Raw genomic sequence first — 56756 nt, forward strand, 5'->3', positions numbered from 1 at the left:
AGTTCTCAAGGAACGGACGCTTCCTTTGTACTCACCCTCTCGGGCTTTCCTCCGGGCGCTTCCCTTCGGTCTTGCGTTTCCGACTCTATCAGATCTTTTCTCGACCCGATTTCCTCGGCGCTTTCCAGGTTCCCGCTCTCGCGTTTCCCTTTCCGGCGGTTCCGACTTTATCAGAAGTTTCGGGCCGGTCTAACCGGCTGCTCATTTCTGAGTAATCGGAGGGTGCTTCTCGGAATTGTGACTCCACGAGAAGCAGATAGATTCAAAGCCGCCGCCGGGACTGTCTGTGCAGCCCTCTAGGCAACTGTTTGAATCTACCTCCCCGCATGCTCCGTGTCAACGGCTCCTGTGGGGCGAAGAGGAGACTAGCAGCTCAGGACCCGTGCATGCACATCAGGCGGCCGTTGGAACGGTCGAGCTGCGCTCGGCCTCCTCAAGGTCGCCCGTTTCGCCCGCGCGTGCGGCACGGCCGCCCAGGACAAAGACGTATGCGAGGAACGCCAGCTCAGCGACGACTCCGATGCCGATGCGGGCCCAGGTGGGCAGGCCCGAGGGGGTGACGAAGCCTTCGATGGCACCGGAGACGAAGAGGACCAGGGCGAGGCCGATCGCCATGGCCACGGCGGCCCGGCCCTCTTCGGCGAGAGCGGTGCGACGAGTGCGGGGACCCGGGTCGATCACGGTCCAGCCGAGGCGCAGTCCTGTACCGGCGGCCACGAAGACCGCCGTGAGTTCGAGCAGGCCGTGTGGGAGGACCAGGCCCAGGAACGTGTCGAGTCGGCCGGCCGACGACATGAGGCCGAAGCCGACGCCCAGGTTGAGCATGTTCTCGAAGAGGATCCAGAGGACCGGCAGACCGAGGAAGACGCCCAGGACCAGGCACATCGCTGCGGCCTGGGCGTTGTTCGTCCACACCTGGGCCGCGAAGGAGGCGGCCGGGTGGCTCGAGTAGTACGTCTCGTACTCACCGCCCGGCCGGGTGAGCTCACGCAGCTGGTTCGGGGCCGCTATGGACGACTGCACCTCGGGGTGCGTGCCTATCCACCAGCCCAGGAGAATGGCGATGGCGGTGGACACCAGCGCGGTTGGTACCCACCAGTGGCGCGACCGATAGACCGCGGCGGGAAAGCCGTACCCCAGGAAACGCGTCACGTCGCGCCAAGAAGCGCGTCGGGTTCCCGTCACGGCGCTACGCGCGCGTGCCACGAGTTGGCTGAGCCGACCCGTGAGCTGCGGGTCGGGGGCGGCGGACTGGATCAGGGAAAGATGGGTTGCTGTGCGCTGGTACAGAGCGACGAGTTCGTCGGCCTCCACGCCGGAGAGGCGGCGCTGGCGCCTGAGCAGGGCGTCGAGGCGGTCCCACTCGGCTCGGTGGGCGGAGACGAAGACGTCCAGGTCCATCGGGTCTGCCTGCTCCTCGGCTGTTCGTCGACTGCTGATCAGGGCTGTCAGCTTGTCGTACTGGGGCGCGATGCGCCCTCAGCTTGGCAGACTTGCGGTTCTCGGGGCAGACCAGGGGAAGGACGGCGGGCGTGAGTGAGCTGGTGACGGGCGAGGCGGTGGCGCTGGAGTTGCGCCCCGCGAGGCTGCCCAGCAGGGCGCTGGCGATATTGCTCGACCTGGTCGTGGCCATGGCCGTCTATATAGCCGTGGCCTTGGTCCTGGTGGCGTCGACGGCGTCCTTGGACGAGGCGGCCCAGATCGCGCTCTCGATCGCGACGTTCCTGCTGGTGCTGGTGGGCGGGCCCATCGCGGTGGAGACGCTGAGCCATGGTCGGTCGCTGGGGAAGATGGCGTGCGGACTGCGCGTGGTGCGGGACGACGGCGGGCCCATCCGCTTCCGGCACGCACTGGTGCGGGGCGCCATCGGCGTCGTCGAGATCCTGCTGACCTTCGGGGTCGTCGCCTGTATCGCGTCGCTCGTTTCGGCGCGCGGGCGGCGGCTCGGGGATGTGTTCGCGGGCACCTTGGTCGTACGGGAACGGGTGCCCGTCGGGCAGACCGGCTTCGTTCCTCCGCCGCCGCCCTGGCTGGTGGGGCGCTTTTCGGAGGTCGACCTGTCGGCGGTGCCCGACGGTCTGTGGCTTGCCGTCCGTCAGTACCTGACGCGTATGCAGCAGCTCGATCCGCAGGTCTCCTGGACCATGGCGGAGCGGCTCGCGTCCGAGCTTGCGGCTCGCACGGGGACTCCGGCGCCTCAGGGTGTGCCGTCGGCGGCCTATCTGGCGGCGGTGATGAACGAGCGGCAGGCACGCGAGGCCCGTCGGGCGTTCGGAGGCGGTCCGGCCGCGGGAGCCCCGTTTGCGGGAGGCATGCCAGTCGCGGGGGGCGTGCCCCTCCCGAGCGGGGCGCCCGTCCCTGGTGGAACGCCTGTCGCGGGTGCGGCGGCTGCCGTGGGAGGCGCTCCTCACGGTTTCCCGCCCAACGGTTTCCCGCCTGCCGCCGGTGTTCCCAGCGGTTACGCCTCTCCTGCCTCTCCGGCTCCTGCCGACCGGCCCGCGGCCCCGCAGGACCGGGCGCCTGGCGACCGCCCGGCCACCGGATTCGTACCACCGGCATAGCTCGCGCCCGAGCCGCCGCGGCACCTCGTCCCCGTCAGCCGAACAGTGACGGCGGCGACTGCAGGTCCTCCAGCTCGATGCCGGGCGCCGCGAGGACCACGTCGCCCGCGATGTGCACGGTGTGCCGCTCACCCGTGTCCAGGGCTGTGACCTGGTATTCGTCCACGGTCAGAGGGCCGTTGTCAGTGGCGTGTGTTTCGCTGTTCACCAGGGCCCAGGACTGGTCGACGGTGCGTGGGGCGAGGACCGGGTCCGTGAAGGCCACGAGGCGTACTCGGGTCGCGGTGGAGGAAGGGGTGAGGCGCAGGAGACGGGTGGTGGCGACCAGGAACGCGGGGGACGTGCCGGTGAAGGCGTGGGCGCGCACATTGCCTTCGGTGGCTTGGGTGCCGGTGGGGTCGGTTCGGACCCAGGTGACGCCGTCCAGGGCGGCGCCGCGCACCTGCCAGCCTGCCGCGTGGAGTTCGAGGCGGATGGGGCGGCCGAGGTCGTCGAGGGCGAGGTCGACGGAGCCGCTGTGGTCGCCCGACGGGGTGGTCAGCTGGGACACGTAGCGCCAGCCGGAGGGGCCGGGCGCGCACTGGAAGTGCTCTTCCGCGAGGGGGGTGTGATCGTGCGGATCGTGAAGCGAATAACGGCCGCGGGGCATGGGGGTCCTGGGTCTTGACGGGCTGGTGGTCCGGTCACCTCGACGGGCCGCTCCGGCCGGTGTGACGGCCGGCCGGCCAAAGGGGCAGGCCCCCGGCACGGGGGTGCGGGGGCCTGCCTCGAAGGACCTGCCGCCAGGAGGAGCGCGTCAGTGCACGGACGGGCTCCTCCGGCGAGCGGAACCGCGGACTCAGTAGCGGTAGTGGTCCGACTTGTACGGACCGTCGACCTCCACGCCGATGTACGCGGCCTGCTCCGGGCGCAGCACGGTCAGCTTGACGCCGAGGGCATCCAGGTGGAGGCGGGCGACCTTCTCGTCGAGGTGCTTGGGCAGCGTGTACACGCCGGTCGGGTACTCGGCCTGCTTGGTGAACAGCTCGATCTGGGCCAGGGTCTGGTCCGCGAACGAGTTGGACATCACGAACGAGGGGTGACCGGTGGCGTTGCCGAGGTTCAGCAGACGGCCCTCGGACAGCACGATGATCACCTTGCCGTCGGGGAAGGTCCAGGTGTGGACCTGCGGCTTGACCTCGTCCTTGACGATGCCCGGGATCTTGGCCAGGCCGGCCATGTCGATCTCGTTGTCGAAGTGGCCGATGTTGCCCACGATGGCCTGGTGCTTCATCTTGGCCATGTCCGCGGCCATGATGATGTCCTTGTTGCCGGTCGTGGTGATGAAGATGTCGGCCTTGTCGACGATCTCGTCCAGGGTGGTGACCTGGTAGCCGTCCATCGCCGCCTGCAGCGCGCAGATCGGGTCGATCTCGGTGACGATCACCCGGGCACCCTGGCCGCGCAGCGACTCCGCGCAGCCCTTGCCCACATCGCCGTACCCGCACACGACCGCGGTCTTGCCGCCGATCAGCACGTCCGTGGCGCGGTTGATGCCGTCGACCAGGGAGTGGCGGCAGCCGTACTTGTTGTCGAACTTCGACTTCGTCACCGCGTCGTTGACGTTGATCGCCGGGAACAGCAGGACGCCGTCGCGCTGCATCTCGTACAGGCGGTGCACGCCCGTCGTGGTCTCCTCCGTCACACCACGGATCTCGGAGGACAGCTGGGTCCACTTCTGGGGGTTCTCGCCCAGGGTGCGGTGGAGCAGCTGGAGGATGACGCGGTGCTCGTCGGACTCGGCGGTCTCCAGGGCGGGGACCTTGCCGTCCTTCTCGTACTCGACGCCCTTGTGGACGAGGAGGGTGGCGTCACCGCCGTCGTCCAGGATCATGTTCGGGCCGCCGGTGGGGCTGTCCGGCCAGGTCAGCGCCTGCTCCGTGCACCACCAGTACTCCTGGAGGGTCTCGCCCTTCCAGGCGAAGACCGGGACGCCCTGCGGGTTGTCGGGCGTACCGTTCGGGCCGACGGCGATGGCGGCCGCGGCGTGGTCCTGGGTGGAGAAGATGTTGCAGGAGGCCCAGCGGACCTGGGCGCCCAGGGCGACCAGGGTCTCGATGAGCACGGCGGTCTGCACGGTCATGTGCAGGGAGCCGGTGACACGGGCGCCGGCGAGGGGCTGCGCCTCGGCGTACTCCTTGCGGATCGCCATCAGGCCCGGCATCTCGTGCTCGGCGAGGGTGATCTCCTTGCGGCCGAACTCGGCCAGGGAGAGGTCGGCGACCTTGAAGTCCTGTCGGTTGTCGACAGTCGTCATTGCGAGCTGCTCCTCGGGGTTGGGTCGAGGTGGTTACGGCTGGTCTGCGCGGCGGCGGACACAGGGGTGCCCGAAAGGAGGACACAGGCATGCCCACGTGCGCGCAGCGCAGTCCGTCGGAGGCCCTCTCTCCCTCGGTCGGTCCGCTACGGGACCGCCCGACCGCCATCAGCAGCGACGTCTGGCTCCGTCCCAAGCTACACCGGAGGGCCCCGCGGTCCCCAGTCCGCCTTCGAACACATCGCGCCGATCTCGGGATGTGATCGGCGGCCGGAGCGGCCCGCGCGGCACGACGGGAAGGTGTCCGATGGGCGACGGTCGAGTGCGCGACGAGCTCAGTGACCGGCCGCGTGCGGCGTCGGGCCGCCCGGGGTCGCCTTGGGGTCCGGGCCCTTGGCTGCCGCGGCCTCGCTGTAGATGTCGGGCTCGAGGTAGATCACGCGGGCGATCGGGACGGCGGCACGGACACGGGCCTCGGCGGCGTCGATCGCGCCCGCGACCTCGGCGGCCGTGTCGTCGTGCCGGACGCCGATCTTGGCGGCGATCAGCAGTTCCTCGGGGCCGAGGTGGAGCGTGCGCATGTGGATGATGCCGGTGACCGAGTCGCCGTCGACCATCGCGGACTCGATCTGCTTGACCACGTCGAGGCCCGCGGCTTCGCCGAGCAGCAGGGACTTGGTCTCGGCGGCCAGGACGAGGGCGATCAGGACGAGCAGGACGCCGATGCAGACGGTGCCGATGCCGTCCCAGACGCCGTCGCCGGTGAGCAGCGCGAGGCCGACACCACCGAGGGCGAGGACCAGACCGATCAGCGCGCCGAAGTCCTCCAGGAGGACGACCGGCAGCTCGGGGGCCTTGGCGCGGCGGATGAACTGCGACCAGGAGAGCCTGCCGCGCAGTTCGTTGGACTCCTTGATGGCCGTACGGAAGGAGAAGCCCTCAGCGATGAGCGCGAAGACGAGGACGCCCACCGGCCAGTACCAGTGCTCGACCTCGTGCGGGTGGCTGATCTTCTCGTAGCCCTCGTAGATGGCGAACATGCCGCCGACGGAGAAGAGGACGATCGAGACCAGGAAGGCGTAGATGTAGCGTTCGCGGCCGTAGCCGAAGGGGTGCTGGGGGGTCGCCTCGCGCTGGGCCTTCTTGCCGCCGATGAGCAGCAGGAACTGGTTGCCGGAGTCGGCCATCGAGTGCACGCCCTCGGCGAGCATCGACGACGAACCGCTGAACGCGAACGCCACGAACTTCGATGCCGCGATCGCGAGGTTGGCGCCGAGTGCCGCCACGATCGCCCTGGTGCCGCCTGACGCGCTCATGTGTCCGCGTTGTCCCTTCGCCTTCGTCCGTCTGCGCCGGCCAGGGCCCTGCCCTTCGCCTTTGCCCGTCCTTTGCCGGTGGGCCATTCTTGCAGCCCTGTCCACCGGCGGCGCGTCAGGTATCCACAGGCGCGGTCAGACAATCACAGTGGCCCGGAATACGGTGCCCGCCCCGGACGCCTCGGCCTCTTCGCCCGCCGCCACGAAGACCGACTGGCCCGGGCCCAGTTCGTGCTCGCCCACCCGTACGGAACCGGCCGTGCAGAGCAAGATCTGCGGGGTCGGGAGGGTGAGGTCATGGGCGGTGCCGGCTTCGGGAAGGACGTAGCGAGACAGCCGGAACTCGTCGATGGGGGTCTCGTAGACCTCCTCGCCGTCGGGGGCCGCCTCCGGGCGCAGGACACCGGCGTCGCGCGGCTCGAAGCGGACGACGCGCAGGAGTTCGGAGACGTCGACGTGCTTGGGGGTCAGGCCGCAGCGCAGGACGTTGTCGGAGTTGGCCATGATCTCGACGCCGAGGCCGCTCAGGTAGGCGTGCGGGATGCCGGCGCCGAGGAAGAGGGCCTCGCCGGGCTGGAGCCGGACATGGTTGAGCAGCATCGCGGCGATGACGCCCGGGTCGCCCGGGTAGTGGTGGGCGAGGTCGGCGTAGGGCGCGTAGTCGCCGCCGAGGCGGGAGCAGGCAGCCGTGGTCTCGTCGACCGTGTGGGCCATCTCCTCGGGGTCGGCGGTGAGGATCGCGGTGAGCACCTCCCTCAGCGCCGCCTCCTCGGGGTGGGCGTGCAGCAGGTCGACGTACGGCTTGAGGGAGTCGACGCCGAGGCCGTCGAGCAGGTCGGCCGCCCGCAGCGGGTCGCGGAAACCGCACAGGCCGTCGAACTCGGTGAGCGCGCAGATCAGTTCGGGCTTGTGGTTGGCGTCCTTGTAGTTGCGGTGCGGGGCGTCCACCGGGACTCCCCGGCGCTCCTCGTCGGCGTACCCCTCCTTGGCCTGATCCAGGTTCGGGTGCACCTGGAGGGAGAGCGGGGCACCGGCCGCGAGGATCTTCAGCAGAAAGGGCAGGCGCGGGCCGAACTTCGCGACCGCGCGCGGGCCGAGCTCCTTCTCCGGGTTCGCGTCGATGACCTCGACGAGCGTGCCGCGCGCGGTGCGCGAGGGTGCGCCCGGGTGCGCGCCCATCCACATCTCCGCCTGTGGTTCGCCGGTCGGCTCCACGCCGAGCAGCTTCGGGATGGCGGTGGTGGAACCCCAGGCGTAGGGGCGGACGGTGTTGTCGAGGCGGTCCATCAACGTCTCTGTTTCTTCTCTGCTCAGGGGTCTTCGCGCGTACGGCGGTCAGGGCTTCGGGGTCAAGATCAGGCCCTTGAAGCGAGCGCCAGGTAAACGGCGGCGAAATCCGTGACGGCGATCAGTTCCGCGAGGGTCTCGATTTGGTCGCCCGGCTCCGGTTCCAGCTCGCTGATCGGCGTGTCATGGCTGAGCGCCAGGTCACGGGCGGCCGGGGCGGCGGTGAGGCCGCTGATCGGGCGGTCGCGGAGCAGCACCACGCGCGCGTGCAGCGCGGGGGCCTCTGCCACGCGGTCCCGGAAGAAGTCGTCGGGGTCTGCTTCGGCGGCCAGGGGGCCGGCGAGCAGGGCGCTGTGCGCGGCGAGTGCCTCGGGGAGTTCCTCGACGAGGGCCGGCTGTCCGGCGAGTTCGGCGAGTTCGGCGGAGAAACGGCGGCCCGCGGCGCCGGCCGAGGCGCCCTCCGTCCAGATGACCGGGAGCGTGTCGGCGAGTTCGGCGGCGAGGGTCTTGGCGGGGTTGCTGTAGGTGGCGATGGCCGGGCCGCAGCGCTCGGCGATGTGGTCGAGCCGGTCGGCGACCTGCTCCAGGGCCTCGGGCGGGGCGCTGAGCAGGCCGATGCGGTCGAGGAGGGCGAGCAGCGGGGTGAGCAGGGCCCACAGGACGCCCGGGGAGGACGCGGCGAGGGGTTCGTCGTGGTCGTACGGCGCTGTGGCCATCGGGACGAACATGCCGTGCGCGCCGGTGACCGCCTCGTGGAGCGGGGTCTGGGCGGGGGCGACGGCGGCGACCGAGCAGCCGCGGCGGTAGGCCTGCTCGGCGAGCAGCGAGAGGCTGGGTTCGGTGCCGTCCGGGGTGGCGATCAGGAGCAGGTCGACGGAGCCGGCCCAGCCGGGGAGCTCCCAGCGCAGGGCGCCAGCCGCGGGGGCGACGCCGGTGGGGGCCAGACGGGTGACGGGGCTGCCCGCGCCGGCGAGTGTGCCGAGGAGGTCGGCCGCATGGGTGGCGGCGGCGCCGGGGCCGGCGATCAGGACGGCGCGGGGACGGCCGTCCGGCTTGAGTTCGTTGATACCCGCCTCGACGGCGTGCCGGGCCGCGGTGCGGACGCGGGCGCCTGCCTCCGCGGCGCCGCGCAGAAGGCCTCGTTGGTCGGCCTCGGCGAGGCCCTCCGGGGTGTCGAGCAGCGATTCGTCGAGCATGGGCGGCAGCCTCCGGTCGCCGGGGTCCTGAGAGGGGCGGCTCGTCTGTATGAGGGGCGCTTGCGCGGGTGTCTGCGCGCGGGGCCTGGCTGTGGGCGGTGGTGGGGCCCGTGGGTACGGCGGGCCCTCGGCGTTACGCCGGGCGGCGGGCCTCGTCCACCAGGAGGACGGGGATGCCGTCACGGACGGGGTACGCCAAGCCGCAGTCCTGACCGGTGCAGATCAGCTCGGTGTCCTGCTCCCGCAGCGGGGCGTGGCAGGCCGGGCAGGCGAGGATCTCCAGGAGGCCGGCTTCGAGCGGCATGGGGTGTCCCTTCGGGCAGGTGCGGATGTGCACTGATGTGCCTGGTCAGGGTACCGCCGTGAGGCGCCGGGCGGAGTGGGTTGGATTCGCCAACCCACTCCCTGGGCCCGACCGGCGGGAAGGTCGCCGAGGTCAGCCCCTGATGATCGCCAGCGCCTCGTCCCTCACCTTTGCCATCGTCGCCTCGTCGCGGGCCTCGGCGTTCAGGCGCAGCAGCGGCTCGGTGTTGGAGGGGCGGACGTTGAACCACCAGTCGGCGGCGGAGACGGTGAGGCCGTCGAGGTCGTCGAGGGTGATGTCGTCGCGGCCCTCGTACGCGGAGCGGATCGCGGCGATGCGGGAGGCCTGGTCGTCGACCGTGGAGTTGATCTCCCCGGAGCCGGCGTAGCGGTCGTACTGGGAGACCAGGGCGGACAGAGGGCCGTCCTGGCCGCCGAGGGCAGCGAGGACGTGGAGGGCCGCGAGCATGCCCGTGTCGGCGTTCCAGAAGTCCTTGAAGTAGTAGTGGGCGGAGTGCTCACCGCCGAAGATCGCGCCCGTCCGCGCCATCTCGGCCTTGATGAAGGAGTGGCCGACGCGGGTGCGGGCCGGTGTGCCGCCGTTCTCCCGGACCACCTCGGGGACGGACCACGACGTGATCAGGTTGTGGATGATCGTGCCCGCGCCGCCGTTCTTGGCCAGCTCGCGCGCGGCCACCAGGGCGGTGATCACCGACGGGGACACCGGGTCGCCGTTCTCGTCGACGACGAAGCAGCGGTCGGCGTCGCCGTCGAAGGCGATGCCGAGGTCGGCGCCCTCCTCGCGGACGCGCTTCTGGAGATCGACGATGTTGGCGGGGTCGAGGGGGTTGGCCTCGTGGTTCGGGAACGTGCCGTCCAGCTCGAAGTACATCGGGACGAGGGTCAGGGGCAGGCCGGCGAAGACCGTGGGCACCGTGTGGCCGCCCATGCCGTTGCCCGCGTCGACGACGACCTTCAGCGGGCGGACCGCGGTCAGGTCGACGAGGGAGCGGAGATAGGCCGCGTAATCCTCCAACGTGTCGCGCCGGGTGATCGTTCCCGGCGTCGGGGCTGGTTCCGGGGCGCCCGACTCCAGCCATCGCTCGGCCAGTTCGCGGATCTCGGCGAGGCCGGTGTCCTGGCCGACCGGGGCCGCGCCCGCACGGCACATCTTGATGCCGTTGTACTGCGCCGGGTTGTGCGAGGCCGTGAACATCGCGCCCGGGAGGTTCAGGGCGCCCGAGGCGTAGTACAGCTGGTCCGTCGAACAGAGGCCGATCTCCGTGACGTCCGCGCCGCATGCGGCCGCGCCGCGCGCGAAGGCACGGGACAGGCCGGGCGACGACGGACGCATGTCGTGGCCGATCACGATCGCGTCCGCGGCGGTCACCCGGACGAAGGCGGCGCCGAAGAGTTCGGCCAGCGTCTCGTCCCACTGGTCCGGGACCACCCCGCGTACGTCGTACGCCTTCACGATCTGCGACAGATCAGCAGCCACGGCCAACCCTCCTGAAAGTTCCATCGGTCGCCCCAAACTACCCGTCCCGGGTAAGGCGCCGATGTGGGAACGCCCAGTGGACCCCCAGACTTAATCTCAGGTCAGGCCGTCGCACCGCACGTCGAGGCGACGCCGGTAGGCGCAACACGCGCGCGGGCGGCTCAGTTGTCCGGGGAGCGCAGCACCCGCAGATGGCCGCGGCGGGCGACCTCCATCGGGTCCGCCGTGCGCGCGCCTGCGCCGCCCGCCTCGGCCGCGCGCTCCTGGGGGCGGGCCGCCTCGCGCACGGCGTTGGCGAGGGCTTCCAGGTCGTCCCCGGTGGGGCGGGCGGGTACGGAGCCGTCGAGGAGTCGTACGACCTCCCAGCCGCGCGGGGCGGTGAGGCGCTCGGAGTGATCGGCGCACAGGTCGTAGCAGTGGGGTTCGGCGTAGGTGGCGAGCGGGCCGAGGACCGCGGTCGAGTCGGCGTAGACGTACGTCAGCGTCGCGACGGCGGGTCGGCCGCAAGCGGTGCGCGAACAGCGACGTACAGGGCTCACGACGTTGGACGGTACCGCACTCTTGAGCGGGCCGCGACGACTCTCCACCAGGTCACTCCACCGTGTCGTGCTGTGAGACGCCCCACACACCCCTTTGAAGACGCCCTGCTGACCTGCGGGGACGGACCACTCCGGCGTCATGGACGGGTCCCCATCCGGTCATGGGTAGGCACAAACAGCGTCAAATGCCTTGAGCTCGACGGTCTTGGAGAGATACGGAAACGAGCCCAACCTTGGCTGGAATGGTCATGTGGAGACAAGCCGTACGGGTGGCCGGTTGCCGTCCGGTCGGCGGCCCCCTTGCCGCGTGGAGGCGGGGCGGCCGGACCGCGCGGGGACTACGCTTCACCAGTGATGGACAACCGTGTACCGCCCCGTGCCGCCGGCCCCGGGCCCCGTCGTCGTGATCGCCACGGTCGGGGCATGCGCGGGCCGATCGCGCCACCCCAGGTGCCGCTGGCGGCGAGCCGTGCCGAGGCGTTCGCGGATCTGGTGCAGGACTCCGTGGAGCGACTCGAGCGACGGTGGCCGCAGCTCGCCGACATCGATTTCCTGGTGCTGGAGGTGCCCCGGCTGGACGGGCGGGCCGGCGAGGGCTGGAGCGACGACGCGGTGCCGCTCGGCGGGACGATCCCCGCCCGCGAGGGTCGCCGCGCCCGGGTCGTGGTCTACCGGCGGCCGGTCGAGATCCGGACCAAGGGGCGGGACGAGCGGGCCGCACTGGTGCACGAGGTGGTCGTGGAGCAGGTGGCAGAGCTGCTGGGGCTCACCCCGGAGACGGTGGACCCCCGCTACGGCGAGGACTGAGCGAGCCGGGGCTCGCCGGACGGCCGGCTGACCGGACACCCGGCTGACCGGACGCCGGCGAACCCCGGTCGGGCCAAGGACCGCTGCTTCCGCGGCACCGACTACTTCTGCAGCACCGACAGATCCTGGTCCGCCTCCGGTACGGCCACCGTCCCCCGGTCGTCCGGGAGGATCTGCACGGTGAAGCCGGGGACGCCCTCCGCCGTGGCCGCCAGGGTGCGGGCGGCGTAGACCGGACCGCCGGACAGCGGCTCGACCGTCAGCGCGTACGTGCCCTTGAGACCGGCCGGGACCGGGGCGTCGACGTCCTGGGTGGTGCCCGCCTTGATCGTGTACGTCTTCGTCACCGGCGTGCCCCCACCACTGCCCGCCGAGGCCGTGACCTTGACCCTCGCGGCGGCGGTGGGCGCGGTGACGGACAGCGTCGTGCCCTTGCCGCTGTTGTCGGCGGACGTCGCGCGCGTGCCGACCGGGCTGGTGGCGGGGATGAACGCCGTCTCCTGCTTGGCGCCCTTGCCCCGGGTGACCCGGAGTGCGGCGACGACCGGGACCGACCTGTCCGTCGGGGTCAGGACCAGGGAGCCCGCCTCACCGCGCGTGACGTCGCCCAGGTCGAGCGCCGACGTCATGCCCGACTTCACATGCAGGGTCTCGTTCCCGGCGGGGGTGATCAGGCCGCCGGGAGAAGCGAGGCGGACCTTCAGGTCGGCGTCGGCGTCGCCGGGAGTGAAGGCGATCAGGCGCACGGCGGTGGCGTCCTTCGGGATGCCGGGCAGGACCAGGGTGCCCGCCGGGTCGGCGGACGCGGCCAGCCAGTCGCCACCGATCTTGTCGTCCAGGGCCTGCACGGCCGCGGCGACCCGTCCGCTGCGCACGCTGACGTGCACGGTCAGGTTGGTCTGCCGCTCGTCGCTGAGCGTGGACAGCAGGACCGGCTCGCTGGAGTGCGGCTGGACCGTGATGCCCTCCCCGACCGTGGACTTGATCGCGCCGTCCTTGCCGTAGAGCTCGATGTCGACGACGGCCGGAGCGTCGTCGGGGTTGGTGAGGTGCACGTAGTCGGTGCGCTCGGCGTCGGTACTGGCACCGGGGAACCAGAACTCCGTGTCCGGGGCCGTGCAGTTGACGCCCTGGAGCCCGCGTCCGCTGCCCGCGGCGACCTCGGTGGTCTCCTGGACGGTCCAGCCCGGCGCGAACCTCCCGTCGGCGGCACCGATGAGCGCGGGCGAATCGGCGCCGGAAGTGTCACCGGTGGCCGGGGTGCCGGGCTGCTTGGGGGTCAGGACGGGCTTGGCGGTCTTCGACTTGTCCTTGCCCTTGGTGGAGCCGCTCGTCCCGTCAGCCGACTCCTCCGTGGCCGACCGGAGTTCGGCCTTGCCGCCGCTCGCCGTGCCCTTCGTGACGGGGGTGAAGGACGTGTACGAGGTCTCGGCGATGTCGGAGCTGCTCGGGGCCGGGCACAGCAGGCTCGTGCGCTCCACGGGCAGCTGGGCCGCCGCCCGGGCGGTCGGCGCGCCGGACGCGTCCGGCGTCTCGAGCGCGGCGAACCCGGTGACGGCGGCCAGCGCGGCGGTGCCGGCGATCAGGGACAGGGTGGTGCGCTTCACTGCTGGCTCCCGTCGGGGCGCTCGCTGCCGGTGGTGCCGTGGGGGTGGGGCTGCTCCGGGTCATAGGCCTGGTCGTAGCCCTGCTGGTACGTCGGGTCGTACGGCATCTGCCCGCCCTGTCCGCCGTAGGCGTACGGGTCGTACTGGCCGCTCTGGTACGGGTCGGCCTGGTACGCCTGCTGGTCGTAGCCGCCCGTCTGGTACTGCCCGGCGCCCTGGTACTGGTCGCCGTAGGCGGGGTAGCCGTCGCCCGTGTAGCCCGACGCGTCCCAGTCGCCGTAGGACTGCTGGTGCGGGACGGCGGCGGGTGCCTCCTCGGGAGGAGGCACGCTGCCGGGGTCGGACTCGTCCGCGTCGGCGGCCTCCTCGGCCTCGGCCTGGGCCCGCAGACGGCGGGCGCGGCGGCCCTCGCCGGCGGCGGGCTGGGCGGGGACGGTCTCCTCCTCGGGGAGGTCGTCGTCGATGTCGCGGCGACGGCCCGGCAGGGCGAGCACGACGAGGACGACGGCGAGTGAGCCCTGGGCCCACAGCCAGCCGGTGTGGCCGACAGGTGCGTCGTAGGTGACGTCCAGCCGTCCCCCGGTGGAGGGGAGTTCGAAGCCCTGGGCCCAGCCGTCGACCGTGGTGCGGGTGAGCGGCCTGCCGTCCAGGGTGGCGGTCCAGCCCTCGGCGGCGGAGTCGGCCAGGCGCAGCACCCGGCCGTCGGAGCCGGTCGGAATGGTGGTGTGGATCTCGACGGGTCCGGCGGCGACCGGCTGTGCGGTGCCCGAGCCCGAGGCGGGCACGATCGCGGCCCGCGAGACCTGCTGGTCGACGCGCCACAGCGCGCTGCCGCTCTGCTGGCTGAGCCGGCTCAGGCCGGGCGTGGCGTCCAGGACGCGGGTGACCTCGCGGGGCGCGCCCTTGTGGACCAGGACATAGCGCACGGCGAAGCCGCCGAGCTGGTTCGCCTGGTCGGCGCCGGAGCCGGCGACGAGGTTGGCGACGACCTTGTCGAGCTTGCCGTTCTCACCGTCGGCGGCGGCCAGTTCGGCGTCGCCCATGCGGGCGCCGGAGCCGCGGACCAGGGTGTAGCGGACGCGGGCGGTGGATTCGCTGTCGAGGACCAGGGTGCGGGCCTGGTCGCGGGTGCCGCTCTCCTCGGCGACGAACGCGGGCACCTGCACCGGGTCGCGCCGCTCCACGGGACCGTCGGCGCCGCCGATCATCCAGCCGGCGGCGACGAGCAGCGGGCCCGCGGCCGAGGCGAGCGCGATCAGCGCGGCCACCGGCTGGCGCCAGCCGAAGTTCTGCTCGGCCACGCGCGCGCGTGCCCCGTCGGCGCCGAGCGCGGCGGCGGCCAGCAGGGCGAGGCCGTAGACGAGGGTCGCGGGGCCGGCCCAGGTGGAGCTGTTGGACAGGGCGGCGAAGACGAGGCCCACCAGCGCGACCGCCCAGGCCGTCCGGATTCCCAGCTGTCGCTCGGAGCGCATCAGGGCGGCCAGCGCGGCCAGGACGATGCCGAGGAGCATCAGCCCGTCCACGGTGCCGGGGCCGCCGGGGCTGGCGCCGAGCAGGTCGAGGGCGGAGGCGGCCGAGGAGCCGTACTCCAGTCCGGCCTCCTTGAAGAAGCCGAACGGGAGCAGGGTCAGCGACCAGGGCGCGAGGACCAGCAGCGGGGTGCCCAGCTGGACCAGGAAGCGCAGGCCGTGGGCGATGGGGTCGCGGCGGCGCACGGCGAGTACGCCGATGCCCAGGATCAGTGCGATCGGCCACACGATCGGTGTGAAGGCGGTGGCCATGGTCAGCAGCAGCGCGTAGGCCCAGGTTGCGCGCCAACTGCCGCGTGCGCCGGAGGAGTTGGCCAGGCCGGCGGCGGCGGTGCCCGCGCGGGCGAGGAGCGGCAGCAGGACGGCGAGGACGGCGGTGCCGATGCGGCCGCCGGCCAGGGCGCCGGTGGCGGCGGGCAGGAAGGCGTAGGCGACGGCCGCCCACGCGCGCAGCAGGCGGGACTCGACGAGCGGGCGGGAGGCGAAGTACGCGGTGAACCCGGCCAGTGGCACCGAGCCGACGAGCAGGACCGTGACCGCGAGGCCGGTCGAACCGAACAGCGTGGAGGCCAGCATCGCGACGAGGGCGAGGTAGGGCGGCGCGGCAGGGGTGCCGCCCGCGCCCACCGGGTGCCAGGCGTCCAGGTAGCGGGACCACAGCTCCTCGGAGTCGCCCGGGGCCGGCAGCAGGGCGCCGCCCGCGAGCGCGCCGCCGCCCAGGAGCGCGCGGCAGGCGACGAGCGAGACGAGCAGCAGCACCAGGAAGAGCATCGGACCGGGCTTGCGGACGATGCGCTTGACACGGGCGAACTGCTCGATCTCCAGGAAGTCGGCGTCGTCGCCGCCGGGCCCGGACTCGACCGCCCCGCCGTGCCGTCCTGCCGAGGAGGCCTCGGTGTCGGAGCCGCCGAAGAAGTCGCCGGCGACCTGCTCCACGGTGGCCCGCACGGTCGCGCCCGGTGGCGGGAACAGCTGCCGCAGCTCGCCCTTGTCGATCTGCGGACGGCCGCGCCTGCGCCGTCCGGCGATGATCCGCTCGGGCCGCAGCAGGGTGCCCAGGAGGCCGCGGATCTCGTCGACGGCCTGTCCGGGGACCTTGCCGACGAGATAGGCGGCGGTCCTCACGAACGTGCCGAGCACCACACGCAGCAGCACCCAGGGCAGCACCGCCGTGCGCGTGTTGACGAGGAGGGTGTAGACGGCGCCCGCCTTGTCGACCTTGTGCGGGGAGGCCGCGGTGCGGCCCAGGCAGTCGACGGTGCGGCGCTCGCGGGAGGCGGCCTCGGCGTGCCGTACGACGGCGTCGGGGGCGATGAGGACGCGGTGTCCGGCCGAGTGTGCGCGCCAGCACAGGTCGACGTCGTCGCGCATCAGGGGCAGCCGGCGGTCGAAGCCGCCGAGTTCCTCGAAGACGTCGCGCCGGATCAGCATGCCGGCGGTGGACACCGACAGCACGGGCCGTACGTGGTCGTGCTGGCCCTGGTCCTGTTCGCGGCGGTCGAGGCCGGTCCAGCGGCGGCCGGAGTTGGCGATGGTGACGCCGACCTCCAGGAGCTGCCGGCGGTCGTACCAGCCGCGCAGTTTGGGGCCCACGACGGCCACGTCGTCGCGGCCCAGCTCCATCTCGTTGTCGACGACACGCAGCAGCTGTGCGAGGGCGTCGGGGTCGGGGGCGCAGTCGTCGTGCAGCAGCCACAGCCACTGGATCGGCTCCCCGTGCGGGAGCTCGGGCAGGTCGTAGGCGTCGTCGCGCCAGGTGCGCGTGACGGGGTCCCAGCCGCTGGGCCGCTTGAGATACGGCAGCTCGTCCGGGGTGAGCACGGGCGCGCTGCGGTTGGCCTCCTCGACGGCCTGGCCGAAGCCGGTGCGCCGGGCGAGGTGGAGCACGCGGTCGGCGCCGAGGGCGTCGGTGACCAGCCGGGCGGAGTCGTCCGCACTGCCGGTGTCGGCCGCGATCGCGTACTGAACGGGGCGCTCCTGGCCGAGCAGCCCGGTGAGCGCGTCGGGCAGCCAGCGGGCGCCGTCGTGGGAGACGAGGACCGCGGTCACCACATGACGCGGAGACTCGGGCTGGTGGGCCGGGTCAAACACTGCGGTGGCAGCGTCGTGTTGGGCTGCCGTATGGCTGTGCACGGACATCGAGGTACGGGCCCCGGTTCGATGGACTGCGGTGGACGCCTGTGCCCCGAGGGGGCAGCGGGGCGTCTCGGACGAGCGACCACACTATCGGCTGGGCAGCAAGACGGCCCGCCGCCTGTGGATAACCCACCGGCGACGGGCCGTTCGTGAGGCGTACGAGACGTGTATGGATGCGTGTACGAGACGTGTACAGGTGAAGGACCTGTGCGGTCTTTTCAGACGGCGGCCTTCTTCAGCCGGCGGCGCTCCCGCTCGGACAGACCGCCCCAGATCCCGAAGCGCTCGTCGTTGGCCAGGGCGTACTCGAGGCATTCGGAGCGCACCTCGCAGGCGAGGCAGACCTTCTTGGCCTCTCTGGTCGAGCCGCCCTTCTCGGGGAAGAAGGACTCGGGGTCGGTCTGGGCGCACAGTGCGCGCTCCTGCCAGCCGAGTTCCTCGTCCGCGTCGTCGACCAGCAGTTGCTGCACCAGCTCGGTCATGTGCGCCCCTCGTCTGTCTTTCGCGTCCCCGTGATGTAGCCGTTACCGATTCCGGCTGAACGACACGAGTGAAATTACAAGTGTGCTGCTCCGGGCGAGTCAAGCCGGGATCTGCTATTGGGCCCGTTATTCACTCTGCGGAACCAAGGCCATGCGGAAAGTGTTCAAATCGCCATAAACCTTGACATGCAGACGAGGCCCGGGAGGGACGCCGACCCCACACAGACACTTGTACGGAGAAGGACGCCCAGGAGTTCGATCGCGTTCCGACGAGACTCGTGCGCCCGGTTGTGCGCCATGTGTCCGGGTGTCCCACAGAACAAACCCTTCACCCTGGAGATGCACCGGATGAGGTGAAACGTGTCCCACATACCGGTCGCCGAGTTGACAGTGCGGGTGTGAACCGATGTCCTTGGGGGCATGCTCGCGAACTTGGCTCTCACCTCGACCCGCACCGCCGGGTCCCACGGTGCTGCCCACGTTCGCTGTAGCTGTTGTTGCTGTTCCAGCTGTTGAGCCCAACGCGCTCCGGCTGTCCTTGAGTCCATCCCGACTCGGCTGCTGTCCCCTTTCCCGACCCTGATCCAGGGCCACCCCTTCCGTCCGTGACCCGGGCGGACGGCACGCGAGACCCCAGCCCCCACTCTTCCGCCGAGGACCCACCCCACCCCCATGAACAGCGACAACGACCTCCAGATCGCCGGCGACATCCTCGAAGTCCCGCACCTGCTGCAGCCCCCGCGCGAGCACCCGGCCACCGTCGCCGAGTTCGTCGGCCTGGCCCGCACCATCGCCGCCGACCGCTCCCAGTGGGAGCACCTCGTCCGGTACGACGCCACGACGCGCTGGTACCACCGGCTCCGCACAGGCCCCGGCTACGAGGTGTGGCTGCTGTCCTGGGTGCCGGGACAGGGCAGCGGGCTGCACGACCACGGCCGGTCCTCCGGCGTGCTGACCGTCCTGGAGGGCACGCTGACCGAGCGGACCGAGCGGGGCACGCGCGCGTTGGGGTCGGGCGCGCAGCGGGTGTTCGCGCCGGGGTATGTGCACGAGGTCGTCAACGACACGCTGGAGCCGGCGGTCAGCCTGCACGTCTACTACCCCGGCCTGACCGAGATGCCCATGCACACGGCCCCGCACTGCGAGGCGGGCGCGCAGCCCCGCCGGGTGACTGCCTGACGCTCAGCTGCCCGACACTCGGCTGCCTGACGCGTTGTCGTACCCGCCTGCCAGAATTGCTCCCATGCGCATTGTGGTTCTGGCAGGCGGCATCGGTGGTGCCCGGTTCCTGCGCGGTCTGAAGCGAGCCGTGCCGGACGCGGACGTCACGGTCATCGGCAACACCGGCGACGACATCCACCTCTTCGGGCTCAAGGGCTGCCCGGACCTCGACACGGTGATGTACACGCTCGGCGGCGGCATCAACGAGGAGCAGGGCTGGGGGCGGGCCGAGGAGACCTTCCACCTCAAGGAGGAGCTCGCGGCGTACGGGGCCGGGCCGGGCTGGTTCGGGCTCGGCGACCGGGACTTCGCCACGCACATCGTGCGGACGCAGATGCTGAGCGCCGGTTATCCGCTGAGCGCGGTGACCGAGGCGCTGTGCGACCGCTGGAAGCCGGGCGTGCGGCTGATCCCGATGACCGACGACCGCGTCGAGACGCATGTCGCGGTCGAGGCCGACGGCGAGCGCAAGGCGGTCCACTTCCAGGAGTACTGGGTGCGGCTGCGGGCGTCGGTCCCGGCGGAGGCGGTCGTGCCGGTCGGGGCCGAGCAGGCCAAGCCCGCGCCCGGGGTGCTGGAGGCGATCGCGGAGGCGGACGTGATCCTCTTCCCGCCGTCCAACCCCGTCGTGTCCATCGGCACGATCCTGGCCGTGCCCGGCATCAGGGAGGCGATCGCGGACGCCGGGGTGCCGGTGGTGGGCCTCTCCCCCATCGTCGGGGACGCGCCCGTGCGCGGGATGGCCGACAAGGTGCTCGCGGCGGTCGGCGTGGAGTCCACCGCGGCGGCGGTGGCCGAGCACTACGGCTCGGGGCTCCTCGACGGCTGGCTCGTCGACACCGTGGACGCCGGTTCGGTGGAGCGGATCGAGACGGCCGGCATCCGCTGCCGGGCCGTACCGCTGATGATGACCGATACGGACGCGACCGCGCAGATGGCCCGGGAGGCGCTGGCGCTGGCCGAGGAGGTGCGGGGAGCTTGAGCGAAAAAGCACCCGAGTACCGGGTCTGGGCCGTCGGCGGGATTCCCGAGATCCAGCGGGGCGACGACCTCGGGAAGCTCATCGCCGCCGCCGAACCCGGGCTGCTCGACGGGGATGTGCTCCTCGTCACCTCCAAGATCGTGTCGAAGGCGGAGGGCCGGATCGTCGAGGCGGCCGACCGGGAGGCGGTGATCGACGCCGAGACCGTGCGGGTCGTGGCCCGGCGCGGGCCGCTGCGGATCGTCGAGAACCGGCAGGGCCTGGTCATGGCGGCCGCCGGGGTCGACGCCTCCAACACCCCTTCGGGGACGGTGCTGTTGCTGCCGGAGGATTCGGACGCGTCCGCGCGGGCGATCCGGGACGGGCTGCGCGACGCCCTCGGTGTGGACGTCGGAGTCGTGGTCACCGACACGTTCGGGCGACCGTGGCGCGCGGGGCTGACGGACGTCGCGATCGGCGCCGCGGGGGTACGCGTGCTGGACGATCTGCGTGGGGGCACGGACGGGTACGGCAATCCGCTCAGCGCCACGGTCGTGGCCACGGCGGACGAACTCGCCGCCGCGGGCGACCTCGTCAAGGGCAAGGCGGCGGGCCTGCCGGTCGCCGTGGTGCGCGGGCTGCCGCACGTGGTGGGCGGGGACCACGAGGAAGGGGCACGGGCGATGGTGCGCGACGCGCGCGACGACATGTTCCGGCTCGGCACCTCCGAGGCGGTACGGGAGGCGGTGACCCAGCGGCGTACCGTACGGGCCTTCACCGACGAACCCGTCGACCCGGGGGCGGTACGGCGGGCCGTGGCCGCGGCGGTGACCGCGCCGGCCCCGCACCACACCACGCCGTGGCGCTTCGTCCTGCTGGAGTCCGAGGAGTCCCGGACCCGGCTGCTCGACGCCATGCGCGACGCGTGGATCGCCGACCTCGCGCGGGATGGCAAGACGGAGGAGTCGATCGCCAAGCGGGTGCGGCGCGGGGACGTGCTGCGCAACGCGCCCTATCTGGTCGTGCCCTGTCTCGTCACGGACGGCTCGCACACCTACGGCGACACGCGGCGGGACACGGCCGAGCGGGAGATGTTCGTGGTCGCCACGGGCGCGGGCGTGCAGAACCTTCTGGTCGCGCTGGCCGGGGAGCGGCTCGGTTCGGCCTGGGTGTCGTCGACGATGTTCTGCCGGGACGTGGTGCGCGAGGTGCTCGGGCTTCCGCAGGACTGGGATCCCATGGGGGCGGTGGCGGTCGGACATCCGGCCGAGGCGCCGCGGCCCCGGCCGGAGCGGGAGGCGGGGGCGTTCATCGAGGTCCGGTGACCGTGCCGTACGACCGCCCGGTCTCGGCCGTACGACCGCCTAGTCTCGTAGGACAGCTCCGGCATCCCAGGGGATCACTCGTGGCAGGACGTTTCGCTCCGCGGCCCACGCGTACGACCGTGCGCGGTGGGCATGTCGCCGTGCCCGCCGGGACGGGGGTGCCACGGCAGACCGGCGGGGCCGGGCGGGTGCGCAGGTGGGTGCCGGAGGGGACGCTCGATCTCGGGCTGGTGCTCGGGCCGCTGCGGCGCGGACCGGCCGACCCGACGTTCCGGGCCATGCCGGACGGGTCCGTGTGGCGGGCCAGCCGGACACCCCTCGGGCCGGGGACGCTGCGGGTGGCGGTGTACGGCGGTGAGGTGCGCGGAGAGGCATGGGGACCGGGAGCCGAATGGCTGCTGGAACGGTTGCCCGAGTTGCTGGGCGCCGCCGACGACCCCGACGCCTTCGCGCCGCGGCACCGGCTGGTGGCGCTTGCCCGGCACCGGCGGCCCGGGCTGCGGCTGACGCGGACCGGGCTGGTGCTGGAGTCGCTGATTCCGTCGATTCTGGAGCAGAAGGTCACGACCGACGAGGCGTACCGGGCGTGGCGGCTGCTGGTGCGGAAGTTCGGGGAGCCGGCGCCGGGGCCCGCGGCGGGCGCACGGCTGTGGGTGATGCCCGAGCCTCGGACGTGGGCGCTGATTCCGTCCTGGGAGTGGCATCGGGCCGGGGTCGACAACAAGCGGGCGTCGACGATTCTGCGGGCCGTGCGGGTCGCTGCGCGGCTGGAGGAGGCGGTCGGGATGGAGCCGGCGGCCGCGCAGGCGCGGTTGGAGGTCGTGCCGGGGGTCGGGCCCTGGACGTCGGCGGAGACCGTGCAGCGCAGTCATGGGGCGCCGGATGCGGTGACCGTCGGGGATCTTCATCTGCCGGGGATCGTGGGGTGGGCGCTGGCCGGGGATCGGTATGCGGACGACTCCGTGATGCTGGAGTTGTTGGAGCCGTATGCCGGGCAGCGGCATCGGGCGGCTCGGTTGATTCTGTTGAGCGGGAAGACGCCGGCGCGGCGTGCTCCGCGGATGCCTCGGGGGGACATCGGTCGGTTGTGAGGTGTGGGTCGGCTGGGTGGGCGCCCGGTGCTGGTGCTGGGCGGGGGTTCGTCGCGCAGCCCGGCGCTGCGGGGTGTCTCCCCCAAGCTCTCAACTTCGTTCGAGCAGGGGGACCCCCACCGCCCACCCGTGCCGCCCCAGCGGCACGACTGCCCGCAGCCGCGCCGCCTATTGGTCCGACGAGAAGCGGACTGCTCTCGCTGGGATTTGGGCGTCGCACCACACCCGTGCTCCCTCGCGGAGTTCGTTGTCCGGGCCCACGATCGCGCCGTCTCCGATGACCGTGCCGGTGAGGACCGAGCGTTCGCCGACGCGGGCTCGGGTGCCGATGAGGGAGTCGGTGATGACGGCGCCGGGTTCGATGACGGCGCCGGGGAGGATCGTGCTGCCGAAGACCCGTGCCCCCTCCGCGACGAACGCGCCCTCGCCCACCACCGTGCCGCCGGTCAGCTTCGCGTCCGGCGCCACCCGTGCCGTCGGCAGGATCAGCCGGTCGCCGCAGCGGCCCGGGACCGCGGGGGACGGCGCCCGGCCGAGGACCAGGTCCGCCGAGCCGCGGACGAAGGCGGCGGGGGTGCCCAGGTCGAGCCAGTAGGTGGAGTCGACCAGGCCCTGGAGGTGGGCTCCGGCGGAGAGGAGGCCCGGGAAGGTCTCCCGTTCCACCGACACCGGGCGGCCCGCCGGGATCGTGTCGATGACCGAGCGGCGGAAGGCGTACGCCCCCGCGTTGATCTGGTCGGTGACGATCTCCTCCGGTGTCTGCGGCTTCTCCAGGAAGGCGAGCACCCTGCCCGTCTCGTCCGTGGGGACCAGGCCGTAGGCGCGGGGGTCGGTCACCTTCGTCAGGTGCAGGGACACGTCCGCGCCCGTCGACTCGTGCGTGCGCACCAGCGCCCTGATGTCCAGGCCCGTCAGGATGTCGCCGTTGAACACCAGCACCGGGTCGTCGGGGCCCGAGTGGAGGTGCGCGGCCGCGTTGCGGATGGCGCCGCCCGTGCCGAGGGGCTCCTCCTCGGTGACGTACTCGATGTGCAGGCCGAGCGCGGCGCCGTCACCGAAGTACGGCTCGAACACCTCGGCCAGATAGCTCGTCGCCAGCACGATGTGCTCGACGCCCGCCGCTCTCGCGCGGGCCAACTGGTGTGTGAGGAACGGGACTCCGGCTGCCGGGACCATGGGCTTGGGCGTGTGCACCGTGAGCGGACGGAGCCGGGTGCCTTTGCCGCCGACCAGGAGGATCGCTTCTGTCACCTGTCGTCTCTGCTTCCTGCCGGGACCGGCCGAAGTGTGTTTCGGCCGGCCAGTGTATGCAGACCGTCCGACGGCGCCCTCGATGGCCACGCGGTGTCCCGCGACATCGGCATGCGGTTTCCCCCGGCTGTCCCCGACGGCGATGCACGCGCGCCCCGGCCTCAGCGCCCCTGGTAGCGGGCCGCGTCGGAACGGGCGGTGCCGAGCTTGGAGTAGAGCTTCTTTCCTGGGCACTGCGTGGCGAACCCGTCCCGATGGCCGGAGATCACGTTCAGTCGTACGTTCTTCCCCTTTGGGTAGAGATTGCCACCACCCGACGTCAGATATGTCTTTCCGCGCGGATTGATCCCGTAGAGCCCGAGCTTCCACGCGGTGAGTTTGGCGATGGCCTTCACCGCCGCGGAGGCCGGCTTGGTCGTGCCGTAACTGCCGAGGACCGCGATGCCCATGGTGTTCGAGTTGAAACCGCGGGTGTGTGCGCCCATGACCGCCTTGGCGGCACCCCCGGCCCGGCCCTCGTAGATGTTTCCGCACTTGTCGACGAGGAAGTTGTAGCCGATGTCCCGCCAGCCCATGCTCTTGACGTGATAGCGGTAGATACTGCGAATGACGGACGGGGCCTGTGAGCAGGTGTACTTGTTGCCCCCCGCGCTGTGGTGCACGAAGGCGGCCTTGACCTTCTTCGTGTAGACGAAGCCGCGTTCGCGCAGGCTCTCGTCCGCGCCCCAGCCGTGCCGCGTCACGATCCGGGGGCGCGGTCCGATGTACGGCTTCGCGCTCTGGGCCTGGGTCAGTTCGCCCGACCGCAGGGCCAGCAGTTCGATCTCGGTGTCCCGCCGGTTCAGCGCGGGGATCTCGGCGGCTCCCAGACGGGTCAGCGCCAGGTCGGTGTTGACGGCGGAGGCGGCGATGTCACCCAGGCTGTCTGTGCGGGCGACCTCACCCGGGGGGACGTCAGTCCCCGGTGAGTCGGCGCGGGGCCCGGCGGCGGGGCGGCCCACGGGCGCCGGCTCCGTGCCGGGGTCGACGAGTTCCAGACGCAGCCCCGAGGGGAGAAGGGGCCGGCCGGCGGCGCCGTCGCGGCCGTGGCCCGCCGCCTCTTCGGCAGCCGCGCGCACGCGCACCTCCACGCCGTTCGAGTCGCCGACCCACAGCGGTGCCGTCGCGCCACGCACCCGGCCCGAGGTGCGCTCCGCCGTGCCCGGGTCGGCGCCGTCCTCGTTGTGCGTCTCGACGTCCTGCCAGCCCGACCAGGCGCCGCCCGCCGCGTCGCGGGTGCGGACCTGGACCCCGCCGCGGAGTTCGGCGTCCGGGTTGTCCCAGATGACACCGACCAGGGAGAAGTGACGCACGTTCCGGCGGTGCAGGCCCTGTTCGGGGGCCACTCCGTGGACGCGGTCGCGGGTGAGGGGGACGAGCGGGAGCGACTGGGTGGCGCCGGCGACGGCAGGCGACGGGAGTCTCATGGGTGCGGCGGCAGCCGCGGGCAGGGTCGGCGGGAGGGTGAGGGCGGCCGCGCAGGTGACACCGGCCGAGGAGACACCGAGCGAGGAGGCGAGGAATCCATGCATGCCCCTCATCCTGGATATATCCATATAATCCTGTCCATTTGGAAATTGACGGGTCGTCGGGTTCTGTTCCTCCGAACCGGTGGCCCCGCCGCCCGGTGAGCGGCCCCCGCGCCGCGTACGCTTGCGCGGGTGAACGCCACCGATCGCACCCCTGCCGACCTGCTGCGTTCCGCGCTCGCCGCGGATCCCGGACGCCCCCTGGTGACCTTCTACGACGACGCCACGGGCGAACGCGTCGAACTGTCCGTGGCCACCTTCGCCAATTGGGTGGCCAAGACAGCGAATCTGCTCCAGGGCGAGCTCGCCGCCGGGCCCGGCGACCGGGTCGCGCTGCTGCTGCCCGCGCACTGGCAGACGGCGGTGTGGCTGCTGGCGTGTTCGTCCGTGGGCGCGATCGCGGACGTGGCCGGTGACCCGGCGGCGGCCGATGTCGTCGTGAGCGGCCCGGACTCGCTGGAGGCGGCACGCGCCTGCCGCGGGGAGCGGGTCGCCCTCGCGCTGCGGCCGCTGGGCGGGCGCTTCCCGCAGCCGCCGGAGGGCTTCATGGACTACGCCGTCGAGGCGCCGAGCCAGGGGGACCGGTTCGCTCCGTTCGCGCCGGTGGATCCCGAGGAGCCGGCGCTGATCGTGGCCGGGGCGGAGTACACGGGGGCCGAGGTCGTGGACCGGGCCCGGACGGACGCGCCGTCGCTGGACCTGACCGGGCCCGGATCCAGGCTGCTCTCGGGGCTGTCGTACGACACGTGGGAGGGGCTGAGCGCGGGGCTGTACGCGCCGTTGGCCGTCGGCGGGTCCGTGGTGCTGTGCCGGCATCTGGACCGGCTGGACGAGGACGCGCTGGCCAAGCGGATCGAGAGCGAGCGGGTGACTGCGTCGCGTCACTGAGGGGGTGCGGAGGTCATGTGACGGCTGCCGGTCCGTCGTGGCCGGTCGCGCAGTTCCCCGCGCCCCTGAGGGAATCGCAGTCACCCGTATGGCGTAGTACCGGCCGCCTCGGCGCCCCACCCCGGGCCATCGTCGTAGGAGCAGGACGACACGCTCGTACGCCATGAGGGGTGGCCCGCCCGTGACCGACACTGCAGGTACGCCTTCCTCGGGCACCCTCGGTCCCGGTACGGGTGCCTCAGCCACCGGTGACGGGCTGATACGGCGGCGCCGTCGGCGCTGGACACAGGGTGCCGCCCTGGGAGGAGCCTTCCTGTTGCTCGCGGCGGGCGGGGCCGGATGGGCCGTGTACGCGAAGCTCAGCGGCAACATCACGGCCGACGAGGCGGCCGCGGCCGAGCTGGCTCGCTATGAGCGGGAGCGGCCCACCCCGCTGGTGCGCGGTGCGCAGAACATCCTGCTGATCGGGTCCGACACCCGCTCGGGCGCGGGCAACCGCAAGTACGGGCGGGATCAGGGGACGGAGCGGTCCGACACCGCGATCCTGCTGCACCTGGCGGCCGACCGGAAGAGCGCCACCGCGGTGTCCCTCCCCCGCGATCTGATGGTGCGCGTGCCGAGTTGCCGGCGGGCGGACGGCAGCCGCAGCGAGCCGACCTGGGCGATGTTCAACTACGCCTTCGCGGTGGGCGGTTCCGCGTGCAGCATCCGTACCGTGGAGAACCTGACGGACCTCCGGATCGACCATCATGTCGTCGTCGACTTCAGCGGGTTCAAGGAGATGGTCGACGCCGTCGACGGCGTGCAGGTGTGTCTGAAGGGGCCCATCGACGACAAGGCCGCCAAGCTGAAGCTGCCCGCGGGAAGGGTCACGCTCGACGGCGAGCAGGCGCTCGGCTACGTGCGGGCCCGCAAGTCGCTCGGCGACGGAAGCGACACCGACCGCATGGGCCGGCAGCAACGCTTCCTCGGGGCGCTGGTCAACAAGGTGCGGAGCAATGACGTACTGCTGAATCCCGTGAAGCTCTACCCCGTGCTGGACGCGGCGACCTCGTCGCTCACCACCGACCCGGAGCTGGCCAGCTTGCGCGGTTTGTACCAATTGGTGCGCGGACTGCGGGACATCCCCACCGAACATGTGCAGTTCCTGACCGTTCCACGGGAGTCGTACGCCCACGACGCCAATCGCGACCAACTGGTGGAGCCCGCGGCCGAGCGGCTCTTCTCGCGGCTGCGCACCGACAGGCCGGTGACCGTTTCCTCGAAATCAGCAACGAAGAGTGGCAATTCGGGCAGGGGCGGCAACGAGAAGAGCGACCCCTCCGCCGAACCCACATTCCACGGGACCACGGCCGCCGAGAACACCTGCGGGTAAAACGTGCGCCAAGACGACGAACTTTTGTTCCGAAGAATGAGGCGGATTGCCCGGTTGTAGGGACGTGGAATTTGTCACCGGCGTCACCCAACGCTGAACTGGGCGGATAGTGTGAGCGATCCGGTGCACCACGCCGCGAGCTCCGACCTGGGGTCGTGCACTGATTGACCGAGACCCGAGCGCCTTGAGGGGGGAAGGCGCCGCGTGGCCCCAACGGAGGATTCGGACAACCGTGGACGCGCAAGGCCGTGGGCGGGCGGACAACATCGATCCCGCAGACCAGTGGGTACTCAATCCGAGCACCGGTGAATACGAACTGCGACTGACTCCTTCCGCTCCGCAGTCGGCGGTCCCTGCCCCCCGTAGACCACGCAGTGGCAGCGGTTCGGCCGGCGGGGCGCGCGGCCGCAGGCCCGCGCCGAGGCGCGAGGAGTCCGAGACACCGAGCCGGGAGGTTCCGGCGCAGCGCAGGCACCGGGGCGAGCCCGAACCGCCGCCGGGGCGCCGCACCAGGCGGCCGGTGAAGACGAAGTCGAAGGCGAAGAAGATACTGCTGTGGACCGGCGGGGTGATGGCCTTCGTCCTGGTCGCCGTATCGGCCGCCGCCTACTTCTACATCCAGCACCTCAACGACAACATCACGTCCGTCTCCGACGACGGCGCGAGCACCGGTGGCTTCAGCAAGGACAAGGCGATCAACATCCTGCTGATCGGCACCGACAAGCGCACCGGCAAGGGCAACGAGGGCTACGGCGACGCCGGCAGCGTCGGTCACGCCGACACCAACATCCTGCTGCACCTGTCCAAGGACCGGTCGAACGCCACCGCGCTGAGCATCCCGCGCGACCTGATCGTGAACATCCCGGACTGCCCGACGAAGCAGCCCGACGGCTCCGAGAAGGTCATCCCGGGCACCGACAACGTCCGCTTCAACACCAGCCTCGGGCAGGACGGACGGACGCCCAGCTGCACCGTGCGCACCGTGACGGAGCTGACCGGGATCAAGCCGGACAACTTCATGGTCGCCGACTTCAACGCGGTCAAGACGCTGACCGAGGCGGTCGGCGGCGTCGACGTGTGCCTGGGCAAGAACATCGACGACCCGGACTCGCACCTGAAGCTGTCGAAGGGCACCCACAACATCTCCGGTGAGCAGGCACTGGCCTTCGTACGGACCCGGCACGCCGTCGGCTTCGGCGGTGACCTGAGCCGGATCGGGCTGCAGCAGCAGTTCCTGAGCGCGCTGATGCGCAAGCTCAGCTCCAACTCGACGCTCAGCAGCCCGACGAAGATGCTGAAGCTCGCGGAGACCGGCACCAAGGCACTGACCGTCGACTCCCAGCTGGACAGCATCGGCAAGCTGAAGGACCTCGGTCTGGAGCTGGGCAAGCTCAACCCGAAGAACCTGACCTTCACGACGGTGCCGGTCGTGGACAACCCGGCCGAGAAGGTCAAGGCGACCGTCGTCCTCAACGACGCGAAGGCCCCCGCGGTCTTCCAGGCGATCAAGGGCGATGTCTCCTTCACTGACGTGAAGAAGAAGCAGAAGGCCGCCAAGGACGCCCAGGCCGCCCGGCTCAAGGGCACCAAGGCCGACGCCTCCGAGGTGCGGGTGCGCATCCTCAACGGCGGGGCGGCGGCCGGCAGCGCGCAGGAGACCCTGCAGTGGCTGCAGAACGACGAGGGCGTGCTCAAGTCGGAGAACGCGGGCAACGCTCCGGCGGAGCTGAGCAAGACCACCCTCGAGTACGCTCCCGACCAGGCGGCCCAGGCGCGCAGGCTGGCCGCCATCATGGGTCTTTCCGGATCCGCGATGAAGCCCGGCAAGAGCGTGACCAATTCCCAGGGACTGCCCGCGATGACGCTGACCCTGGGCAAGGACTTCAAGGGTGCGGGTGTGTCCCTCACCACTCCGACAAAGGCGCCGGATGTTGATAAGTCCACGGCAGACAAGGTGACATGCGCCAAGTAGGTAACCCAACGGGTCCCTCGTGCGTCTAACCCGACGCGGGAGGGACCCGTTGTCAGGCGCAGGGTGGGGAGGGCAGGCAGTTGGCGCAGAGCAGTGTGCGGGGGGAGGTTCCTGCGGTGGAGGACACCATGTCGCTCACACCGAGGGAGCCGAGCGCGGACGGTGGCGGACGGCACGGCGGAGGGCGGCGCAGAGGCGGTCCGGACGGCGGCCCGCCGCGCCGCAGACGGCGTGTGCTGCGCTGGTCGGCCACGGTGCTCTCGGTGGTGATACTCGGCACGGCCGGCGCCGGGTACCTGTACTACCAGCACCTCAACGACAACATCCGCAAGGGCCAGCGCAGCAGCGGCGACTCCAAGGCGAGGCGGACCGAGCCCAACGCGGCCGGCCAGACGCCGCTGAACATCCTGCTGATCGGCTCCGACAGCCGTAACTCCGACGAGAACGTGAAGCTCGGCGGCAGCAAGGACAACCGCGGCAATCCGCCGCTCGGCGACGTGCAGATGCTCATCCACCTGTCCGCGGACCGCAAGAGCGCCGCGATGGTCAGCATTCCGCGGGACACCCGGGTCGACATCCCCAAGTGCACGGACCCAGGCACCGGCAAGACGTATCCGGCGACCAACGGCATCATCAACGAGTCGCTGGCCCGTGGCGGCGCCGGCTGCACACTGGCCACCTGGGAGAACCTCACCGGGGTCTACATCGACCACTGGATGACGATCGACTTCGCGGGTGTGGTGCGGATGGCCGACGCCATCGGCGGCGTCGACGTCTGTGTGAAGCAGAACGTGTGGGACCACCCGACGGCCTCGGTGCCGGGAGGCTCCGGCCTGAAGCTGACGGCGGGCTCGCACAAGGTCGAGGGCAAGCAGGCCCTGCAGTGGCTGCGCACCCGGCACGCCTGGGGCAGTGACCTGATGCGGGCCCGGGCCCAGCACATGTATCTGAACTCGATGATCCGCACGCTGAAGCACCAGAACGTCTTCACCGACACCGGGCGGCTGACGGACCTGGCCGAGGCGGCCACGAAGTCCCTGCAGGTCTCCGAGGAGATCGGCACGGTCAAGAAGCTGTACGACCTGGGCATGGAGCTCAAGTCGGTGCCGACGGACCGCATCACCTCGGTGACGATGCCGAACGTCGCGGACCCGCAGAACGCCGACCACGTCGTGCCGGACCCCACCAACGCCGCGAAGGTGTGGCAGATGCTCCGTGACGACGTGCCGCTCGACAAGAACGGCAAGGCGTCCGGCGCGAAGAAGAAGACCGGCACGAGCACGCCCACCAAGACGCCCTCGGTCGACCCGGGCCGGCTCGGCGTGCAGGTGCAGAACGCCACCCGCACCGCCACCGAGCTGCCGGTCGGCCAGCGGGCGAGCGCGATCGCCCAGGTGCTCGCGGGCAAGGGCTTCACCAGGGCCGCGGCGGACACGACGGCGACGCTGTCCGCGGACAAGACGGTCGTGCAGTACCCGAGCGCGGATCTGGAGGGTGACGCCCAGGCCGTCGCCAAGTCGCTGGGGATTCCGCTGAGCGCGGTGAAGAAGTCGACCGCCGTCTCGGGTGTCACCGTCGTCGTCGGCGCCGACTGGCGTACGGGCTCGGCGTACCCGAAGCAGTCCCCGCCGAAGGCCGGCGACCTGCCCAGCAACTCCGACGCCATCAACGGCTCGGACACCAAGCAGTGCATGGACGTCTACAAGGTCTACCAGTGGTAGTGCCGTCCGCGTAGCTCGCCCGGTGCCGGCGCCCGCCCCTGTCGCGGTGCGCCGGCACCGCGGTCCTCGTACGCACAGGTGGCTCATACATGTCTGCAGAACAATGCGGCGTGCTCGGGTGCTGAGGCCCGGCGCCGGTGGCAGGAGCGGGTGGGAGGGCACGCAGTGGTGCGGAGCAGTGTGCGCGGGGAGGTGACCCCGCTCGAAGGGCTCGACGCGGCTGACGCGGTCGACGGCGCGATGTTCCGCGCACCGCAGGGCCAGGACGTGCCGGGCGGCAACGGTGCCCGCAGGCCGCGCAGACGGCGTGTGCTGCGCTGGACGGCGGTGGTCCTGGCGATGGCGGTACTCGGCACGGCATGTGCCGGATACCTCTACTACCAGCACCTCAACGCCAACCTGAAGAAGGACGCGCTCAACATCGGCGACGCCAAGGACCGTGCGGCCGAGTCCAAGGCGAACGCGGCGGGCCAGAAGCCGCTGAACATCCTGCTCATAGGCTCCGACGCGCGGAACACCACGGAGAACCAGAAACTCGGCGGCGCCAAGGACACCTTCAACACGGCGCCGCGCGCCGACGTCCAGATGCTGGTCCATGTCTCGGCGGACCGCACCAACATGTCGGTGATCAGCATGCCGCGCGACACACTGCTGCAGATCCCCAGGTGCACGGACCCCGACACCGGCAAGGTCTACGCGGCGAGCACCTCACTGGCCATGACGAACGACTCCCTGGGCCGCGGCGGCCCCGGCTGCACGGTGGCGACCTGGGAGAAGCTGACCGACATCCACATCGACCACTTCATGATGGTCGACTTCTCGGGCGTGGTGTCCATGGCGGACGCGATCGGCGGTGTCCCGGTGTGCGTGGACGCCGACATCTACTCGCACACCTCCTCCGGCCACGGCTCGGGCCTGAAGCTGAAGAAGGGCACCACCTCCATCAAGGGCAAGCAGGCCCTGCAGTGGCTGCGCACGCGGTACGGCTTCGAGGACGGCAGCGACATCGCCCGGACCAAGGCGCAGCACATGTACATGAACTCGATGGTCCGCCAGCTGCGCGCCAACGCCACGCTCGGCAACCCCGGCAAGCTGCGCGACCTGGCCGAGACGGCCACCAGGGCGCTGACGGTGGACACCGGCCTGGGGACCGTGACGCAGCTCTACGACCTGAGCAAGGAGCTGAAGAAGGTCCCCACCAAGCGCATCACCATGACGACGATGCCGTGGGTGTACTCCTCGGACGGCAACCGGGTGCTGCCCGGACCCACTGACGCGGCGAAACTGTTCCGGCTGGTCCGTGAGGACATCGCGCTGGACGGCAAGGACAAGAAGAAGAGCGCGAAGACCGAGACGACCACCGACCCCGCCGCGGCGGACGACAGGATCGCGGTGCAGGTGCAGAACGGCACGCGGAGCGGCACCGAGGCCGCGGTCACCGGCCGGGCGGGCACGATCGCCCGGCTGCTCGCCGGCAAGGGCTTCGACCAGGCGGTCGCGGACACCTCCACGCCGCTCGGCGAGGACGAGACGGTCGTCCGCTACCCGAGCGCCGACCTGGAGGGCGACGCCCAGCGGGTCGCCCAGGCGCTCAGGATCCCGGCCACTCGGGTGAAGAAGTCGACGGACGTGTCCGGAGTCACGCTGGTGGTGGGCGCCGACTGGCGCTCGGGCACCGAGTACACCGCCGCGGAGGACGACGACAGGACACCGGAGTCGGCAGGCGCCCTCAACGGCGCGGACACCAAGGCCTGTATGCACGTCGACCCGGACTACACCTGGTAGTCCGGGCCGGAGCGGGTACGGCGGCGCTCAGTCGGCGGCGAGCACCGCCGGACGGCGGGACGCGATGACCCGCTTCGCCAGCGCCTTCGGGCTGGTCAAAAAGCCCCAGCCCCATGACATATGCATGGTGGCGAGGGCCACGGGGATCTGCAGCCGGGCCTTCAGCGGCAGCCCCTTGCCCGCCGGGAGCGACCCCGCGACGATCGCCGCGAGATACCCGCCGGGGATCACGAAGCCCAGCGGGGTCAGCGCCGCGCCGACCACGATGCCCGCCGCGATCGCGCACAAGGCGGTCGGCGGGGCGAGGTAGCGCAGGTTGATGGAGCCCTCGTGGTAGCGGGCGACCACATGCCGCCAGCGGCCGTAGTCCTTGTACTGCTTGGCGAGCGCCTTCACGCTGGGCCGCGGCCGGTACGACACCCGCAGCTCCGGCGAGAACCAGATCAGCCCGCCGGCCTCGCGGATGCGGAAGTTCAGCTCCCAGTCCTGGGCGCGGATGAACTCCTCGTTGTAGCCGCCCTGCCGCTCAAGGGCCTCGCGCCGGAAGACGCCGAGGTAGACGGTCTCGGCCGGGCCCGCCTCCCCGCCGGTGTGGAAGGCCGCGTTGCCGACGCCGATCTTCGAGGTCATCGCGGCCGCGACCGCGTGCTCCCAGTCGTTCTCGCCCTCGGCGTGCATGATGCCGCCGACGTTCTGCGCGCCGGTCTCCTCCAGCAGCCGTACGGCGGTCTCGATGTAGTTCGGCGAGAGCATGCCGTGGCCGTCGACGCGTACCACGATCGGGTGACCGGAGGCCTTGATCGCCGCGTTGAGGGCGGCGGGCGTGCGGCCCGTCGGGTTCGGAACGGTGTGCACGCGCGGGTCTTCGCGAACGAGCTCGGCGGCGATCTCGTCCGTGCGGTCCGTGGACGGACCGAGGGCGATCACGACCTCCATCTCGCCGGCGTACTCCTGCGCGAGGATCGCTTGGACGGCTCCGCGCAGATGCCGCTCCTCGTCGAGGACGGGCATGATCACAGAAACGGCGGGGAGCCGCACGTCGGGCTTGGCGTTCATAGGGGGCTCACGTTACCGCGAACGGGGGACACCGTTGCGCGCCACCGGTCCACTGCCTCGGGCCGGAGATCGTATGGGCCTACGGTTCTCAGGATCCCACGTACGGCCCCGGGGCCACGGCCCGAGCGGAGGTTTCCCCATGCCCGCCACGCCGCCACGCTCCCCGGCACGGCCGCAGCGCCGTCCACAACCGCCCCGGCCCACGCGTGCGCCGGTGCGGCCCGTACGGCGCAAGCGGCCGCGCTGGGCCATGCGGGCGGTGACGACCCTGTCCGTGGTGGTGCTCGCGTCCGCCGGGATCGGGCACGCGGTGGTCACCAGCCTCGACGCGGACATCGCCCGGGTCGACCCGTTCAGGGACATGAAGAACCGCCCGCAGGCGGGTCACGGCATGAACGTGCTGCTGGTGGGCACGGACGGCCGCGACAGGGTCACGGAGCAGGAGCGGCGGAAGTACCGGCTGGGCGGGGCGCCGTGCCACTGCACCGACACGATCATGATCGTGCACATCTCGGAGGGCCGGGAGCGGGCCAGCGTGGTGAGCCTGCCGCGCGACTCGTACGCCGAGCTGCCCGAGCACGTCGACGAGACCACCGGCGCCCGCCACGGCCCGCACCCGATCAGGATCAACGCGGCGTACGCGGAGGGCGGGCCGCAGCTGACCGTGCGCACGGTCGAGAGCATGACCCATGTGAAGATCGACCACTATCTGGAGGTCGACTTCACCACGTTCATGAAGACCGTGGACGTGCTCGGCGGGGTCAGGATCTGTACGACGAAGCCGCTCAAGGACTCCTACACCGGCCTCGACCTCGCGGCCGGCACCCACACGCTCATGGGCGGACAGGCCCTGCAGTACGTCCGCTCGCGGCACATCGACGGGGCGAGCGACCTGGGCCGGATGAAGCGCCAGCAGCGGTTCCTGGCGGCGCTGATCGAGCGGGCGACCTCGTCCGGGGTGCTGCTGAACCCGCTGAAGTTCCGTGATGTGACACGGGCCGTGCTGGAGTCGGTCCGGGCGGACCAAGGCTTCGGCACCGACGAGTTGCTGGACCTCGGCCGGGCGATGCGGAACTTCTCCCCGTCGTCCTCCGAGTTCATGACGGTCCCGATCGGCCGGATGGGATACGTCGTGCCGGGCATCGGCTCGACCCTGAAGTGGGACCAGCCCAAGGCGGACCAGCTGTTCCGGTCCCTGCGCGACGACAAGCCGCTGGCCGTGAACCGTCCGCCGCGCCTTCGGGCCGAGACGGTGGACGTGGCCCCGCAGCAGATCCGTGTGCAGGTGGAGAACGGCACCGGCACCGCGGGGCTGGCCAAGCGCGTCGACGCGGCCCTGGCCGCGACCGGCTTCGCCACCACCCACCAGCCCGCGACCTCGAAGGAACACTCCGTACGACGGACGGTGATCGTCTACGACCCCCGCTGGGACCGCTCGGCCAGATCCCTGGCGGCGGCGCTCCCGGGCAGCGAGCTGCGCGCGGACCCCGGGCGGGGGCCGCTCCTGAAGGTGATCGCCGGGTCCGACTTCAACGACGTGCGCAAGGTGAAGCCGGAGGACCCGCCCGAGGCGGAGTCCCAGGCGGTGCGGGGGGACGAGGTGGTGTGCGGGGCGTAGCGGCGACCCGCGGAGACGTGGTGACGGCGCGCGGGCCGGTCAGTCCTCGTACCCCTGTGCCGCGCGCTTCTCGCGCAGTTCCTTGATCGCGTGGCGGCGGGCCAGGCGGTGGGTGCGGCGGATCTGGGCCTCCTGGTAGCGGCGCTTGTCGCGCTCGGTCTCCGGGAGGACCGGGGGGACCCGGCGGGGCTTGCCGTCCTCGTCGACCGCCGCGAAGACCAGATACGCGGAGCCGACCTGGGTGGGCGGGGCCGACTCGTTCCAGCGTTCCGCGAGGACCCGGACGCCGACCTCCATCGAGGTCCGGCCGGTCCAGTTGACCTGTGCCTTCACATGGACCAGATCGCCGACGCGCACCGGCTCCAGGAAGGCCATCTCGTCCATGGACGCGGTGACGGCGGGGCCGCCGGAGTGGCGCCCGGCCACGGCGCCCGCCGCGTCGTCCACCAGCTTCATGATCACGCCGCCGTGCACCGTGCCCAGCAGATTGACGTCGTTGTGGGTCATGATGTGGCTGAGGGTGGTGCGGGACGCCGAGGTGGGCTTGCCCGGTATGTCTATTCCGTCCGCGTCCGCGGGGGAGACCTGGTCTGTCATGACCCCCACCTTATGCCGAAGTGACATTCGGGGAATTTGTGTCAGCTTCGCAACAGCACGGCCCTGATTTTCCGATGACCCTTGTAAGGGACACGGCCGCGCACTGCACACTGGGGCGCATGAACGATTGGCCCGAGGCATGGTCCGACGAAAACCGCGGCAACCGGTACGGACGCGGTAGCGCCAGCGCGCACCCCGAGGGCGCCCGCGTGATGCGCCAGGTCCGGCGCGGCCCGGCGACCCCGCCCGGGCAGGGCGGGTACGACAACGGCGGCCGGTCGGCGCCGCCGTACGGCGCCGGGGTCCCGCAGCAGCCGTCGTACGTCGACGGCCAGGGATACGACGACGGCTACGACGACTACGACAGCGGCTACAACACCGGCCAGGTGTACGGCGGCGGTGGCGGCGGTTTCGTCCCCAACGACAACGACATGGACCCGGACGTCGGCCAGTACCGGCCGCGGCCGAACTGGCGCAAGCGCATCAAGTGGACGGCGATCACCCTCGCCACCGTGCTGGTCGTCACATCCGTGGCGACCTACTTCTGGGCCGACTCCAAGCTCCACCGCGACGTCGACCTGTCGAAGGTCATCGACCGGCCGGAGACGGGCTCGGGCACCAACTACCTCATCGTCGGCTCGGACAGCCGCAAGGGCATGTCGTCCGCGGACAAGAAGAAGCTGCACACCGGCTCCGCCCAGGGCCAGCGCACCGACTCGATGATGATCCTGCACGTCGGCGACAACGGCGACACGCTGATCTCGCTGCCGCGTGACTCGAACGTCACGATTCCGAAGTTCCAGGGCTCGGAGTCCGGCAAGATCAGAGGGCCGCTCGGTACGAACAAGCTGAACGCGGCGTACGCGTTCGACGGCCCGACGCTCCTCGTGCGCACCATCGAGTACAACACCGGCCTGCACATCGACCACTACGTGGAGATCGGCTTCGCCGGCTTCGCGAACATAGTCGACGCCGTCGGCGGCGTCGAGATCGACATCGACAAGGGCTTCAAGGACAAGTACTCGGGCGCGGACTTCAAGGCCGGCAAGCAGACGCTGAACGGCGAGGAGGCGCTCGCCTTCGTCCGCACCCGGCACGCCTTCGCGACCAGCGACCTCCAGCGCACCAAGAACCAGCAGAAGTTCCTGTCGGCCCTGGCCCACCAGGTGGCCACGCCGTCGACGGTCCTGAACCCCTTCAAGTTCTACCCGACCATGGGCGCGGGCCTGGACTCCCTGACCGTCGACAAGGACATGAGCCTGTGGGACCTGGCCTCCATGTTCTGGGCGATGAAGGGCGTCAGCGGGGGTGACGGCAAGTCCATGAACATGCCGGTCTCCGGCTCTTCGGGCGGCAACCTCGTCTGGGACAAGGCGAAGGTGAAGACCCTGGTGGACGAGCTGAAGAACGACGAGCCGGTCACCGTCTCCGGCAACTAGGCCGTACCGGTCGCGAGGATCGCCACATGGGGAAGGGCCAGGCGCCCTTCCCCATCGGCGTATTCGGCGCTCAGTCGCTCGTACTCCCGCCTGATCCGTACGACCGTCTCCGCGTCCTGTGCCGTCACGACCAGCCCCACGGTGGCGACCCCGCCGGCCGCTCCGCCCCACCACTCCTCCACCGTGGTCCGGTGGTTCCAGGTGTGCTCGGTGGCGTGCCCGTCGGTGAAGCCGGCCTCTGCCAGCAGTTTCGCGAGGCCCTCCGGAGTCCGGGTGAAGTCCTCGGCGGGGTCCAGGCGGGGCAGGTACGCGGGCGGTACGGCCCCGCCCTCGGCGCAGGCCCGGCCGAGCAGTTCCTGGCCGACGCCGCGGCGCGCGCCCCACAGCGTCAGGGCGATCCGCCCGCCGGGCCTCAGCACTCGGCGCAGCTCCGCGAGCGCGGCGCGCGGGCGGCCGACGTGGTTGAGTACGAAGTTGCCACGACGGCGTCGAACTCGCCGTCGGCGAAGGGCAGTTCAGGAAGGACCGCGACGCGCGCGCCGACCCCGCGCTCCCGGGCCGCCGCCACCATCCCGGCGTCCGCCGCGTCCAGCAGCGCCTCGACGGGGTGCGCGCACAACCGGCCGAAGCTGTCGGCGTACGCCGCGGCCCGCCCCTCCCACATGGCGCGTTCGGCGGCGTCGAAGGCAGCGGTCGCATCGGACGGGATCCCCGTGGGCACAGCCTGCCGCACAAACGATCAAGGGCACCCGGCGGGGGTGCCCCTGAGCGGTGTCGGGCCGGCGTCACATACGCGCGCCCGCCATCGTGCGGCAGGTCTCGGCGCAGCGGCGACACGCCTCCGCGCAGCGCATCATCTGTGGGTCGTCGGGCATGGCCATACACGCCTCGGCGCACATGTCGCACGCCTTGGCACACATCGCGCACATCTCGGCGGACATGGGCGAGCGGCGCATCATCATGTCCGCGCACATACGGGTCATCTCGGAGCAGTCCATGAGCGCGCGCATGATCTGCATCTGGGCCTGGCCGCCCATCTGCATGCAGTTGCTCATCGTCTCCTCGCACGTGGCGTGGCAGGACATGCAGGCCTGGACGCAGTCCTGCATCTCCTTGCTCATGGCGCTCATGGTTCCGGGCTGGGTCATGGCTCCTCCTGAGAGGGAGAGGGGCCCTGGGCGGGCCCCGTGTGCTTCCGTCCTACGCCCGACCGCCGGGTAGTGCCATTCGTACGACGGCTCCCCGACGGCTCCCCGCACCCGACGAGCAGAAGGCGCCCCGCGGGGCGCCTTCCTCGAACTCCTGCAACTGCCGCCTACGGCAGGTTCCTCGCCATCACGATCCGCTGGACCTGGTTCGTGCCCTCGTAGATCTGCGTGATCTTCGCGTCGCGCATCATCCGCTCCACCGGGTAGTCCCGCGTGTAGCCGTAGCCGCCGAGGAGCTGGACCGCGTCCGTGGTGACCTCCATCGCCACGTCCGAGGCGAAGCACTTGGCGGCCGCGCCCTGGAAGGTGAGGTCGCGGTCGCCACGCTCGGACTTGGCGGCGGCCACGTAGGTCAGCTGGCGGGCGGCCTCGATCTTCATGGCCATGTCGGCGAGCATGAACTGGATGCCCTGGAAGTCGGCGATCGGCTTGCCGAACTGCTTGCGCTCCTGGACATAGCCCTTGGCGTAGTCGAAGGCGCCCTGCGCCACGCCGAGCGCCTGGGCGGCGATCGTGATGCGGGTGTGGTCCAGGGTCTTCATCGCCGTGGCGAAGCCGGTGCCCTCCTCGCCGATGATGCGGTCGGCGGGGATGCGGACGTTGTCGAAGTAGACCTCGCGGGTCGGCGAGCCCTTGATGCCGAGCTTCTTCTCCGGGGCGCCGAAGGAGACGCCCTCGTCCGACTTCTCGACGACGAAGGCCGAGATGCCCTTGGTACGCCGGGACGGGTCGGTCACCGCCATGACGGTGTAGTACTCGGAGACGCCGGCGTTGGTGATCCAGCGCTTGACGCCGTTGAGGACGTAGTGGTCGCCGTCGCGGACCGCCTTCGTCGTCATACCGCCCGCGTCCGAGCCCGCCTCCGGCTCGGAGAGGCAGTACGAGAACATCGCGTCGCCCTTGGCCAGCGGGGACAGGTACTTCTTCTTCAGGTCCTCGGACCCGGAGAGGATCACCGGGAGCGAACCCAGTTTGTTCACCGCGGGGATGAGGGAGGAGGAGACGCAGGCGCGTGCCACCTCCTCGATCACGATCACGGTGGCCAGGGCGTCCGCGCCCGCGCCGCCGTACTCCTCGGGTACGTGAACGGCGTGCAGGTCGCCCGCGACCAGGGCGTCCAGTGCCTCCTGCGGGAAGCGTGCCTCCTCGTCCACCGCGGCGGCGAACGGCGCGATCTTCGCCTCGACCAGCGAACGGACGGCGTCGCGGAGCATGTCGTGCTCCTCGGACGGGCGGTACAGGTCGAAGTCAGCCGATCCGGCCACGGTCTCTCACGCTCCAAAGACGCAGTGATACTGACGCTAATTACCGTTAAGTAACTCAAATTTTAAAGGGCCGCCCACGACGCGCCTACGTGAGCTTGGCGACAGCCGGGAAATTGCCCGGTGGGCGGCCCGACTATGCTCGGCTCCGCACCTGCGACGTACCCGATCTGGAGCACTCCATGAGCCTGAAGATCACCGTGATCGGCACCGGCTACCTCGGCGCCACGCACGCCGCGGCCATGGCCGAACTCGGTTTCGAGGTGCTGGGACTGGACGTCGTGCCCGAGAAGATCGCGATGCTGGAGCGCGGCGAGACCCCGATGTACGAGCCGGGGCTCGACGAGCTGCTGCGCAGGCATGTCGCCGGTATCGAGGGTTCCTCCGGGAGACTCCGGTTCACCATGGACTGGGCCGAGCTGGCCGAGTTCGGCGATGTCCACTTCGTGTGTGTGAACACCCCGCAGAAGCACGGCGAGTACGCGGCGGACATGTCGTACGTCGACGCCGCCGTCGCCTCCCTCGCCCCCCATCTGACCGGCCCCGCGCTCGTGGTCGGCAAGTCCACCGTGCCCGTCGGCTCCGCAAACCGGCTCGCCGCCTACCTGGCCGAGCACGCGCCCGCCGGTGCCGACGCCGAGCTGGCCTGGAACCCGGAGTTCCTGCGCGAGGGCTTCGCCGTCGAGGACACCCTGCACCCGGACCGGATCGTGGTCGGCGTGCGCAGCGAGCGGGCCGAGAAGCTGCTGCGGGAGGTGTACGCCACCCCGATGAGCGAGGGCACGCCGTTCGTGGTGACCGACTTCCCGACCGCCGAGCTGGTGAAGACCTCCGCGAACTCCTTCCTGGCCACGAAGATCTCCTTCATCAACGCCATGGCGGAGGTCTGCGAGGCGGCCGGCGGCGACGTCGCCAAGCTGGCGGAGGCCATCGGGCACGACGACCGGATCGGCAAGAAGTTCCTGCGCGCCGGGATCGGGTTCGGCGGCGGCTGTCTGCCCAAGGACATCCGGGCGTTCATGGCACGCGCCGGCGAGCTGGGCGCGGACCAGGCGCTGACGTTCCTGCGGGAGATCGACTCCATCAACATGCGCCGGCGCGGGCAGATGGTGGAGATGGCCCGGGAGGCGCTCGGCGGGGGCTCCTTCCTCGGCAAGCGGGTCGCGGTCCTCGGCGCCGCCTTCAAGCCCGACTCGGACGACGTCCGGGACTCGCCCGCGCTCAACGTGGCGGGCCAGATCCATCTGCAGGGCGGTCAGGTCACGGTGTACGACCCGAAGGGCATGGACAACGCCCGCCGCGTCTTCCCGACGCTGGGGTACGCCGACTCCGCGCTCACCGCCGTCCGGGGCGCCGACGTCGTACTGCACCTCACCGAGTGGCGGGAGTTCCGCGAGCTGGACCCGGCGGCGCTGGGCGAGGTCGCGGCGGCCCGGGTGATCCTCGACGGGCGCAACGCGCTGGACCCGGAGCACTGGCGGCGGGCCGGGTGGACGTACCGGGCGATGGGGCGTCCGACCGCCTGAGTCCCCGCAGACAGGGTGACGCCGGTTCGGCCGAGGCTCAGTCGGCCGAACCGGCGTCCTGTTGCATTCTGCACCACGGGGCCACTGGATGACCGATGAACCACCTGTGGGTTGCCGCTCCTTCGGCACTGCGCCCTGTGGGTACGGCCCCTTCGTCCACTGCTCCGTTACTGCTCCTTGGCGCGGTAGCGGCGCATCTTCGCGCGTGCCCCGCACACCTGCATCGAGCACCAGCGGCCGCGGCCGGCCGGACTGCGGTCGTAGTACGCCCAGTGACAGGTCACCGCCTCGCAGGCCTTCAGCCGGTTCCAGGTGCCCGCCACCAGCGCCTCGGCGACGGCCGCGGCGACCCGGGACAGCAGCGGGGCCCCGTCGGCGAGGGCGGCGGGGGCGAGGGCGGCGGAGCCGTCCCGTTCGTCGACCGCCACATACAGCGGGGCACGGGCCAGCAGCTCGCCCAGGGGGGTGACCGCGCGGTGCGGCGGGTGTCCGGCGTGGGCGAGCAGCGTCGCGCGCAGCGACTCGCGCAGTTCGCGCGCGCCGGGCAGTTCGTCCTGCGTGAGCCCGAAGCGGGCCCGTCCCTCCGGCGTGTCGAGCGAGTCGCCGCCGGATTCGAGGTCGAGCGTGTTCACCAGGGACTCGACCAGGGCCAGGCCCCCGGGGGCGGGCGATCTCTCACTCATGGCCGTGACGCTACCTCTCACGAATTCCCTTGCGACGTTACCTCCGATGCGGGAGCATGAGGTAACGGTTACTGGTTGCCCACCTCTATGGGTAACACAGGTGACCCCCTTTCCCTGGTCACTCGCTTCGAGGAGGAAGTCATGGCTCTCGCCAAGCTGGGCGTCGTCGTCCTGGACTGTCCCGACCCACGCGCGCTCGCCGGTTTCTACGCCGGGGTGCTCGGCGGCACCATCGAGGACCAGGGGGAGTGGGTGGACCTCAAGGTGTCCGACGGGCAGGCGCTGGCGTTCCAGGAGTCGCCCGGGTTCGTAGCGCCGAAGTGGCCCTCGTCCGACGGCTCCCAGCAGTTCCATCTGGACCTGGTCGTGGCGGACCTGGACGCGGCCGAGAAGGGGGTGCTGGAACTGGGCGCGAAGCCACTGGACGCGGCGGACCGGTCGCGCACCTGGCGTGTGTACGCGGACCCGGCGGGGCACCCCTTCTGTCTGTGCCTCAGCTGAGCCAGGAGGAGTCCATGGAGCCGGTCGCCCGCTTCCGTTCCGTCGTCGTCGACTGCCCCGACCCGGTCGCGCTCGCCGGGTTCTACGCGGCGGTGGTGGGCGGCACGCCCCGCGTCGAGGAGGACGACTGGGTCGTCCTGGAGGCACCCGGTGTGCCACGGCTCGCCTTCAACCGGGCACCGGGCTACACCCCGCCCGAGTGGCCGCGCGCGGACCGGAACTCACAGCAGTTCCATCTCGACCTCGACGCCGGGTCCACCTGGGAGGAGGTCGACGCGGCACAGCAGAGGGTGCTGGCGCTGGGTGCCCGGCCACTGGACCTGGAGGAGGGCGAGGACAAGGACTTCCGGGTGTTCGCGGATCCGGCCGGGCATCCGTTCTGCCTGTGCCGCATCGACCCTGGCCCTGCCTAGGGGCTGTCGTTCGGGGCGGGGCGGCCGGACGCACCGGGCCGCTCCGCCCCTCGGCGATCAGCCGTCCAGTTCTCCGATGGTCGCGTTGGACGGTGCGCGTGTCGTCTGGAGGTCTCGGGCCACGTCTTCCGCCGCGCCCAGTACCCGTACCGCGTTCTGCCAGGTCAGCTTGGCGAGGTCGGGCCTGGACCAGCCGCGGTCGAGGAGTTCCGCGATCAGGTTCGGGTAGCCGGAGACGTCGCTGAGGCCGTCGGGTGTGAAGGCCGTGCCGTCGTAGTCGCCGCCGATGCCGAGGTGGTCGATGCCGGCGACCTCGCGCATGTGGTCGAGGTGGTCGGCGACGGTCGACACCGTGGCGACCGGACGCGGGTTGCTCTCCTCGAAGGCGCGGTGCACCTTCATCGCCTCGGCGGTGGTGGCGAGGTGGTGGAAGCCGTGGGCACGCATGTTCTCGTCCGCCGCGGCCGTCCAGTCGACCGCCGCCTGGAGCACGAACTTCGGTACGAACGTCACCATCGCGACACCGCCGTTGACCGGCAGGCGCTCCAGCACGTCGTCCGGGATGTTGCGCGGGTGGTCGCAGACGGCACGCGACGAGGAGTGGGAGAAGATCACCGGGGCGACGGAGGTGTCCAGCGCGGCGCGCATCGTCGTCGCCGCCACATGGGAGAGGTCGACGAGCATGCCGAGGCGGTTCATCTCCCGCACGACCTCACGGCCGAAGGACGACAGGCCGCCCACGTTCGGCTCGTCCGTCGCCGAGTCCGCCCACGCGTTGTTGTCGTTGTGGGTGAGGGTCATGTAGCGGACGCCGAGGCCGTACAGCCCGCGCAGCGTGCCCAGCGAGTTGGCGATCGAGTGGCCGCCCTCCGCGCCCATGAGCGACGCTATCCGGCCCTCGGCGCGCGCGGACTCCATGTCGGCGGCGGTCAGCGCGGGCGCCAGGTCGTCCGGGTAGCGCGCGATCAACTGCCGTACGCAGTCGATCTGTTCCAGCGTCGCCGGGACCGCGTCGGGCAGGTCCGAGCGGACGTACACCGACCAGTACTGCGCCCCGACCCCGCCCTCGCGCAGCCGCGGGATGTCGGTGTGCAGATGGGCGTTCTGGTGGGCGGCGATGTCACGGGCGTCGAGGTCGTAGCGGACCTGTTCGCGCAGCGCCCAGGGCAGGTCGTTGTGGCCGTCGACGACGGGAAACTCCCGCAGGAGTGCCCGGGCTTCCTCCGGTGAAGCCATCGCCGTCACTTCCCCGAGCCGAAGCCGAAGCCGCTCACGCCCTCGACCTTGGCGCGCAGGCGCTTGCCCTTCTCGGTCGCCTGGTCGTTCAGTTCCTGCTGGAACTCCCGCATACGGGTGAGGAGTTCCTCGTCGTGCGTGGCGAGGATGCGGGCCGCGAGCAGACCGGCGTTGCGGGCGCCGCCCACGGAGACAGTGGCGACGGGGACACCGGCCGGCATCTGCACGATCGACATCAGGGAGTCCATGCCGTCGAGGTACTTCAGCGGGACCGGGACACCGATGACCGGCAGCGGGGTGACCGAGGCGAGCATGCCGGGCAGATGGGCGGCACCGCCCGCGCCCGCGATGATCACCTTCAGGCCGCGCTCCGCCGCCTGCTCGCCGTACGCGATCATCTCGCGCGGCATGCGGTGCGCGGAGACGACGTCGACCTCGTACTCGATCTCGAACTCGTCGAGCGCCTGGGCGGCGGCCTCCATGACGGGCCAGTCGGAGTCCGACCCCATGACGATGCCTACAACTGGGCTCATTCGGTGATGGTGCCTCTCAGGTAGCCGGCAGCGTGACGGGCGCGCTCCAGCACCTCGTCCAGGTCGTCGCCGTAGGTGTTGACATGACCGACCTTACGGCCGGGCTTCACGTCCTTGCCGTACATGTGGATCTTGAGCTGGGGGTCGCGGGCCATGCAGTGCAGGTACGCCGAGTACATGTCCGGGTAGTCACCGCCGAGGACGTTCGCCATGACCGTCCACCTGGCGCGCGGACGCGGGTCGCCCAGCGGCAGGTCGAGGACCGCGCGGACGTGGTTGGCGAACTGCGAGGTGACCGCGCCGTCCTGGGTCCAGTGACCCGAGTTGTGCGGGCGCATCGCCAGTTCGTTGACGAGGACACGGCCGTCGCGGGTCTCGAACAGCTCGACGGCGAGGTGACCGACGACGCCGAGTTCCTTGGCGATGGTCAGGGCCATCTCCTCGGCCTTCAGGGCGAGGGCCTCGTCCAGGCCGGGAGCGGGCGCGATCACGGTGTCGCAGACGCCGTTCACCTGCTGGGACTCTACGACCGGGTAGGCGACCGCCTGGCCGTGCGGGGACCGTACGACGTTGGCGGCGAGCTCGCGGACGTAGTCGACCTTCTCCTCGGCGAGGACCGGGACGCCCGCGCGGAACGGGTCGGTGGCCTCCTCGGCCGACTCCACGACCCACACGCCCTTGCCGTCGTAGCCGCCGCGGACGGTCTTGAGGACGACGGGGAAGCCGTCGCCCTCGGCCGCGAAGCGGACGACGTCCGCGGCGTCCGTCACGATCCGGTGCCGCGGGCACGGCACACCGATCGCGTCGAGCTTCGCCCGCATCACGCCCTTGTCCTGGGCGTGCACGAGCGCGTCGGGGCCGGGGCGCACGGGGACACCGTCCGCCTCCAGGGCCCGCAGATGCTCTGTGGGTACATGTTCGTGATCGAAGGTGATCACATCGCAGCCCTGCGCGAACGCACGCAGCGTCTCCAGGTCGCGGTAGTCGCCGATGACGACATCGCTCACGACCTGTGCCGCGGAATCCTGAGGGGTGTCACTGAGGAGCTTGAACCTGATGCCCAACGGGATGCCCGCCTCGTGTGTCATACGAGCGAGCTGACCCCCGCCGACCATGCCGACTACCGGGAACGTCACGCCCCCAGGGTATCGGCCGTGCCGGCGCGGCCGGATCGCGCGCCTCCGAGCAGGGTTCTTACCCTGCGTTTCGCCACCTCTTGCCCTGCTTTTCCCCGGCTCTTTCCGATCTGATGCCGACCCGTGAGCCCGTCCACAGGAAAGGCCGAAGAGCGCCGGTTAGCATGGCTGGGTTGACCGAACCTACGGACGGGGGCCTGCACGACCATGGAACATCGTTCCTCGGGGCTGCAACGACTCGTGCGCGAGGTGGCCAAGTTCGGCGCCGTCGGTGGCGCGGGACTTCTTGTCAATCTCGGCGTGTTCAACCTGGTACGGCACGTCACCGACCTGCCGGTCGTCAGGGCGAGCGTGATCGCGACCGTCGTCGCGATCATCTTCAACTACATCGGTTTCCGTTACTGGACGTACCGGGACCGCGACAAGAGCGGGCGCACCAAGGAACTCACGCTGTTCCTGCTGTTCAGCGTGGTCGGCCTGGTGATCGAGAACGGCGTGCTGTACGCGGCGACGTACGGCTTCGGCTGGGACAGCCCGCTGCAGAGCAACGTCTTCAAGTTCCTCGGCATCGGCGTCGCGACGCTGTTCCGCTTCTGGTCCTACCGGAGCTGGGTCTTCAAGGCGCTTCCGGCCCGCGAGGCCGTCGCCAGCGCGGAGTCGTTCCTCGATGAGGGATCCGCCGCCCGCCGGGCCACCCAGCGGGTGCCGTAGCCCTCCCGCGGGACCTGCCTAGCGGACCGTCGGATGGTTCTCGTCATGCTTCCTGAGCGGGGGCGTGCGGGACAGGAACAGGCCGAAGACCGGGGGCTGGGCCTGGAGCAGCTCCAGACGGCCGCCGTCCGCCTCCGCGAGGTCGCGGGCGACGGCGAGCCCGATCCCCGTCGAGTTCCGCCCGCTGATCGTCCGCTCGAAGATACGGGCGCCGAGGTCGGCCGGCACCCCGGTGCCCTCGTCGGTGACCTCGACCACGGCCTGGTTGCCGGTGACCCGGGTGCGCAGGGCGACCGTGCCGCCACCGTGCATGAGCGAGTTCTCGATCAGCGCCGCCAGCACCTGGGCGACGGCACCCGGAGTGCCGACGGCCCGCAGATGCCGCTTGCCCGAGCTGACGATCGCGCGGCCCGCGCTGCGGTAGGCGGGGCGCCACTCGGCGAGCTGCTGCTGGATGACCTCGTCCAGGTCGAAGGAGACGGCGGAGCCGGTCCGCGGGTCGCGGGCGTTGGTCAGCAGCCGCTCCACGACGTCCGTCAGCCGCTCCACCTGCGTCAGCGCGACGTTCGCCTCCTCCTTCACCGTGTCCGGGTCGTCGGTGAGGGTGATCTCCTCCAGCCGCATCGACAGCGCCGTCAGGGGCGTACGCAGCTGGTGGGAGGCGTCGGCCGCGAGCCGTCGCTCGGCCGTCAGCATGCGGCCGATCCGCTCGGCCGAGGAGTCGAGGACGTCGGCGACCCGGTCCAGCTCGGGCACGCCGTACCGCTTGTGCCGGGGACGCGGGTCACCTGAGCCGAGGCGCTCGGCGGTCTCCGCGAGGTCGGTGAGCGGGGAGGCGAGACGGTTGGCCTGGCGTACGGCCAGCAGGACCGCGGCGATCACCGCGAGCAGCGCCACCGCACCGATGATCAGCAGCGTACGGCCGACCTCGCGCGTCACCGACGAGCGCGGCTCCTGCACGGTGACCGTCTCGCCCTCCTCGCCGGCCTGCGTGGCGTGGATGACGTCGCCCTCCGGCTTGGTGCCCACCTCGATCGGCGCGCGGCCGGGGAGGCGGATCACCGCGTACTGCTCCTTGGCGACCTGGTCGCGCAGGATCTCGGCGTTGACGTTCTCCGCGCCGAGGATCCGGCTGTCGACGATGCTGGCCAGGCGCACCGCCTCGGAGTCCACCCGTTCCTGGGCGCTGTTGCTGATGGTGCGGGTCTCGACGATCACCAGGGACACGCCGAAGACCGCGATCACCACGAGGACGACGGCAAGGGTGGACTGAATGAGACGACGACGCACGGGGCCCTCCGGGCAGTGGCTCTACGACGACCAGTGTGCCTTGGGCATCTGTGCAGCCGGGCCCGGTACGGCGCCCCGAGAGGCAGTCGCCCCACCTCAGCGGCAGCGCTCAGCTTTTTTCGAAGCGGAACCCGACCCCGCGCACGGTCGCGATGTACCGGGGGTTGGCCGCGTCGTCGCCGAGCTTCTTGCGCAGCCACGAGATGTGCATGTCCAGCGTCTTGGTCGAGGACCACCACGTCGTGTCCCACACCTCGCGCATCAGCTGGTCCCGGGTGACGACCCGGCCCGCGTCGCGCACCAGGACCCGCAGCAGGTCGAACTCCTTGGCGGTCAGCTGGAGTTCCTCGTCGCCCATCCACGCGCGGTGCGACTCGACGTCGATCCGCACGCCGTGCGTGGCCGGCGGCTGCTGCGGCTCGGCGGCGCCGCGCCGGAGCAGGGCCCGGACACGGGCGAGCAGTTCGGCGAGCCGGAAGGGCTTGGTGACGTAGTCGTCGGCGCCCGCGTCGAGGCCGACGACGGTGTCCACCTCGTCGGCCCGCGCGGTCAGGATGAGGATGGGCACGGTGTGGCCCTCGGCACGCAGCCGGCGGGCGACCTCCAGGCCGTCCATGCCGGGCAGGCCCAGATCCAGCACGACCAGGTCGACGCCGCCCTGCATTCCGGCGTCGAGCGCGGTGGGTCCGTCCTCGCGCACCTCGACCTCGTAACCTTCCCGGCGCAGGGCGCGGGCCAGCGGCTCCGAGATGGACGCGTCGTCCTCGGCGAGCAGTACTCGGGTCATGAGGTGATGGTAGTCCGCCCGCCCGTAGTGCAGGGGTGTGATCGGCTGGCCGGATTCTTACCTTGGGGCACAGTGGTACGAACCTATGGCCGACAGGTGCGACCCTAGGAGGGACCTTCGAAATCGGGTGCGTGGTTCCCGCGACACCTGTGATCCGTGTCTCAAGTCCTTCCATATCCGGCACTGTCCTGACGTACAGTGACTTGCAACGCCTGTAGTACACCGGGGACCTTTGGCGGGCAGTTGACGCCGAGGGTCTCTTTTGTGTGCGGGCCGGTCCTCCACCGGCCTTGAAAGGAATGACCTCTGGCCGGGCTCCGTACGCATGACGCGTCATGGGGCGTGGATCCCGGTGGTCGCCGTCCGCCGCTCCGCGATCCGGAGCGGACTCCCCTCGGGCGTGGGGGTGGACGTGCCGACCCCGCCGGTGCCGGCCACTCCCCCACCGGGCGCGCAACGCGGCAGCGCGCGTCCCGACCAGCAAGGAACGACCATGGCGTCCAGCCTGACGAAGGACTCGGTCCAACCGGGCACCCCCGGTTCCGAGAAGACCTTCTTCGGCCACCCCCGCGGACTGGCCACCCTCTTCATGACCGAGATGTGGGAGCGATTCTCCTACTACGGCATGAAGGCCCTCCTCACCGTCTACCTGCTCTCCGGTGGCCCAGGCGCCGGCAAGGGCAGCATGGGTGGCGGCCTGGCCATGGACGTGGCCACCACCACAGTGATCGTCTCCGTCTACTCGGCGATGGTGTACCTGCTCGCCATGCCCGGCGGCTGGCTCGGTGACCGCGTCTGGGGCCCGCGCAAGACGGTGGCCATCGCCGCCGTCACGATCATGTGCGGCCACCTCGTGCTGGCGCTGCCCGGCGGCCAGGCGCCGTTCTTCGCGGGTCTCGCACTGGTCGCGGCCGGTTCGGGTCTGCTCAAGGCCAACATCTCCACGATGGTCGGCCACCTGTACGACGGTCCGAACGACCCGCGTCGCGACGGTGGCTTCACGATCTTCTACATGGGCATCAACGCGGGCGCCTTCTTCGCCCCGCTGGCCATCGGCACCGTCGGTCAGAAGGTCAGCTGGCACCTCGGCTTCGGCATGGCCGCGGTCGGCATGGCCATCGGCCTCGCCGCGTTCCTGATCGGCACCCGCACCCTGAGCCCCAAGAGCAACATCGTCCCCAAGCCGCTGACCGGCGAGGAGCGCACCTCCTGGCTGCGCAAGGGTCTGACCTGGCTGATCGTCGCGACCGTGTTCTACGGCGTCGTCGGCCTCACCGGCCACTTCACCCTGAACTGGGCGATGATCCCGCTGACCGTCATCGGTCTGGTCGTCCCGGCGGGCGTGCTGCTGCGCATCAAGCGGGACAAGGACCTCTCGGGCCCCGAGCAGTCGAAGATGAGCGCCTACATCTGGTTCTTCGTCGCCGCCGCCGTGTTCTGGATGATCTACGACCAGGGCGCGTCCACGGTCCAGGCGTTCGGCGAGGGCAAGGCGTCCCACGACATGCTGGGCTTCGACTTCCCGACCTCCTGGTACCAGTCGCTGAACCCGCTGTTCATCATGGCGCTGGCCCCGGTGTTCGCCTGGATCTGGATGTGGCTGAACCGCCGGGACAAGGAGCCCAGCACCATCGTGAAGTTCGCGATGGGCCTGGTCCTGATCGGCATGTCGTTCTTCTTCTTCCTGATCCCGCTGGGCATGTCGGCGAACGGCACCGCGGTCAGCCCGATGTGGCTGGTCGGCATCTACTTCATCCAGACCGTCGGTGAGCTGTGCCTGTCCCCGGTCGGTCTGTCGGTGACGACGAAGATGGCCCCGGCCAAGTACGCCAGCCAGATGATGGGCGTGTGGTTCCTCGCGGTCACCGCGGGCGACTCCATCACCAGCCTGCTGTCCAACCCGGCCATAGCCGGGGTCGACCTGAGCGGCAAGGGCGCCGTCTTCGGGGAGGCGGCCCTCGCGGCCCTCGCCGGATTCGCGGTGTGGATGTACCGCCGGAAGGTCAAGGCGCTGATGGGCGACGTGCACTGACGCACCGCCCGGCATACGGCGAGGGCCGCCGCACTTCATGTGCGGCGGCCCTCGCCGTATGCGCGCCGGCCGTCAGGCCTTCGTCTCCACCGACCACGAACGGGTGAAGCTGCGGAACCCGCACATCACGGTCGACTTCTCACCGGGCTTCTTCCAGGGACCCCACAGGTACCACGGAATGGTGTGCTCCGCGCCGGTGCCCGTGCCCCGGACCACGTCGCAGACGAGCTTGACCCGCTGCAGGCGCACCGGCTTGCCCGAAGCCGACTTCTTGCAGCTGGACGTGGCCTTCGGACGTCCGAGGTCGAGGTGCACCTCGGCCTTGCACTTGTACTTGGCGCCGGCCGCCTCCGCGGTGCCCGCCGTGGCCAGGCCGGTCCCCGTCGCCATGAGAACGGCGGCGAGCGCAGCGCCCGCCGCCTTCTTCCCCCAGGTCATTTGCTTCCTCTTTCCCCTGCCGCGCAACAGACCGGGTTATAGACCCTTCAACTGCCCTGTTGCGCAAGACGCAATGTCGTCACGCGCTTGCTTGCGCGAACGCAGGGGACGCTATGACACTTACGATCTTGGGAGCAAACTCGCGCGGCGGATCTGAGCAAGGTTTGAGGAACCACGGATCAGCAGGTCAGCGGGGGTTTCGCCGGGGCATGAAGGTGAACACCGCCGCGCCCAGCAGGATCGCCGTGCCCGCCACCAGACCGAGGGCCTTGAGGGCGCCGTGGTCGCCCGAACCGGTCTCGGCCAGGCCTCCGCTCCCGCTGCTCCCGCCGGAGGACGAACCGCCGGACGACGACGTGCCGCCCGAGGCGCCGTTCGCCTGCTGCGAGGTGTCCAGCGTGAGGGAGACCTCCGACTTGGTCGGCGTGCAGGTCGTGGTCGTGCCCAGGGCCTTGATGGTCAGGACACCCGGCGACAGGGTCGACGAGCCGCTCGCCCCCGGCTTGTAGGTGCCCGTCAGATCGGGGATCTCGATCGGGTCGCCGGACTTGATGGCGGAGGAGTTCGTCGGGCCCTCCACATGCACCGTGCCCTTGTCGGCACCGCCCAGGACCACCTCCATCGACGGCTTCACGGAGTCCTTCGGGATGTCGGCCGGGCTGTTCATCACCGACTTCTTGAACTGCACCGTGAGGTCGAAACTCCCGCCGTTCTTCTTGGCGTTGATCTGCACCGGCGAGGTCGCGTTCTTGTCGCCGATGGGCGTCTTGCAGGCGTAGGGGACCTGGACCTCCTTGCCGGTGAAGTCGGTCTGACCGGTGCCGTCGCTCGGGGAGGCCGAGGCGGTGGCCGTGCTCGACTGGGTCGGCGTGGCCGACTGCGAGGTCGAGGTCGTCGGCCCCGGCGTCGTACTCGACGAACCGCCGCCGCCCGCCGTCACCTCGATGGTCGCCGCCTTCTGCACCGTCTCCTTCGGCGTGCACTTGGTGTCGGTCGACATGGCGTTGACCGTGTACGCGTCCGGCGTCAGCGTCACCTCACCGGGTGCCGTCAGCTTCAGGGTGCCCTTCATGTCGGACAGCACCATGGCCGCGCCCTTGGGGATCGCCGGGTTCTGCCGCGGCCCCTGCATCGCGATGTCGGCGCTCTGGGCGCCGGCCGCCTTGAGGACGCCGGACGGCTGGACCGAGTTCGCGGGCAGGTCGATGATGTCGGGGTTCTTCGACGCGGCCTGTACGAACTTCCACACCACGTCGACGGTGTCGCCCACCTTCGCGGTGGCCGGCGCGGTGATCTCGACCTTGGTGGTGCCGTCGACGGGGTCGATGCCCGCGGGCGGCACACAGTGCGTCGCGAACGACACCTCGGCGGCCTGGGCGGGCGTCGCGGCCACGCCCAGCAGGACCGCCGCCCCGCCCAGCGCCAGCGCGGCCCCCGCCGCGCCCGCTCTCCGTACGCCGCCGCCGACCGGTGTGACTCTCCTTCGCATGCTCACATGGGTCCCTTCGTGGTGGGAGTCGTAGGACTCCTCGGGCTGTCGTCGTGCGGTGCGGAGAGCCGACCGGCCGCCGTGCCCGGATCGGAGTCCGGGGTGAACCACGGCAGGGTCGAAGACGGAGCGGGCGCGCCGTCCGGGGTGCCGAACCCCGGCAGCCGCCAGGCCGGCCGGGAGGGACGGGGTCCGCGGTTGCGGGCCGCGCCGCCGGTCCCGCGCGGCCGCACCCGGTCCACCACCGCCATCCCGACGCGGAACACCGCGGCCGGTACGACGAGACAGACCAGGATCCAGAACAGGGTCACGCCCCAGGGCCGCCCCACGCCCCACGGCTGCTCGGCGAGGACCTTGCCGCCGTACTTGAGGGAGACGGTGTAGTCGCCGTGCGCCCCGGCCGCGAGCTCGACGGGCAGCCTGATCCGCGCCTTCTTGCCGGGCCCGAGGGTGCCGCGCCACCGCTGCTCGTCCCACTGCGGAGCGAACACGCCGTGCGAGGTGCCGACCTGGAAGACGGGGTTCTTGACGGCGGAGGAGCCGACGTTGCCGACGGTGAGGACCAGCGTGCGCGACGGCGGGGCGCCGAACCAGGCCAGCAGCCCACTGGACCCCTCGAGCCGGGTGTCGGTGAGGATCGACAGGCGCCCGCCGGACGGCTCGGCGGGCAGCGGCTCGACGGCGTGCCCGGCGACCTGGAGGACCGCGTCCGCGTCGGCCTTCGCCCCGGTCACGGTGGCCACGTGCACCACGCACGGGCACGGCACCGGCGGCTCGGCGACCGGCAGCTTCTTGCCGAAACCGCCCTTGGCGTCCGTGGTGACGGCCCTGCCGTCGCCGTTGGCGCAGGAGTTGGTGCCGCCGATCACGCCGCGGGACGGGGTGGCCTGGCCGCAGATCAGCATCATCAGCAGCGTGTGCGGCCGCCAGCCGCTGCCGCTGACGGTGACCGAACCACCCGTTCCCGCCTGGGAGTCGGAGAGCTCGACGGTCGGCCCGTCCGCCGCCGTCGCCGTGCCCGCGAGCGGCAGCAGGAGCAGTGCGAGCACCGCCACCAGCGCCCAAATCCGCACTCTCCCGCTCACGTCAGCACTCCCGTCGACTCGGCTTCCACGCACGGCGGTTGTGCCTCGCTGCCGGTCGTACGACGCCTGCGGCGCCGTACGACGAATGCCATGGCCGTCCCGGCCGCCAGGGTCGCCCCCGCCGCCACACCGCCCCAGGGCACCAACCGCACCGACGCGCTCGCCGAGTCCCGCGCCCCGCCGGACGCGGTCACCGTCAGCCGTACGTCGACCGCGTCCAGCACCGGCCGGTCGGGCCACGGCTCGTCGAGCCGCAGGCGCCGGCCCGGGGGCAGCCGGACGGGCAGGGTGCGCGGGGCGCGTTCCAGGACCGGTCCGAACAGCCCGTCCGCGCGTACCGCGAGTCTCGGTACGAGGACCGTCGTACCGCGGTTGACCAGCTCGTACGTGATGCGCCCGGCGTGCACGGCCAGATGCTCGACGGTCAGCGCGGACAGCGCGGGACCGGCGACGCGCAGACGGACCGGGACGGTGGCCGTGCGGCCGTCGCCGTCCCGCACGGTGATCGTGCCCGCCCGGTCGCCGGGCGCGGCGCCCGCGGGGACGGCCACCGCGAAGGGGACGTCGGCCCGGGTGCGGGCGGGGACGCTCAGCCGCGGTTTTGCGAAGGTGACCCGGACGCCGGTGCCGCTCAGCCGTACCGTGACCGGCCGTGCGCCGCGGTTGGTCACGGACACCGTGTCCTGCTGGACCGTCCCGGGCGCGCCCTCGGCGTAGAAGGACGGGCGTCCGCCGCCCGAGGGCGCGACGGACCAGCCGCCCGCCGCCTCGGCGGGCGCGGCGGTGATCAGGGGCAGGAGGGTCAGCGCGGCGAGGGCGGGCACGAGGGACGGGCGCGGGACACGGGCGGCGGACGGCATCGGCGGCTCCAGCGGTCGGACCCGGAGGGTCAAGCGGTCGGACCCGGGGGTTCAAACGGTCGGACCCGGGGGTTCAAACGGTCGGACCCGGGGTTCAGCGGCGTGCGGCCTGATTCCGCCGTGTCAGCCACAGCGCGCCCGCCGCCCCGGCGAGGAGCACGGTGCCGCCGAGCGTGCCGAGCGCGACGACCGAGTCCTCGGGACCGGTCTTCGGAAGCTGACCGCCCGAGTCGGTGCCGCTGTTGGACGTCGTGGACGAGGAGCCGGAGGAGCCACCGGCCGCGGTGACGTCCAGGGTCAGCGACGGCTTGGGGCTGTTGGCCGGCGTGCAGGTCGTCGTCGTACCGAGCGCCTTGATGGTGAGCGCACCCGCGGTGAAGGTGACCTTGCCGGTCTTCTTCGGTGTGTAGGTGCCGCTCAAGTCATTGATCTTGATGGGGGTGTTGGCCGGGATCGCGCTCTGGTTGGCCGGGCCCGACACGGACAGCGTGCCGCTGTCGGCGCCGCCCAGCACGATGGTGGCGCTCGGGTTCATCGCGCCCTTGCCCAGCTCGACCGGGCTGGAGGAGACGCCCTTCTGCCAGGACATGGTGATCCTGTAGCCGCTGCCGCTCTTGACGCCCTTGATGTCGATGGGCGAGACGGCGTTCTTGTCGCCGATGGGCGTCTTGCACTGGTAGTTGACGTCGACGACCTCGGCGTGGGCCGCGGGGGCGGCCAGCAGCACCGCCGACCCGGCCAGCGCCGCGGCGGACACGAGCGCGGCGGTTCGTTTCGGGTACGACACGGTCCACCCCATTCCTGACGGTACATCAGATCGGCCGTCAAGGTACGCCCGGGGCCTTGAGGAGGGAAGACAAGGCGCACGCCGGAGTTGTGACGATCCGGCGTGCGCGGGAGGGGGCTCCGATGGAGACAGTGACCGTGAGTAACAGGGTCAGGCCGGTGCGCCCAGCTCGGCCCACACCGTCTTGCCGGACACGCCCGGGGTGCGGACGACTCCCCAGTCCAGGCACAGCCGCTGCACGATGAACATCCCGTGGCCGCCGGGGCGGCCGGCGCGGTGCGGGGTACGGGGGGCCGGCTGGCCGGTGCCGCGGTCGGTGACCTCGATGCGGATCACCTTGTTGTCGCAGGCGAGGAACAGCTCCTCCGGGCCCTCGGCATGCAGACAGGCGTTGGTGACCAGCTCGGAGACGACCAGCAGGACGTCCTCGGCGGCGGCCCGCCGATCGGCGCCGACGGCGGGCAGCCAGCCCCACGCGTACAGCGCCTGGCGGGTGAAATCACGGGCGAGCGGGACGACCCCGCTCTCGCCGTCCAGACGCAGCCTGCGGACCTGCCGGCCCCGGCCGTCCCGGCCGCTCCCCGGGCCCTGGTCCCGATGACCCTGGCCGTTGTGGCGGTCCTCCGCCCGCGCGGACGGTGCGGCCGTTTCCCCCATGGACGCGCCGACCGCCGGCGCTCCCCCCTCGGACGCCCCGGAAGCGCCACTGGGCTCCGGGCCGCGGTCGCCCGGCGAGCAGGGCCGGGTGGTGCTCATCAGCGCTTCACCTCACCGATTCACCAGTTCACGATTCACACGATTCAGAATTCTCGGTCGGTCGGTACCAGTCAGTACGCAGGTCGTACACGGGGCGTTCGCCGGTTCCGTGGCGCCCCCCGGGGCCAACAGGTCCAGCTTGTCTCCTGCCCGGCGGATCCGGCGGAACACCCCCTTTTCGGTGTGACCGGTGCGGCCACCGGGGCGGCCGCGGCGGGGGACGGCCGGGGCGACGGCTCAGCCGGCCTCGTCGGCCTCGTCGGCCAGGGCCGCCTCGACGGAGTCGTGAACGGTGAAGACCGCATCCGCCCCCGTGATCTCGAACACACGGGCCACCACGGGCAGCATCCCCGCCAGGTGCACCCCGCCGCCGGCGGCCTCCGCCTTCAGACGGGCCCCGAGCAGCACGTTCAGGCCCGTGGAGTCACAGAACTCAAGCCGTGAGCAGTCCACGACGAGTCGCGAGAAGCCCTTGGCGAGCAGGCCGTCGAGCGGCTCACGCAAGAGATCGGCGGTGTGGTGATCGAGCTCACCCGCCGGCGTCACGACGGCGCTGGAGCCCTCTTCCCGCACCTCCACCAATAGCCGGCCCGACTGT

Annotated in this window: 50 protein-coding genes (1 of these 50 running past the window's edge); 18 read left to right on the forward strand and 32 right to left on the reverse strand. The window is 71.1% G+C overall.

Annotation, left to right across the window (positions count from 1 at the left end):
* Positions 1-393 precede the first annotated feature (393 nt).
* A complete protein-coding gene (locus tag ACZ4EG_RS30155; protein ID WP_453554992.1) occupies positions 394-1401 on the reverse strand; it encodes a stage II sporulation protein M in 1008 nt (335 codons plus the stop codon).
* Between the two features lie 131 nt (positions 1402-1532).
* Here ACZ4EG_RS30155 and ACZ4EG_RS30160 point away from each other — a divergent pair, with 131 nt between their 5' ends.
* Positions 1533-2561, forward strand: a complete 1029-nt coding sequence (locus ACZ4EG_RS30160; RefSeq protein ID WP_467792799.1) for an RDD family protein — start codon at positions 1533-1535, stop codon at positions 2559-2561.
* 34 nt (positions 2562-2595) lie between these two features.
* On the opposite strand, the gene ACZ4EG_RS30165 is transcribed toward ACZ4EG_RS30160, so the two are convergent.
* The 8 genes from ACZ4EG_RS30165 to ACZ4EG_RS30200 all read right to left on the reverse strand — a co-directional run bounded on the left by ACZ4EG_RS30165 (position 2596) and on the right by ACZ4EG_RS30200 (position 11044).
* Positions 2596-3210 carry a hypothetical protein gene (locus ACZ4EG_RS30165; protein ID WP_467792800.1) on the reverse strand — a complete coding sequence of 205 codons (615 nt, stop codon included), beginning with the start codon at positions 3208-3210 and terminating at the stop codon, positions 2596-2598.
* 189 nt (positions 3211-3399) lie between these two features.
* Positions 3400-4857 (reverse strand): adenosylhomocysteinase, encoded by a 1458-nt coding sequence (ahcY, locus tag ACZ4EG_RS30170; protein ID WP_467792801.1) that lies wholly within the window; start codon positions 4855-4857, stop codon positions 3400-3402.
* Between the two features lie 335 nt (positions 4858-5192).
* A complete protein-coding gene (locus tag ACZ4EG_RS30175) occupies positions 5193-6173 on the reverse strand; it encodes a cation diffusion facilitator family transporter (protein ID WP_453555000.1) in 981 nt (326 codons plus the stop codon).
* 135 nt (positions 6174-6308) lie between these two features.
* Positions 6309-7460 carry a mannose-6-phosphate isomerase, class I gene (gene manA, locus ACZ4EG_RS30180; protein WP_453555002.1) on the reverse strand — a complete coding sequence of 384 codons (1152 nt, stop codon included), beginning with the start codon at positions 7458-7460 and terminating at the stop codon, positions 6309-6311.
* Between the two features lie 68 nt (positions 7461-7528).
* Positions 7529-8656 (reverse strand): SIS domain-containing protein, encoded by a 1128-nt coding sequence (locus ACZ4EG_RS30185; protein WP_467792802.1) that lies wholly within the window; start codon positions 8654-8656, stop codon positions 7529-7531.
* A 133-nt stretch (positions 8657-8789) separates the two neighbouring features.
* Positions 8790-8960, reverse strand: a complete 171-nt coding sequence (locus tag ACZ4EG_RS30190) for a Trm112 family protein (RefSeq protein WP_263209431.1) — start codon at positions 8958-8960, stop codon at positions 8790-8792.
* Between the two features lie 132 nt (positions 8961-9092).
* A complete protein-coding gene (locus ACZ4EG_RS30195) occupies positions 9093-10457 on the reverse strand; it encodes a phosphomannomutase/phosphoglucomutase (RefSeq protein ID WP_467792803.1) in 1365 nt (454 codons plus the stop codon).
* 161 nt (positions 10458-10618) lie between these two features.
* A complete protein-coding gene (locus tag ACZ4EG_RS30200; RefSeq protein WP_263209435.1) occupies positions 10619-11044 on the reverse strand; it encodes a DUF3499 domain-containing protein in 426 nt (141 codons plus the stop codon).
* 306 nt (positions 11045-11350) lie between these two features.
* Between ACZ4EG_RS30200 and ACZ4EG_RS30205 the strand changes: the two genes are divergently transcribed.
* Positions 11351-11803, forward strand: coding sequence for a metallopeptidase family protein (locus tag ACZ4EG_RS30205; RefSeq protein WP_363300318.1), 453 nt, complete (start codon positions 11351-11353; stop codon positions 11801-11803).
* A gap of 101 nt (positions 11804-11904) precedes the next feature.
* Here ACZ4EG_RS30205 and ACZ4EG_RS30210 read toward each other — a convergent pair whose 3' ends face one another.
* From ACZ4EG_RS30210 to ACZ4EG_RS30220, 3 genes are all read right to left on the reverse strand, one after another.
* Positions 11905-13410 carry a DUF5719 family protein gene (locus ACZ4EG_RS30210; RefSeq protein WP_467792804.1) on the reverse strand — a complete coding sequence of 502 codons (1506 nt, stop codon included), beginning with the start codon at positions 13408-13410 and terminating at the stop codon, positions 11905-11907.
* Positions 13407-17078, reverse strand: coding sequence for a glycosyltransferase family 2 protein (locus ACZ4EG_RS30215; RefSeq protein ID WP_467792805.1), 3672 nt, complete (start codon positions 17076-17078; stop codon positions 13407-13409). The genes ACZ4EG_RS30210 and ACZ4EG_RS30215 overlap by 4 nt, the downstream gene beginning before the upstream one ends.
* A gap of 215 nt (positions 17079-17293) precedes the next feature.
* Complete coding sequence (locus tag ACZ4EG_RS30220; RefSeq protein ID WP_003975777.1) at positions 17294-17557, reverse strand: WhiB family transcriptional regulator; 264 nt, start codon at positions 17555-17557, stop codon at positions 17294-17296.
* A 672-nt stretch (positions 17558-18229) separates the two neighbouring features.
* On the opposite strand from ACZ4EG_RS30220, the gene ACZ4EG_RS30225 reads away from it, so the two are divergent.
* The 4 genes from ACZ4EG_RS30225 (at position 18230) to ACZ4EG_RS30240 (ending at position 22155) form a co-directional block, all read left to right on the forward strand.
* Entirely contained in the window at positions 18230-18736 is a 507-nt protein-coding gene (locus tag ACZ4EG_RS30225) for a cysteine dioxygenase (RefSeq protein WP_467792806.1), read from the forward strand.
* A 64-nt stretch (positions 18737-18800) separates the two neighbouring features.
* A complete protein-coding gene (cofD, locus tag ACZ4EG_RS30230) occupies positions 18801-19760 on the forward strand; it encodes a 2-phospho-L-lactate transferase (RefSeq protein ID WP_467792807.1) in 960 nt (319 codons plus the stop codon).
* Positions 19757-21064, forward strand: a complete 1308-nt coding sequence (locus ACZ4EG_RS30235; protein WP_467792808.1) for a coenzyme F420-0:L-glutamate ligase — start codon at positions 19757-19759, stop codon at positions 21062-21064. The genes cofD and ACZ4EG_RS30235 overlap by 4 nt, the downstream gene beginning before the upstream one ends.
* Positions 21065-21144: 80 nt before the next feature.
* Positions 21145-22155 carry a DNA-3-methyladenine glycosylase family protein gene (locus tag ACZ4EG_RS30240; protein WP_453555019.1) on the forward strand — a complete coding sequence of 337 codons (1011 nt, stop codon included), beginning with the start codon at positions 21145-21147 and terminating at the stop codon, positions 22153-22155.
* Positions 22156-22323: 168 nt separating this feature from the next.
* Here the strand turns inward: ACZ4EG_RS30240 and manB are convergent, their stop codons facing one another.
* Both manB and ACZ4EG_RS30250 read right to left on the reverse strand, forming a co-directional pair.
* Entirely contained in the window at positions 22324-23406 is a 1083-nt protein-coding gene (gene manB / locus ACZ4EG_RS30245; protein WP_453555021.1) for a mannose-1-phosphate guanylyltransferase, read from the reverse strand.
* Positions 23407-23567: 161 nt separating this feature from the next.
* Complete coding sequence (locus ACZ4EG_RS30250) at positions 23568-24977, reverse strand: peptidoglycan recognition protein family protein (RefSeq protein WP_467792809.1); 1410 nt, start codon at positions 24975-24977, stop codon at positions 23568-23570.
* A 129-nt stretch (positions 24978-25106) separates the two neighbouring features.
* Here ACZ4EG_RS30250 and ACZ4EG_RS30255 point away from each other — a divergent pair, with 129 nt between their 5' ends.
* From ACZ4EG_RS30255 to ACZ4EG_RS30275, 5 genes are all read left to right on the forward strand, one after another.
* On the forward strand, positions 25107-25862 hold the full coding sequence (locus tag ACZ4EG_RS30255; protein WP_453555025.1) for a TIGR03089 family protein: 756 nt from the start codon (positions 25107-25109) through the stop codon (positions 25860-25862).
* A gap of 181 nt (positions 25863-26043) precedes the next feature.
* Positions 26044-27237 carry an LCP family protein gene (locus ACZ4EG_RS30260; RefSeq protein WP_467792810.1) on the forward strand — a complete coding sequence of 398 codons (1194 nt, stop codon included), beginning with the start codon at positions 26044-26046 and terminating at the stop codon, positions 27235-27237.
* 232 nt (positions 27238-27469) lie between these two features.
* Positions 27470-29209 carry an LCP family protein gene (locus ACZ4EG_RS30265; RefSeq protein ID WP_453555029.1) on the forward strand — a complete coding sequence of 580 codons (1740 nt, stop codon included), beginning with the start codon at positions 27470-27472 and terminating at the stop codon, positions 29207-29209.
* 128 nt (positions 29210-29337) lie between these two features.
* Positions 29338-30930, forward strand: coding sequence for an LCP family protein (locus ACZ4EG_RS30270; protein WP_467792811.1), 1593 nt, complete (start codon positions 29338-29340; stop codon positions 30928-30930).
* Between the two features lie 165 nt (positions 30931-31095).
* Positions 31096-32715, forward strand: coding sequence for an LCP family protein (locus ACZ4EG_RS30275; protein WP_467792812.1), 1620 nt, complete (start codon positions 31096-31098; stop codon positions 32713-32715).
* Between the two features lie 27 nt (positions 32716-32742).
* Here ACZ4EG_RS30275 and ACZ4EG_RS30280 read toward each other — a convergent pair whose 3' ends face one another.
* Entirely contained in the window at positions 32743-33771 is a 1029-nt protein-coding gene (locus ACZ4EG_RS30280; RefSeq protein ID WP_467792813.1) for a glycosyltransferase family 2 protein, read from the reverse strand.
* A gap of 139 nt (positions 33772-33910) precedes the next feature.
* Between ACZ4EG_RS30280 and ACZ4EG_RS30285 the strand changes: the two genes are divergently transcribed.
* Entirely contained in the window at positions 33911-35389 is a 1479-nt protein-coding gene (locus ACZ4EG_RS30285; protein WP_467792814.1) for an LCP family protein, read from the forward strand.
* 39 nt (positions 35390-35428) lie between these two features.
* On the opposite strand, the gene ACZ4EG_RS30290 is transcribed toward ACZ4EG_RS30285, so the two are convergent.
* The gene (locus ACZ4EG_RS30290) at positions 35429-35986 is read right to left on the reverse strand and encodes an acyl-CoA thioesterase (RefSeq protein WP_453555037.1); all 558 of its coding nucleotides are present in this window, start codon (positions 35984-35986) and stop codon (positions 35429-35431) included.
* A 119-nt stretch (positions 35987-36105) separates the two neighbouring features.
* Between ACZ4EG_RS30290 and ACZ4EG_RS30295 the strand changes: the two genes are divergently transcribed.
* Positions 36106-37425: an LCP family protein gene (locus ACZ4EG_RS30295; protein WP_467792815.1), complete on the forward strand. Its 1320-nt coding sequence runs from the start codon at positions 36106-36108 to the stop codon at positions 37423-37425.
* Here the strand turns inward: ACZ4EG_RS30295 and ACZ4EG_RS30300 are convergent.
* The 3 genes from ACZ4EG_RS30300 to ACZ4EG_RS30310 form a co-directional block, all read right to left on the reverse strand.
* Positions 37422-37844, reverse strand: a complete 423-nt coding sequence (locus tag ACZ4EG_RS30300) for a hypothetical protein (RefSeq protein WP_467792816.1) — start codon at positions 37842-37844, stop codon at positions 37422-37424. The two genes, ACZ4EG_RS30295 and ACZ4EG_RS30300, sit on opposite strands and share 4 nt — an antisense overlap.
* A 366-nt stretch (positions 37845-38210) precedes the next feature.
* Positions 38211-38573: a four-helix bundle copper-binding protein gene (locus ACZ4EG_RS30305; protein ID WP_390709964.1), complete on the reverse strand. Its 363-nt coding sequence runs from the start codon at positions 38571-38573 to the stop codon at positions 38211-38213.
* 167 nt (positions 38574-38740) lie between these two features.
* Positions 38741-39898 (reverse strand): acyl-CoA dehydrogenase, encoded by a 1158-nt coding sequence (locus ACZ4EG_RS30310; RefSeq protein WP_453555043.1) that lies wholly within the window; start codon positions 39896-39898, stop codon positions 38741-38743.
* 179 nt (positions 39899-40077) lie between these two features.
* Here ACZ4EG_RS30310 and ACZ4EG_RS30315 point away from each other — a divergent pair, with 179 nt between their 5' ends.
* Positions 40078-41421, forward strand: coding sequence for a UDP-glucose dehydrogenase family protein (locus ACZ4EG_RS30315; protein ID WP_467792817.1), 1344 nt, complete (start codon positions 40078-40080; stop codon positions 41419-41421).
* Positions 41422-41588: 167 nt separating this feature from the next.
* Here the strand turns inward: ACZ4EG_RS30315 and ACZ4EG_RS30320 are convergent, their stop codons facing one another.
* Positions 41589-42104 (reverse strand): CGNR zinc finger domain-containing protein, encoded by a 516-nt coding sequence (locus tag ACZ4EG_RS30320; protein ID WP_467792818.1) that lies wholly within the window; start codon positions 42102-42104, stop codon positions 41589-41591.
* Between the two features lie 141 nt (positions 42105-42245).
* Here ACZ4EG_RS30320 and ACZ4EG_RS30325 point away from each other — a divergent pair, with 141 nt between their 5' ends.
* Positions 42246-42605: a VOC family protein gene (locus ACZ4EG_RS30325; protein WP_467792819.1), complete on the forward strand. Its 360-nt coding sequence runs from the start codon at positions 42246-42248 to the stop codon at positions 42603-42605.
* A gap of 14 nt (positions 42606-42619) precedes the next feature.
* The gene (locus ACZ4EG_RS30330; protein WP_453555051.1) at positions 42620-43018 is read left to right on the forward strand and encodes a VOC family protein; all 399 of its coding nucleotides are present in this window, start codon (positions 42620-42622) and stop codon (positions 43016-43018) included.
* A 57-nt stretch (positions 43019-43075) separates the two neighbouring features.
* On the opposite strand, the gene ACZ4EG_RS30335 is transcribed toward ACZ4EG_RS30330, so the two are convergent.
* The 3 genes from ACZ4EG_RS30335 to ACZ4EG_RS30345 are packed head-to-tail and all read right to left on the reverse strand — an operon-like array spanning position 43076 to position 45923.
* Complete coding sequence (locus tag ACZ4EG_RS30335; protein WP_453555053.1) at positions 43076-44254, reverse strand: dipeptidase; 1179 nt, start codon at positions 44252-44254, stop codon at positions 43076-43078.
* 5 nt (positions 44255-44259) lie between these two features.
* Positions 44260-44787 (reverse strand): 5-(carboxyamino)imidazole ribonucleotide mutase, encoded by a 528-nt coding sequence (gene purE / locus ACZ4EG_RS30340; protein WP_453555055.1) that lies wholly within the window; start codon positions 44785-44787, stop codon positions 44260-44262.
* Positions 44784-45923: a 5-(carboxyamino)imidazole ribonucleotide synthase gene (locus ACZ4EG_RS30345; RefSeq protein ID WP_453555057.1), complete on the reverse strand. Its 1140-nt coding sequence runs from the start codon at positions 45921-45923 to the stop codon at positions 44784-44786. The genes purE and ACZ4EG_RS30345 overlap by 4 nt, the downstream gene beginning before the upstream one ends.
* A 207-nt stretch (positions 45924-46130) precedes the next feature.
* Here ACZ4EG_RS30345 and ACZ4EG_RS30350 point away from each other — a divergent pair, with 207 nt between their 5' ends.
* Positions 46131-46634: a GtrA family protein gene (locus tag ACZ4EG_RS30350; RefSeq protein ID WP_467792820.1), complete on the forward strand. Its 504-nt coding sequence runs from the start codon at positions 46131-46133 to the stop codon at positions 46632-46634.
* Between the two features lie 18 nt (positions 46635-46652).
* On the opposite strand, the gene ACZ4EG_RS30355 is transcribed toward ACZ4EG_RS30350, so the two are convergent.
* Both ACZ4EG_RS30355 and ACZ4EG_RS30360 read right to left on the reverse strand, forming a co-directional pair.
* Entirely contained in the window at positions 46653-47924 is a 1272-nt protein-coding gene (locus ACZ4EG_RS30355) for an ATP-binding protein (RefSeq protein ID WP_453555061.1), read from the reverse strand.
* A gap of 109 nt (positions 47925-48033) precedes the next feature.
* The gene (locus ACZ4EG_RS30360) at positions 48034-48711 is read right to left on the reverse strand and encodes a response regulator transcription factor (RefSeq protein WP_018566970.1); all 678 of its coding nucleotides are present in this window, start codon (positions 48709-48711) and stop codon (positions 48034-48036) included.
* 493 nt (positions 48712-49204) lie between these two features.
* Here ACZ4EG_RS30360 and ACZ4EG_RS30365 point away from each other — a divergent pair, with 493 nt between their 5' ends.
* Positions 49205-50743 carry a peptide MFS transporter gene (locus ACZ4EG_RS30365; RefSeq protein ID WP_467792821.1) on the forward strand — a complete coding sequence of 513 codons (1539 nt, stop codon included), beginning with the start codon at positions 49205-49207 and terminating at the stop codon, positions 50741-50743.
* 72 nt (positions 50744-50815) lie between these two features.
* On the opposite strand, the gene ACZ4EG_RS30370 is transcribed toward ACZ4EG_RS30365, so the two are convergent.
* From ACZ4EG_RS30370 to ACZ4EG_RS30400, 7 genes are all read right to left on the reverse strand, one after another.
* Entirely contained in the window at positions 50816-51181 is a 366-nt protein-coding gene (locus ACZ4EG_RS30370) for a hypothetical protein (RefSeq protein ID WP_390709954.1), read from the reverse strand.
* A gap of 187 nt (positions 51182-51368) precedes the next feature.
* Positions 51369-52670: a hypothetical protein gene (locus tag ACZ4EG_RS30375; protein ID WP_453555066.1), complete on the reverse strand. Its 1302-nt coding sequence runs from the start codon at positions 52668-52670 to the stop codon at positions 51369-51371.
* A gap of 2 nt (positions 52671-52672) precedes the next feature.
* Positions 52673-53755 carry a hypothetical protein gene (locus ACZ4EG_RS30380; RefSeq protein WP_467792822.1) on the reverse strand — a complete coding sequence of 361 codons (1083 nt, stop codon included), beginning with the start codon at positions 53753-53755 and terminating at the stop codon, positions 52673-52675.
* Positions 53752-54615 (reverse strand): hypothetical protein, encoded by an 864-nt coding sequence (locus tag ACZ4EG_RS30385; protein ID WP_467792823.1) that lies wholly within the window; start codon positions 54613-54615, stop codon positions 53752-53754. The genes ACZ4EG_RS30380 and ACZ4EG_RS30385 overlap by 4 nt, the downstream gene beginning before the upstream one ends.
* A gap of 94 nt (positions 54616-54709) precedes the next feature.
* Positions 54710-55402: an LPXTG cell wall anchor domain-containing protein gene (locus tag ACZ4EG_RS30390; protein ID WP_467792824.1), complete on the reverse strand. Its 693-nt coding sequence runs from the start codon at positions 55400-55402 to the stop codon at positions 54710-54712.
* A 150-nt stretch (positions 55403-55552) separates the two neighbouring features.
* On the reverse strand, positions 55553-56158 hold the full coding sequence (locus ACZ4EG_RS30395) for an ATP-binding protein (RefSeq protein WP_453555072.1): 606 nt from the start codon (positions 56156-56158) through the stop codon (positions 55553-55555).
* Positions 56159-56395: 237 nt separating this feature from the next.
* Positions 56396-56756: the 3' portion of an STAS domain-containing protein gene (locus tag ACZ4EG_RS30400; protein ID WP_363300239.1), read on the reverse strand. It continues 26 nt past the right edge of the window; the window shows 361 of its 387 coding nt (coding positions 27-387); its start codon lies beyond the right edge, outside the window — the gene reads right to left on this strand; its stop codon occupies positions 56396-56398.

The sequence above is a fragment of the Streptomyces sp. NPDC025638 genome, from assembly GCF_055558775.1.

Excerpts from the sequence above, each read along its gene's own strand:
- ACZ4EG_RS30155 (WP_453554992.1), bottom strand. The coding sequence starts at position 1,401 with ATGGACCTGGACGTCTTCGTCTCCGCCCACCGAGCCGAGTGGGACCGC.
- ACZ4EG_RS30165 (WP_467792800.1), bottom strand. The coding sequence starts at position 3,210 with ATGCCCCGCGGCCGTTATTCGCTTCACGATCCGCACGATCACACCCCC.
- ahcY (WP_467792801.1), bottom strand. The coding sequence starts at position 4,857 with ATGACGACTGTCGACAACCGACAGGACTTCAAGGTCGCCGACCTCTCC.
- ACZ4EG_RS30175 (WP_453555000.1), bottom strand. The coding sequence starts at position 6,173 with ATGAGCGCGTCAGGCGGCACCAGGGCGATCGTGGCGGCACTCGGCGCC.
- manA (WP_453555002.1), bottom strand. The coding sequence starts at position 7,460 with ATGGACCGCCTCGACAACACCGTCCGCCCCTACGCCTGGGGTTCCACC.
- ACZ4EG_RS30185 (WP_467792802.1), bottom strand. The coding sequence starts at position 8,656 with ATGCTCGACGAATCGCTGCTCGACACCCCGGAGGGCCTCGCCGAGGCC.
- ACZ4EG_RS30190 (WP_263209431.1), bottom strand. The coding sequence starts at position 8,960 with ATGCCGCTCGAAGCCGGCCTCCTGGAGATCCTCGCCTGCCCGGCCTGC.
- ACZ4EG_RS30205 (WP_363300318.1), top strand. The coding sequence starts at position 11,351 with ATGGACAACCGTGTACCGCCCCGTGCCGCCGGCCCCGGGCCCCGTCGT.
- ACZ4EG_RS30215 (WP_467792805.1), bottom strand. The coding sequence starts at position 17,078 with ATGTCCGTGCACAGCCATACGGCAGCCCAACACGACGCTGCCACCGCA.
- ACZ4EG_RS30220 (WP_003975777.1), bottom strand. The coding sequence starts at position 17,557 with ATGACCGAGCTGGTGCAGCAACTGCTGGTCGACGACGCGGACGAGGAA.
- ACZ4EG_RS30225 (WP_467792806.1), top strand. The coding sequence starts at position 18,230 with ATGAACAGCGACAACGACCTCCAGATCGCCGGCGACATCCTCGAAGTC.
- cofD (WP_467792807.1), top strand. The coding sequence starts at position 18,801 with ATGCGCATTGTGGTTCTGGCAGGCGGCATCGGTGGTGCCCGGTTCCTG.
- ACZ4EG_RS30250 (WP_467792809.1), bottom strand. The coding sequence starts at position 24,977 with ATGCATGGATTCCTCGCCTCCTCGCTCGGTGTCTCCTCGGCCGGTGTC.
- ACZ4EG_RS30270 (WP_467792811.1), top strand. The coding sequence starts at position 29,338 with ATGTCGCTCACACCGAGGGAGCCGAGCGCGGACGGTGGCGGACGGCAC.
- ACZ4EG_RS30280 (WP_467792813.1), bottom strand. The coding sequence starts at position 33,771 with ATGAACGCCAAGCCCGACGTGCGGCTCCCCGCCGTTTCTGTGATCATG.
- ACZ4EG_RS30285 (WP_467792814.1), top strand. The coding sequence starts at position 33,911 with ATGCCCGCCACGCCGCCACGCTCCCCGGCACGGCCGCAGCGCCGTCCA.
- ACZ4EG_RS30290 (WP_453555037.1), bottom strand. The coding sequence starts at position 35,986 with ATGACAGACCAGGTCTCCCCCGCGGACGCGGACGGAATAGACATACCG.
- ACZ4EG_RS30295 (WP_467792815.1), top strand. The coding sequence starts at position 36,106 with ATGAACGATTGGCCCGAGGCATGGTCCGACGAAAACCGCGGCAACCGG.
- ACZ4EG_RS30305 (WP_390709964.1), bottom strand. The coding sequence starts at position 38,573 with ATGACCCAGCCCGGAACCATGAGCGCCATGAGCAAGGAGATGCAGGAC.
- ACZ4EG_RS30315 (WP_467792817.1), top strand. The coding sequence starts at position 40,078 with ATGAGCCTGAAGATCACCGTGATCGGCACCGGCTACCTCGGCGCCACG.
- ACZ4EG_RS30320 (WP_467792818.1), bottom strand. The coding sequence starts at position 42,104 with ATGAGTGAGAGATCGCCCGCCCCCGGGGGCCTGGCCCTGGTCGAGTCC.
- ACZ4EG_RS30325 (WP_467792819.1), top strand. The coding sequence starts at position 42,246 with ATGGCTCTCGCCAAGCTGGGCGTCGTCGTCCTGGACTGTCCCGACCCA.
- ACZ4EG_RS30330 (WP_453555051.1), top strand. The coding sequence starts at position 42,620 with ATGGAGCCGGTCGCCCGCTTCCGTTCCGTCGTCGTCGACTGCCCCGAC.
- ACZ4EG_RS30335 (WP_453555053.1), bottom strand. The coding sequence starts at position 44,254 with ATGGCTTCACCGGAGGAAGCCCGGGCACTCCTGCGGGAGTTTCCCGTC.
- purE (WP_453555055.1), bottom strand. The coding sequence starts at position 44,787 with ATGAGCCCAGTTGTAGGCATCGTCATGGGGTCGGACTCCGACTGGCCC.
- ACZ4EG_RS30350 (WP_467792820.1), top strand. The coding sequence starts at position 46,131 with ATGGAACATCGTTCCTCGGGGCTGCAACGACTCGTGCGCGAGGTGGCC.
- ACZ4EG_RS30360 (WP_018566970.1), bottom strand. The coding sequence starts at position 48,711 with ATGACCCGAGTACTGCTCGCCGAGGACGACGCGTCCATCTCGGAGCCG.
- ACZ4EG_RS30365 (WP_467792821.1), top strand. The coding sequence starts at position 49,205 with ATGGCGTCCAGCCTGACGAAGGACTCGGTCCAACCGGGCACCCCCGGT.
- ACZ4EG_RS30370 (WP_390709954.1), bottom strand. The coding sequence starts at position 51,181 with ATGACCTGGGGGAAGAAGGCGGCGGGCGCTGCGCTCGCCGCCGTTCTC.
- ACZ4EG_RS30375 (WP_453555066.1), bottom strand. The coding sequence starts at position 52,670 with ATGCGAAGGAGAGTCACACCGGTCGGCGGCGGCGTACGGAGAGCGGGC.
- ACZ4EG_RS30385 (WP_467792823.1), bottom strand. The coding sequence starts at position 54,615 with ATGCCGTCCGCCGCCCGTGTCCCGCGCCCGTCCCTCGTGCCCGCCCTC.
- ACZ4EG_RS30395 (WP_453555072.1), bottom strand. The coding sequence starts at position 56,158 with ATGAGCACCACCCGGCCCTGCTCGCCGGGCGACCGCGGCCCGGAGCCC.